We start from the raw sequence: 56014 nt of genomic DNA, 5'->3' as shown, positions 1-56014 counted from the left end.
GGCGGTGGGCACCGCGACCTGGGCCTACCGCGTGGGCGACTTCGCGTTCGAGACGCACGGGCACCGTCTGCTCGGCGCCGCCCTCGCCCGGTGCTGAGACCCCTCCGAATCCTGGCCACGAACGGTCGCCTCCGACGCCGGAGAACGACCGTTCGTGGCCAGGATTCGGTTGGAGGGGGATGCTCGGCCGACGCAGCGGTTCAGTCGTCCGGCTCGGCGAGCCAGAGCTCGCCGGCGGTCGTGATCAGCGCCGCGCCGTCCGGGAACACGTGCTCGGGCACGCGGAAGTCGCCGCGGGCGAGCTCGGCGCCGTCGGTCGCGTCGAGCACGATGCCGAGGCCGCCGAGGCGCAGGTGCACGCGGCCGTCGCCGGCCGAGGCGAGGGTCGCCCCGTCCGCCACAGGCGCCTCCCAGCGCACCCCCTCGGAGTCCACGGCGGCGATGCGGTCCTCGTCGCCGCTCCGCGTCTCGAGGTACAGCGCCTCGCCGTCCGCCGCTGCCTCGCCGCGGAGCTGCCCCTCCGGCGAGGCGAGCAGCAGGCCCGAGTCCAGCGCGTACACCGCCGGGCGGCGGTCCTCCCCGTCGACCCAGGCGCCGACGAGGTAGCCGTGCTCGCCGGCCTCGCGCATCGAGGCGGGCTCGAACGCCGCCGACTCCGAGACGCCCTCGGGGCGCTCGAGCCCGGACTCGGCCCACAGCGGCTCCTCGCCGGCGAGCTCGACCGCCTCGAGCGCACCGTCGCGACGGATGACGCCGATGCCGTCGTACTCGCCGATGATCTCGATGCCGTCGCCGGCCGAGAATCGCTGCCGGCCCGTGGCCGGGTCGAGCATGACGGTGGTGCCCGAGACATCGGCGATGGGGGCGTCGGGCTGGGCGTAGAAGACGAGCCCCGCGTCGGCGAGCAGCGGCCCGGGCACCGGCACCGGCCCCCAGAGCCGCTCCCCGTCGGAGACGCGGAACGCGGTGGCCACGGTCTCGGTGATCCGGCCGGAGTCGTCGGTGGCGGGCCGGGCGTCCATGAATACCGCGATGGCCTCGCCGTCCGCCGCGGACACCGCGAAGGCCGTGCAGGACGGGCTTGTCTCGACCTGCCACCGCGGCTCCGCGCCGCTCGAGACCGCCGCCATCGTGAGGGCGCTCGACTCGTCCGCCTCGGCGAGGCCGATCACCGCGTCGCCGGCGACGAGGTGCACGCCGCCGAGGTCGACGCGGGCGGTCGCGATCAGACCCGGCGCGAGCTCGGTGCCGATCTGCACGTCCGTGCGCACGAGGTCCTCCCGGACCTCGGCCGGCTGGACGCCGAACTCCGAGCGCTCGCCGGAGGCGCAGGCCGTCAGGGCGAGGACCGCGGCTGCCGCGAGCGCGAGGATGCGCCCGACCGGTCGCCGACGGCCATCTCGGTTCCGCGTCATCGTGCTCCCTTCGCACCGCTATCGACTATGCAGCATAGTAACTATGCCGCATGGCAGTCGACGTCGCCCGAAGCGATCGCGGAGCACCATTACTCGGGCAAGTTCGTCCTGCGCGTCACTCCGGAAGCCCATCGCGGCCTCGCCCTCGACGCGGCCGAGCAGCAGGTCTCCCCGAACCGTCCGATCGCGGCTCGGCTCGGCTCGCCCAGGCCTGATCCGCTCGCGAGCCGGCATCGTCGCTTTCGCGCGGTCACCTCCCCGCAGGCGCGGTGACCGCGCGCATGTGCTCGAGGAAGGCCGCGACGGCCGGGCGGGTATCGCCGCCGCGGCGCATCACGGCATGGACATCGCGATGCATGCCCGCCGGCGCCCCCTCCGGCCACACGAGGCGCTGCCCGGCGGCCCCGGAGTCGCCGGTGCCGTCGATGCCCGGGCCGGCGATAGCCGGGCCGGCGGCCGCCGGTTTTCCGCCCGTAGCGCCCTCGCCTGCGAACCCCTTTTCCGCAAGGGGCTCGGCCGCCAAGCCCTCAGCCGTAGCGCCCCCACTCGCGATGCGCGCGGGGGCGACGTCATCGCCGAGAGCCCTTCCAAATGCAGCGCCCACCTCCGGAACGCCCTCCGCCGGAGCACCGGCATCGATAACACCGCCGGCGGCCGCCGAGCCCTCCCCCGCAGTCCCGCCGAGCGCAGCCCCGCCGCGGGGCGGCAGCACCATGTCGGGCAGGAAGGCGGCCGCGATGCCCGCGGCGGCGAGGTCGTAGTGGAGCCGCAGGTCGGGCGACTCGAACAGCACCCGGGGCACGAATCCGGCCTCCCGGCAGACGCGCTCCGCCCACTCCCGCGCACCGCTCCCCTCCGGCTCGAGCACCCACGGCAGCTCCGCGGGCGGCGTCCTCGCGTCCGGAGCATAGGCCGCGATCCCGTCGCGCAGCAGGAACGTCGACACCATGTGCGGGTCGACGGCGCGCGGGATGCCCGGATACTCGTCGGTCACGGCGATGTCGGCCCGCCGCCCCGCGACCGACTCGAGCGCCTCGGCCGGCTCCACGTGCGCGAACTCGACCACGACATCCGGATGCGTCCGCGCCATGCGTCGCAGCAGCGAGGGCAGGTGCCGCAGCGCGAAGGTCGAGAACGCCGCGAAGCGCACCACGCCCTGCACCCGGCTCCGGCGCCGCTCGAGCTCCGCCTCGGCGCCCTCGAGGATCGATTCGACCGAGCCGGCCCGCTCGGCGAGCACCTGCCCGGCGGGCGTGAGCTGCACCCCGCGCCCGATCCGCTCGAGCAGCGGCAGCCCCACCTCCGCCTCGAGCTTCGCGAGCTGCTGCGAGATCGCGGAGGAGCTGATGCCGATCGAGCGCGACACGGCAACGATGCTCCCGTGCCGCGCGAGATCTCGGAGGAGACTGAGCTTGCGCATATCCAACATGCCGGAGCACCACCAATCGTGAAGTTCCGCTGAACCATATCGGCAAGACCAGGGGCGTTCCTCGAAAGAGTCTGCGCCCCTACATTGAGGGAACGGCGCAGCCGCCGGGCCAGAAGGAGAACCACGGATCATGAGCCTCTTCGCAGCGAGCGAGTACGCATCCCGCCGGCAGCGGGTGCGCGAGCGGATGCGCACGGCCGGCCTCGACGCGCTGCTCATCGCCGACCCCGCGAACCTCTACTACCTCACGGGCTACAACGCGTGGTCGTTCTACACCCCGCAGGTGCTGCACCTGCCCGCCGAGGGCGAGCCGACGCTGCTCATGCGCGAGATGGACGCGAACGGCGCCCACCGCACGGCGGAGGGCATCGATCCCGCGCACATCCTCGGCTACCCCGAGACGCTCGTGCACCGCCCCGACGCGCACCCCGGCCGGTGGATCGCCGAGCGGCTGCGCGAGCGCGGCTTCGGCGGCGACGCCCGCGTCGGCTACGAGGGCGAGGCCCACTTCTTCACGGTGCGCACCTTCCGCGCGATCGCCGAGACGCTGCCCGAGTGGCGGCTCGAGGACTGCCACGACCTGGTCAACTGGGTGCGGCTCGTGAAGTCCCCCGCCGAGATCGAGCTCATGCGCGCGGCCGGCACGGTCGCCGGCGCCGCGATGCGCGCCGGCCTGGGCGCGCTGCGCGAGGGGCGGCCCGCGAACGAGGTCGCGGCAGAGATCCTCGCGGCGCAGGCCCGCGGCACGGACGGCGTCGACGGCGACTACCCCGCCATCATGCCGATCCTGCCGGTGGGCGCCGCGGCCGACACCCCGCACCTCACCTGGAACGCCGACCCGATGCCCGCCGGCGAACCCGTCTCCTTCGAGCTCGCGGGCGTGCACCGCCGCTACCACGCCCCCCTTGCCCGCACCGCCGTGATCGGCGCGCCGAGCCGCGAGCTCGACCGCCTCGCGGGCGTCACCGTCGAGGGGCTCGAGGCCGCGATCGACGCGGTGCGCCCCGGCGTCACCGCGCACGAGGTGACCGAGGCGTTCACCCGCGTGATCGAGCGCGAGGGCTACCGCAAGAATTCGCGCCTCGGCTACTCGATCGGCATCGGCTTCCCGCCCGACTGGGGCGAGCGCACCGCGAGCATCCGCCGCGACGACACGACGGTGCTTACCGAGAACATGACCTTCCACTTCATCGCGGGGATGTGGATGACCGGCTTCGGCTTCGAGGCCTCGGAACCCATCCGCGTCGGCGCGCAGGGCGCGGAGCTCTTCGCCGACGTTTCCCGCGGACTCGCCGCGATACCCGATAGGAGGCAGATGTGAATCACCCCAGCACCCTCGCAACCCCGCCGCCGACCGGCTCGGGGCGGGCCGGACCCGCCCCGCGGCTCTCGACCCGCGTCGACCAGCTGCACGGCTCGGTCATCGACTCCTCGACCTCGCTGCTCGCGAGCCAGACCCACGACATCGTGCGGTTCGCGATGGGCGCCCCGAACGCCGAGCTCATCCCCGAGGCCGATTTCGCCCGGCTGTTCTCCACACCCGCCGCGGGCCGCTTCGACTACGGCGCCACCGAGGGCGAGCCCGCCCTCATCCGCGAGCTGACTGCGATGCTCGCGCGGCAGGGCGCCGCGAGCGACCCCGGGCGCATCCTCATCACCACCGGCGGGATGCAGGGGCTCGACATCGCGTTCAAGCTGCTCATCGACGCGGGCGACACCGTGGTCGTCGAGGCCCCCACCTACACGAACGGCATCGGCACGGCGCAGAGCTACCAGGCGCGCATCCTCGAGGCCCCGGTCGACGAGCACGGGATGATCGTCGAGGACCTGCCGCGCCTGGTCGCCGAGCACGGGCGGACGCCGAAGGCGATCTACACCGTGCCGAACTTCCAGAACCCCTCCGGCACGACGATGTCGCTCGAGCGGCGCCGCGAGCTGCTGCGCCTCGCCGAGGAGTGGGACGCGGTGATCATCGACGACGACCCGTACGGCATGCTGCGCTTCGAGGGCGAGGACGTGCCGGGGTTCGTGGCGCTGAGCCCCGGCAACCCGCGCATCATCCAGGTGCGCACCTTCTCGAAGGTGCTCGCCCCGGGGCTCCGCATCGGCTGGCTCGACCTCGATCCCGGCCTGCGGCGGCTCGCGATCAACGCCAAGCAGTCGATGGACACCTGCACGAGCGTGCCGATGCAGCACGTCGTCGCCGACTACCTCGGCGAGGGCGCGCTCGACGCGCACGTCGCCCGCCTGCGCGGCGTCTACCGCGAGCGCAAGCGCGCGCTGCGCTCCTCGCTCGACGAGCTGTTCGGCGGCGAGGTCGACGCGACGGACCCCGAGGGCGGCTTCTTCCTGTGGCTCACGCTGCGGGGCCGCTACGCCGAGGTCGACGCGGAGGCGCTGTTCCCCACGGCGCTGCGGCACGGCGTCGCCTACATCCCGGGGCCCGCGTTCACCGCCTCCGGCACCTTCCGCGACGCGCTCCGGCTGTGCTTCGCCACATCCAGCCCGGCTAGGATCCACGAAGGCGCGACGCGCCTCCGCGCAGCGCTCGACGAGGCGGTGCGCGCCGGAGGAGGCGGGTCGCGATGACCGTCGGTGCCGGCATCGGCACCGCGCCGAAAGGGGGCCGTGTGACCGCGATCGACTCGAGGCGCGCCGACCCGGACCGCGTGCTCGGCCGGCTGCACGCCGAGGCCATCGCCGCGCTCGCCGCCGACCTCATCCGCGCCGAGAGCGAGAACCCGGGCGGCACCGAGGTCGAGGCCGTCCGCGTGCTCGCGGACGCGCTGCGCGTCATCGGCGCCGAGGTCACGCTCGACTACGTCGACACGAACCGGCCGAACCTCGTCGCGCGGCTCGGCGCGCGCCGCGACAGCGGGCACCTCCGCAGCCCGCGGGAGGGCGACGCGGGCATCCTCTTCCTCGGCCACAGCGACGTGGTGCCTGCGGGCGAGGGCTGGACCGGCGACCCCTACGAGCCCCGGCGCGAGGGCGACCTCCTCATCGGTCGCGGCGCGACCGACATGAAGGGCGGGCTGGCCGCCGTCGTCGCGGCCATGGCCGCCGTGCACGCCGAGGCGCCGGAGCTGCCGATGACGCTCGTGTGCACCGTCGACGAGGAGGTGGATGCGCGCGGCTCGCTCCACTACATCCGCCACTTCGCGCCCGCGAGCTACACCGCGTGCATCGTCGCCGAGCCCACCGGGCTGGCGACCATCACCGCCTGCCGCGGCGCCTCGAACCTGCGCGTGTCCGTGTCGGGCGCGAGCGCGCACGCCGGCAACCCCGCGGACGGCGTGAGCGCGATCCTCGCCGCCGCCGACCTCATCGCCGAGGTCGAGGCCGACGACGCCCGCCTCGCGCAGGCGCCGCATCCGGTGCTCGGCGCCGCCTGCTGGAACGTCGGGACGATCGAGGGCGGCCACGGCACCTCGATCGTCCCGGACCGCTGCGTGCTGTCGATCGACCGCCGCACGCTGCCCGGCGAGGAGCCCGGGCGCATCCTCGCCGACCTGCTCGAGCGCGCCCGCGAGCGCATCGCGCGCCGCGCCCGACCGGGCGCCGAGCGCATCCGCCTCGACGGCGAGGTGGAGATGACCATGCCCGGGTTTTGCACGGATCCGGACGCCCCGCTCGTGCTCGCGGCCTGCGAGGCCGTGTGCGAGGCCGGCGGCGAGGCCCGCACCGGCGTGTGGAGCGCCGCGTGCGAGGGCGGGTTCATGGCGGAACATCACAAGGTGCCAACAATCGTCCTCGGACCCGGCGATATCGCTGGCCAGGCGCACCAGCCCGATGAAACAGTGTCAGTCCACGAACTCCACACCGCGGCTCGGGCCTATGCACTGCTCGCGCTCCGACTCGGCGATCCGGGTCGGGACGCCACTCCCGACTAACTCCCCACCGGGAGCCATCGGACCTCAGCTCGAAGCCATCTGTAAAGGAGCAGCAATGACCACCGAGCACAGCACCCCGAACAGTTCCGGCGAGACCGTCGACCTCCCTCCCATCACCAAGGAGATCGACCTCACGCCGCTGCAGAAGAAGACCGCGCGCAAATCGGTCGCGGGATCCGCGATCGGCAATGCGATCGAGTGGTTCGACTACGGCATCTACGGCTACCTCGTCGTCTACATCTCGCAGCTCTTCTTCACCTTCAACGAGGATGCGGGGGCGCTGCCTCGCATCCTGGCGTTCGCGACCTTCGCGGTCTCGTTCCTCGTCCGCCCGCTCGGCGGATTCGTGCTGGGCCCGCTCGGCGACCGCATCGGGCGGCAGAAGGTGCTCGTGTTCACGATCATCATGATCAGTCTCTCGACCGCGGCGATCGCCGCGCTGCCCACCTTCGACCAGGTGGGCTACCTCGCGCCGCTGCTGCTCGTGCTGCTGCGCATGATCCAGGGCTTCTCGGCCGGCGGCGAGTACGCCGGCGCCGCCGTGTTCATGTCCGAGCACGCGCCCGACAATCGCCGCGGCTTCTACGGCTGCTTCCTCGAGTTCGGCACGCTGGCCGGCTTCAGCGGCGCGGCCATCCTCTGCACCACGCTCACCCTCGCCGTCGGCGAGGAGGGCATGATGGCCGGCTGGTGGCGCCTGCCCTTCGCGCTCACGCTGCTGCTCGGCATCGTGGCGCTCTGGATGCGGAAGAGCCTCGAGGAGTCGGAGACCTTCACCGAGGACTCGGCCCACACCGAGGCGAACGAGTCGGCCTGGAAGGCCTTCGCGACGCTGATCAAGACCTACCCGGGCCAGCTCGTGAAGCTCATCGGCTTCGTGATCCTCATCAACGTGGGCTTCTACCTGGTGCTCACCTACATGCCCTCGTACCTGTCGGCCACGCTGGGCCACGGCGTCGCCGAGTCGAACATCTCGCTCGTGATCATCCAGCTGATCATGATGGCGCTGATCATCCCGTTCGGCGCGCTCAGCGACAAGATCGGGCGGAAGCCGCAGCTCATCATCGCGAGCCTCGGGTTCACGTTCCTGTCGGTGCCCGCGATCATGCTCGTGAACGTCGACAGCCTCTGGTCGCAGCTCGCCGGCATCGGCATCCTCGGCCTGTTCCTCGTGATGATCCTCTCGACCATCTCCTCGACCCTGCCTGCGCTGTTCCCCACCGCGGTGCGCTACTCGGGCTTCGCGATCGGCTACAACCTGTCGACCGCGCTGTTCGGCGGCACCGCGGGCGCCGTGAACGAGTGGCTCGTGGACGCGACCGGCAACCTGCTCACCCCGGGCTGGTACCTGGCCGCCGCCGGGCTCATCGGGTTCGTCTCGGTGCTCACCTTCCGCGAGACCGCGGGCCGCTCGCTGCGCGGCAACGTGGTGCCCGGCAGCGACGACGCGCTCCGCGCCGCCCAGGGCGAGAAGCTCGTCGGCTACAAGGGCTGAGCGGGCCGGGCCACCACTCCCCCAGATGCGTCGCAGATCGTCGTTATCCGCATGCGAGAACGACGATCTGCGACGCATCTGTCGTCGTTCGGGGTCGGCCGGGCCGCGCCCGGGCAATCCGGGCCGCTGATCCCGGCCGCTGGCGTCAGAGCTCGCCGACGGACTCCCGCACGCGCGCCGCGGTGCGCCGCGACTCCAGCAGCAGCTCGCCGAGGCTGCTGCCCCGCCCGGCCGCCGCGAGGATGAGCGGCCCCAGCGTCGGATGCTCGAAGGTGATGTAGATGAGCAGGGTGTCGCCGGACTGCACCGACACCACGTCGAGCTCGGGATCGCGGGGCACCTCCGGCAGCACCTCCACGGCTGCGCGGGCCACGGAGTGCACCGAGCTCGCGAGCGCCGCCGAGGGGCCGACGCCCTCCTCGTACAGGCCCACCGAGCACAGGTTGATGCCGTCCCCGGTGCACACCACCGCCGAGATCGTGTGCGGCACCTCGTCGAGCAGCGCCTCCAGGTGCGGGGCTGCGGCGAGGCCGAGCCGCTCCGTGCGGGCGCGCCACTCCTCCAGGGCCGCCTCGTCCGGCCATTCCGCGTCCAGCGCCTCGGCGTGCATGCCGAGCTGGCGCTCCGATCGCCGATCGCTCATCCGTTCCCCCGATCCTCGGCGCGCTGCGGGAGCCGCGCAGCCATCCGGGCGAGGAACGCGACGTCCTCGCGCTTCCGCGGGTCGACCACGAACAGCGGGATCTCCCGCGAGAAGAGCGCGTCCAGCAGCTGCCGGTACGCGACGACGGGCGGGCCGCCGCCCCGCTCCAGGCGCGTGAGGCCCACGGTCAGCCGGGCGCCGAGCCGCTCGGCGTCGAGGTACGAGAGCCATTCCCGCGCCTCCTCGAGGGCGTGCTCGTGGTCGCCGTACAGCAGCAGGATCTGCCGGGTGGTCTCGGGAAGGTTGCGGCTGCGGAGGATGCGGAACCGCGCCTGGCCCGGCGTGCCGTAGAGCGCGACGATGCCCTCGGGCGTGTGCCATTCGCCGTAGTCGATGCCGACGGTGGTGCGGGCCTTGCCGCCCACCGCGCGGTGCCGGAAGGACGAGGTGACCACCTCGGTGTTCGCGACCTCGATGTCGGACAGGGTGCGCACGGCGGTGGTCTTCCCCACCCCGAAGGGCCCGACGAAGGCCAGCTCCCGGATGGCGCGGTGGCCGATCACGGTGGTGCGGTTGCTCACTGTTCTCCTTGTCGTTCGTGCAGGCGCCGGTTCGCGAGCGCGAGCCGTTCGTCCCGTTCGGCGATGGTGCGTTGCAGTGTCTCGGCCCGGCGCGAGGCCGCCTCGAGCGCGATCTCTGTGCGCGCCCGGTACTCCCGCAGTTCGAGCAGCACCGCCTCCAGCTCCGCCTCCCGGCCGCGGTGGGCGGCGAGGAGCCGGTCCATCGCGTTCAGCGCGGCGGATTCGAGCCGGCCGGACTCCTCCGCGTGCTCGCGGCGGAGGCGCTCGGTGCTCTCGTGCAGCCGATCGTCCGCGAGTTCCGAGGCCTGAGCCGCGGCGCGCGCCACCTGCCGCCGGCAGCGCCGCTCGGCGAACAGCACCCCGCCCGCGAACCCCAGCAGCAGGGCGATGAGCACCATCGCCAGCAGCGCGAGGAACGCGCTCGCCTCGGGCCACGCCGGCATCTCAGCCCGCCTCGCCGCCGGAACGACGTCCGGCCCGGTCGCGGCCGTCCACTACTCGAAGCGCTGCCGGCCCAGGGCGTCCCGGGCGTGCTGCAGGCTCGTCGAGACCTCCTGATCGCGGAGCCGGTGCAGCAGCGCCGGGGGCATGCCCGCGACCTCGTACAGGGCGTGCTCGATCGCGAGGTCGTAGCTGTGGATGACCACCGCGCTGATCGTGGCCGTGAGCCGGCGCACGGCGCCCGTGAGCCGCTGCGCCTCCTCGGCGGGCAGCGCGCCGACCGCGGCGTCCTCGACCCCGCGGTCGAGGTACTGCGACATCGCGATCATCATCGGGTTGCTCACGCCGCGCACCACGTGGACGAGGCCGACCATGGCCATCCACGCGAAGTAGTCGTCGTCCTTCGGGCCCTCGACGGTGCGCCGCCACCACTCGCTGAGCGTGCGCTCGCGCGCCGGGCGCTCGCCGTCGGCGAAGACCCCGGCGGTGTTCGGATGCGCGTAGACCGTCTCGTAGAAGCCCTGCACGAGGTCGTGCTCGAGCCCGAGCAGGAACTCGCCGTGCGCGGCGATGACGGCCTCGTCCTCGGCGCGGAACTGCGTCTCGGGCGGCATCTCCTCGCGCGCCGTGCGGGCCAGCGCGGTCATATCGCGGCTGTCCACGGGCGTGGTCATCGCAGGGCCCTGTCGATCTGCGCGGACGCCGCCTTCGCCTCGATCCGCATCAGGCCGAGGTTGCTGCTGCTCGGGCCGGACATCACGAGCGCGGCGCTGTCGCCGGCCGAGTAGACGACGATGTACCCCTGGCCGCCGCGGACCACGGTCTCCTCCATCGCGCCGAGGCTCGCGTGCTCGGAGACGCGGCCGCCGAGGCCGAGCGTGGTCGCGGCCATCGCGGCCACGCGGTCGGCCTCCGCCTCGGGGAAGTCGTGGCTCAGCGACAGGCCGTCGACGGAGGCGACCATCACCCCGTTCAGCTCGGGGATGGATCGGCGGATTCCTGCGATGATCTCGGCTAGCTGCTCTTGTCTGTTCACGGTTGAACGCCTCTCGGTTTTCGGGCATGACGGCATGGCGGCATCGCGCATGGGATGCCGGCGGTCGTGACGGGTGGCGATCGATCTCGCCGCGGACTGCGCTGACCACCGTCTCGCCCGAAACTCTATCCAGGTTCATGATTTTCGTGTCCCGGTTCCGCACCGTTCCCGGGGCGGTTTTCCGTGTGGGGTGAGATGGTCCGCCCGCAGGCCCACCCGGGGAGGTGTTGCGCACTCCGCGGCGCCCCTCCCCGCCCCTCGAAAATTGGCCACGACCGGTCGTCATGCGCCTGCTATGACGACCGTTCGTGGCCAATTTCCGAAGCCGGGCGGTGGCGGTGGACGGAGGCGGCTGCGCGCACAGATGCGTCGCAGTCCGCGGTTACGAGGCCCTCGTAACCGCGGACTGCGACGCATCTGTTCCGTGCCGGATCCGGTCAGTCCTTGACCTTGGGTTTGACCTTCACCACCTGGTCGGGGAGCGTGAGGATCATCGTGGAGGTATCGAGATACTCGTTGGCGTCCTGCCCGGCCTCGAGCGCCTCGGCCTCGGCCCTGTTCGAGACGACCGGCACCGATCCCAGCAGCGGACGCTTGGCCGTCTCCCGCATCCTGAAGGCGGCGAAGAGGGCGACCAGCGAGAAGAACATGACGTAGAGCGCGGGCGACATGGGATTGCCGCTGCCCTGTACGATCGCCTCCGAGACCAGCGGCGTCGTGCCGCCGAAGATGGAGACCGCGATGTTGTGCGTCACCCCCACGCCCCCGTACCGGGAGGCCGTGGGGAAGAGCTCGGCCATCACGACGCCGGTCATCGCGAGGAAGGCGGCGCTGGGTACGGAGATCATGAACAGGCCCAGCCACAGCGCCCAGACCTCGCCGACGAGGATCAGCGAGAACGCGGGGAACAGCAGCACGAGGTTGCCGATCGTCGCCATGAAGTAGATGGCACGACGGCCGATCTTGTCCGAGATCCAGGCGAAGAGCGGGATCAGCCCCGCCTGCACCACGAGGATCAGCGTCGCCGCGAGCGCGGTGTGATGCGTCGCGATCCCCGCCTGCCTCTCGGCGAACGTGGGGATGTAGCTCGTCAGCGTGTACGAGGTCGTCGAGTCCGCGGCGATGAGCGCCGCACCGATGAGGATCTGCGGCCAGTAGTGCCGGAGGATGCCGCCGAGGTTCTGCCTGTTGAAGATCACATCGGCGTGCTCCGCCTGCGCCTCCTTCTCCGCGGCCTCCTCGAAGCCCGGAGACTCCGGGACGCGGCTCCGCAGCGCGACGGCGCCGATGCCGAGCGGCAGCGCGAGGAGGAAGGGGATGCGCCAGCCGCCGTCGAGCATCGCGCCTTCGCCCCACCACGACGTCGTCAGCGCCGTGGTCCCCGCAACGACCGCGGCGCCGGCCGCGAAGCCGAGCATCGAGCCGCTGTTGAGCAGCGAGGTGATGACCCCTCGGCTCCGATCCGGCGAGAACTCGGCGACGTAGGTGGCGGCCCCCGAGTACTCGCCGCCGGTCGAGAAGCCCTGCAGCATCTTCAGCAGGTAGAGCGGCACGATGACCCACAGCCCGACCTGCTCCGCGGTGGGCAGGAGGCCCAGCAGGGTCGTGGATATCGCCATGAGCATGATCGTGAAGAAGAGCACCTTCCGACGGCCGATGCGGTCGCCGAGCGGGCCCAGGATGATGCCGCCGAGCGGGCGGACGAGGAATGACGCGGCGAAGCCGAGCAGCGTCACGAGCAGGCCGAGGTTCTCGTCCATGCCGTGCGTGAACACCTCGGTCATCGTGATGGCCAGATAGCCGTAGATGGCGATGTCGTACCACTCGACGAAATTGCCGACCCCGGCGCCCAGCTGCGCCTTGATGATCTCTTTCTTGTCGACGACGATGCAGTCGTCGGCCCGAAGACGCCGGGGCTCGTGTTCGGTAGGTTGGTTGCTGCTTGCCTCTTGCTTGGACACCCTTGTCCTCTTTCCGTTCGATTCGTATTCGGGAATCGCGCTGCCGCGCTCCCTGAAATGGGCACGGGAAACGGCGGCCGCTCCGGTCGTGCCTGAGCCGTCGCGGCCGAATTCGATGGGGGCGGGGCGTCCGGCCTGCAAAACGGGCCGGGCGCCCCGCGGCGGCTAGTCCGCGAAGCGGAAGAGCTTCTTGTTGGCGAACTCGAGCATGCCGACTCGGCCGAGCTCGCGGCCGTAGCCCGACCTCTTCACGCCGCCGAAGGGCACGTCCGCGCCCTCGAGCCCTGCGGCGCCGATGAACACCATGCCGACGTCGAGCCGATCGCCGACCCGCTCCGCGCGCTCGCGGTCATCGCAGAGGATGATCGAGCCGAGCCCGTACGGCGAGGAGTTGGCGAGCTCGATCGCCTCTTCGTCGCTCGACACCCGGTAGAGCTGCGCCACGGGGCCGAAGAACTCCTCCGAGTAGGCGGGGTTCCCCGGTGCCACGTCCGTCAGGACCGTCGGCGGGAAGACGTTCCCGCGCTCGGGGCCGCCTCCCACCAGGACGCGGGCGCCGCCGTCGACCGCGCGCTCGACCTGGTCCTTGAGCGTCGAGGTCGCCGAGGACGACGAGAGCGGGCCGAAGTCGCCCTGCTCGTAGGACAGCGCGGCGAGCGCCGCGCGGTACTGCTCCGCGAACTCGTCGTAGTACTCGTCCGCGACGACGATGCGCTTCGAGCCGTTGCAGGCCTGGCCGGTGTTCTCCATACGGCCCGCGACGGCGTGCTCGACCGCCTGCTCGATGTCATCGGTGTCGAGCACGAGCAGCACATCGGCGCCGCCGAGTTCCAGGACGCACTTCTTCAGGTGCCGGCCGGCCTCCTCGGCGATCCGTGCGCCGGCCGCCTCCGAGCCCGTGAGCGAGACGCCCTGCACCCGGTCGTCGGCGATGATGCGGGAGACCTGCCCGTGGCTGGCGAACACGTTGACGTACGCGCCCTCCGGGAATCCGGCGTCGAGGAACAGCTGCTCGAGGGCGGCCGCCGACTCCGGGCATTGGCTGGCGTGCTTCAGGATGATCGTGTTGCCGAGGATGAGGTTGGGCACCGCGAACCGGGCCACCTGGTAGTACGGATAGTTCCACGGCATGATGCCCAGCAGCACGCCGAGCCCCTGGTAGCGCAGGAAGGTCTTGAGCCCGTCGGCGACGTCGAGCGGTTCGTCGGCGAGCCACTCCTCGGCGTGCTCGGCGAACGCCGCGGTGATCTCGGCCGAGAACTCGGCCTCGCCGACCGCCTGATCGATCGGCTTGCCCATCTCCCGGTTGATGATGGCGCCGAGCTCGTCCTTGCGCTCGAGGAACAGCTCCGCCGCGCGCTTCGCGAGCGCGGCCCGCTCGGCGACCGTGGTCTGCCGGGCCCATTCCCCGTAGGCCTGCTGGGCCGATGCCAGCGCCTGTTCGATCTGCTCGTCGGTGGCTGCGGGATAGGTCGCGAGGGTCTCCTCCGTCGCGGGGTTGGTCACGGCGAACGTGCTCATGCGGCTTCTCCTTCTTCAGTCGCGGTGGGTCGCGACGCGTTCGCGTCGCCGCCGCGCAGCCCCGTGGCCGCGCGGCTGTGCTCCAGCACATGGATGACGGTCGGCCGGTCGGCCGACAGCGCCCTGGTCACGATGTCGCCGATGGGCGCGTCGTCGTCGAGGCGGACGGCGTCGCAGCCGAGCGCCTCGGCGGCCTTGGCGAAGTCCGGCGAGCCGAGCGCCACGGAGTTGACCGGGTCGTCCCGGTCCGCCATCTCGTTGCGGATCTCGCCGTACCCGCCGTTGTCGTAGATGATCACCGGCAGCGCGATCCGCTCCTCGGCCGCCGTGGCGAGTTCGGGCAGGGTGAACATGATGCCCCCGTCGCCCTGGATCACGACGACCGGGGCGTCCGGATCGGCGATCTTGGCGCCGATCCCTGCGGGCAGGCCGTAGCCGAGCGTTCCTGCGCCCGTGGGGAAGAGGAACGACCGCGGCCGCTTGAGCCGCAGCGCCGCGACCGCGCCGTTGTAGGCGGACATCGCGTTGTCAGCGGCGATGACCGCGTTATCGGGCAGCACCCGGTCGAGGTCGGCGAGCGAGACGGACCAGGTCTCGGCCGAGCGCGCCTGCCCGGCGCGCACGCGGTCGCGGTGCGTCTCCACCCACTCCCCCGGCTGCTCCCGAGCAGCCCCGTCCGTGCGCTCCTCGAGTGCGGCGAGCAGCAGCTCCAGCGTCGCCGCCGAGTCGCCGACGAGCGCGCTGCTCGGAATCGCGTTCGCGAAGACCCCGCCGGGGTCGACGTCGATGCGCACATGCGTGGCGGGGAATTCGGGAAGCCCTCCCCACCAGTCGGCGGAGGCCAGCTCGGTGCCGATGGACAGTACGGCGTCGGCGTCCTCCACGACGTCGACGAATTCGCCGATCTGCGTACCGGCGCCGAGCGCGTGCGGGTCGTCCTCGGCGAGGATGCCCTTGCCGTTGGTCGTGGAGATCACCGCCGCGTCGAGCAGCCTCGCGGCCGCCTTCACCTGCGCCGCGGCCTCCGAGGCCCCGCCGCCGACGATCAGCGCCACGCGCGAGGCCGCGGCCAGCGCTTCGGCGGCCTCCTCGATCGCCGCGGGAGCGGGGACGCTCACGGTGCTGTCCGGGAGCGGCGCCACGGCCGGCACCGCCGCGGCGGCGTCGAGCAGGTCGAGTGGGACCTCCAGGTACTCCGGGCGGGGGCGCCCGCGGCGCATGCGCCCGAAGGCGGCGGCGATCGCCACCGGGATCTCCGCGAGGCTCTCGACGCGGTGCGCCTCGGCGACCACGCCGGTCATGGTGCCCCGCTGGTCCCGGAACTCGTGCAGGATGCCGTTGCCGTGGCTCGGGTGCCCCGTGGGCAGACCGGGCGCGATGAGGAGCACCGGCACCGAGTCGGAGTAGGCCTGGCCCAGCGCGGTCGCGGCGTTCAGCGCGGCCGGGCCGGTGGTGGTGATCGCCACCCCGATCCGACCGGTGGAGCGCGCGTAGCCGTCCGCCGCGTATCCCGCGCCCTGCTCGTGCCGAGTGGTGACGTTGCGGATGTCCGCGCCGGGCAGTGCGGCGAAGATGCCGAGGTTGTGCGTGCCGGGGATGCCGAAGACCGTGTCGACGCCGTGCGCGGCGAGCGCCTCGACGATCAGTTCGCCGCCGCTGCGCGGCGAGGTCGGGTTCGAAGTCATGGAGTCGTCCTTTGTGTCGAGGCGGGGGTCAGACGGCGCCGTTGCCCAGATGCCAGATGCCGATTGCGCTGAGGAACTCTCGAGGATCCCATACCGCCCATTCCTCCGCGATCCTGTCGCCCTCGAATCGGAGGAACGACGCGCCGGTCACGGTGACGACCCGCGAGGTGCCGGCCACGTCGAAGAACTCGCCCTCGTGCGTGCCGCTGCTCTCCCAGTGCAGGGCCATCTCGTCGTCCTGCTCGACGAGATGGATGATCCGGGTGCTGAGCCCGGGGAATGCCTGGTGCTGCGCCTGGATCGTGGCGATGACGCTTTCGGCGTCCTCCGTGCCGGATTTCGAGTGCCGGACGTAGCCGTCCGCCAGCAGTCCGCGGAAGGCCTCGACCTCGCCGTTCCCCCAGGCGTCGTTCCACGCCTTCTCGATGCGCTCGCTGCGATTGGTCATGATGCGACTCCCGTCTGGGCAGGGGTGGTGATCTCGGGGGCGACCGGCTGCAGCGGTTCGTAGCGGCCGAACTCGCGGCCGAGGAAGAGCAGCGGGTTGCCGCCGTCCTCGCCCATGCCGGTCACCGCGCCGACCACCATGAAGTGGTCGCCGACGGCGATCTCGGCGGTCACGGAGCAGTCCAGCCAGGCGAGGGCGCCTTCGATGTGCGGGGTCCCGAGGGGCCCCGCGTGGTGCGGGACGCCGGCGAGCTTGTCCGGGCCCTTCTTCGAGAGCTGCCGGCAGACGGGCACCTGCTCCGCGCCGAGCACGCTCGCCGTGAAGTGCTTCAGACGGCGGATCTTCGGCCAGGTCGACGAGGTCTTGTCGACCGAGAACATCACGAGGGGCGGGTCGAGCGAGAGGGATTGGAAGGTGCCGACCACCATCCCGAGCTTCTCGCCGGCCGCATCGACCCCGGTGATCGCTACCACCGCGGTGGGCAGGTGCTTGAACAGGCGTCGGTAGCGGGCGGTGTCGATGCCCTTCTCCTCCGCGGCGGCGACCCCGAGCATGTCGCCGCCCTGTCGAGTTGCAGTCATCATCGTCTCCAATACGTGTGCGCTGGTTCGCCTCAGGCTTCGTCGGCCGGGTTCGGCCCGCGCCGGTACGCCGCGGCGGGATGGGTGTCGAGCACTCGCGCGTGCCCGGGGAAGAGCTTCTCGCGCAGCGTCCTGGGCTTCGCGTCGACCGCTCGCGCGGGCTTCACGATGCCCTGCTTCCGGAGCTCCGGCAGCGCGAGCTCGATGAACTCCTCCCAGCCCGCGGGCTGGGTCGCGTAGCTCAGGTTGATGCCGTCGATGTCGGCGACGTCGCGCCAGGCGCGCAGCTGCTCGACGACTTCCTGCGGGGATCCCACGATCGTCGAGCCCGTCCCGCCGATCGACAGGAAGTCGACGATCTCGCGCGGCGTCCATTCGCGGTTCGGGTCGGCCTTGGAGAACATGTCCACGATGGACTGCACGCCCTTCGTCTCGATCGACTCGAGCGGCTGGTCGAGGTCGTAGGTCGACAGGTCGATGCCGGTCCAGCCGCCGAATCGGGCGAGCACGCCGTCGACGGTCGCGTTCTCGAGGTAGTGCTCGTATTTCGCCTGCGCCGCTTCGGAGGTCGGCGCGACGACCACGGTGATGAGCGCGACGATCTTGATGTCGTAGGGGTCCCGGCCAGCGTCCCGGGCGGCCTGACGGATCTTGTCGACGCTGCGCCGCGCGAGCTCGGGCGAGGTCGCCTGGATGAATGCGACCTCCGCGTGCTTCCCGCCGAAGCCCATGCCCCGCGACGAGGCGCCGGCCTGGAAGAGCACCGGTGTGCGCTGCGGCGAGGGCTCGCAGAGGTGGATCCCGGGCACCTCGAAGTACTTGCCCTTGTGCTCGATGGGGTGCACCTTCCGGGGGTCGATGTATGTGGCGTTCTCCGTGTCGCGCACCACCGCGTCGTCCTCGAGGGAGGACTCCCAGAGCTTGTAGACGACTTCCATGTACTCCTCGGCGAGGTCGTAGCGCTCGTCGTGCCCCAGCTGCTCGCCCAGTCCGAGGTTCTTGGCGGCGGAGTCGTTGTACGAGGTGACGATGTTCCAGCCGATCCGGCCGTTCGTCAGGTGGTCGAGCGTCGAGAACCGACGGGCGAGCAGGTAGGGCTGCTCGTAGGTGAGGGAGCAGGTGACGCCGAAGGTGAGGTGCTCGGTGACCGCCGCCATGCCGCTGATCAGCAGGGCGGGGTCGTTCGCGGGGTACTGGGCCGCGTCCCGCAGCGACTCGTCGACGCCGCCCTTGTACACGTCGTGGAACCCGACCGTGTCGGCGAAGAAGATGCCGTCGAAGCTCGCGTCCTCCAGGAGCCTCGCGACGCGCTTCCAGTACTGCAGATCCGTGTAGCGCAGCCCGCCGTCACCCGGCTCGCGCCACGATCCGGAGGTCAGATGGGCGGGAGCGAAGAAGTTGAAGGCGAAAAGGTTCAGTGGTTTCTCTGTCATGCGCGGTGCTTCCTTGGACTCGTGCCTGCGTGGGCTCAACCTTGAGTATTCGTTCAATTTCTGAACGCGCCGCTCACTTTACGATGGCGTTGAAACAGTGTCAACCCGCACTCCTCGTTCTCGAAACTCCGGCAAAATCCTTATGTTCTCAATGCAATTGGCCCGACCAAGGGCGACGAGCGCCTCAAGTCCTGCCGATTCACAACTCGAAGAATCTTCACATAGCGAGAGCTGCGTTCACATAGCAAGCGCTCGAAGTGCTGAATCGCACCGGGACCGATCCCTCGCACCCCGCCCGCGCCGACCGTGCCGCGTCCGACCTCGGGGCAGCCCCTACCATGGGAGGGATACCCCGCACGACGACGCCATGCCCCCGGATTCGAGGTCCCGACCGATGCAGCCGCCCACCGACCAAGCCCCGCAGAACCCGACGGAGGCGCACGAGCAGGGCGAGCAGATCAACAAGTCGGTCATGAAGGCCACGATGATCCTCGGGCAGCTGGGCCGGAGCCCCCAGGGCATGACCGTCACGGAGGTGGCCAACGCCGCGCGCCTCTCGCGCCCGACCGCGTCCAGGCTGCTGCTCACCCTGGAGCACGCCGATTTCGTCGACCGCCACGACGGGCGCTACAAGCTGGGCTGGCAGCTCGCGCGGCTCGGCCGCCTCGCCGATCCCTACGAGAGCGCGGTCCACCGCGTGCAGCCGATCCTCGACTCCTACGCCGCACAGCTCGACGAGAGCCTGAGCTTCGCGATGATGCGCAGCGATCTCGAGTTCGAGGTGATCGCCGAGGCCTCGGGCTCCCGGATGCTCAGCGTCACCCACCGGTACGTGGGCGGCGTCTATCCGCTGCACGCGAGCGCCTCCGGGAAGATCGCCCTCGCCGAGGTGGACGATTCGCGGATCCTGGACGCCCTGCCCGAGCACCTCGACCTCTTCACCCCCAAGACCATCGGCACCCGGACCGCCCTCCTCGCCGATGTCCAGAAGGTCCGCGTTCAGGGCTACGCGGTACTCGACGAGGAGCTCGAGGAAGGGCTGTTCTCGATCGGCCTGCCCGTGCGCGAGGAATCGGGCGGGCTCATCGGCATCCTCACCATCAACGGCCCCTCGCAGCGCCTCAACTCCGAAGCGCTGCCCTCCACGATCGACACCGGGCTCCGCATCGCCGCGGCGATCGCCGCGACGCTCTGACCCGCCGCCTCAGCGACTGCCGAGCAGACCCGCGAGGCGGTCCGCCGCACCTCGCAGCCCGCGCACGTAGGCGTCGACGGAGCGCGTCTTCATCCGCTGATCCAATCCCGAGACGGCGAGGACGCCGGCCAGCCTCCCGGCGCCGTCGCGGACCGGCACCGCGACCGCGTAGAGGCCCTCCTCGAGCTCGCCGTCGAGGGTGACGAAGCCCTGATCCCGGATGGCGGCGAGCTCCCTCCGCAGCGCGTCCCGGTCGGTGATCGTCCGCGAGGTGAGGGCCTCGAGGCGCTCCGGCAGGATCTCCTCCGCCTCGCCCTCGGGCAGATGCGCGAGCATCAGCTTCCCGGTGGCGCTCGCGTGGAGCGGGAACTCCCGGCCGATGTACCGGCGAGAGGGGGCGAGCAGCCGGGACCCCTCGGCCTCGGCGATCACCTCCTGCCCCGTCCGCCCCGTCACGGCCGAATACGCGACCGACTCGTCGAACTCCTCCGCGAGCGCCTCGACGATCGCCTGGATCTTCGACAGGATCCCCCGATGGGGATCGGCGAGGCGCCCCAGGTGCGCCGCCTTCCAGCCGAGCGAGAACCTCCCGCCGTCCCGCGCCAGCAGCCCGGTATGGGCGAGGCTCAGCAGGATGCGGAACACCGTGGGCCGCGGGATGCCGGCCTCCGCGGCCAGCTCGGCGGCGGAGACCCCCTCGGGGTGCTCGCCGACCGCGAGCAGCAGCGAAGCGGCTCGCAGCGCGGAGCGGTTCAGCTGCTCCGGGGCGCCGCCATCCGCCGGGTCGCCGCCCTGCGGGTCGAGGGGTTCAGCCTTCATCGAGTGGTCACCGCTTCCTTGGATCCCGGTCCATGGTAGTTCGCCTCGAACCCGGTGCCGCCCTTGCCCCCGATCCTCGGCGATGGTAGTTTCGGACATTGCGTCCGTCAATTGGACACCATGCCTTCGGACGCCTCTGCCACATCACCTGCCTCACGCGCGATGACGCGCAAGAACGAAAGGAACGGTCGGAATTGGGCGCACTCCCTGAGACGATGACCGCAGTCCTGCTGACGGGCCACGGCGGCCTCGAACGGCTCGAATACCGCGAAGACGTGCCGACGCCCGCCCCGGGGCCGGATGAGGTCCTCATCCGGGTCGGGGCGAGCGCGGTCAACAACACCGATATCAACACCAGGATCGGCTGGTACTCCAAGACCATCGAGAGCGGCACCGGATCGGGCGGCGCAAGCGGCTTCGAGGAGGTCGAGGAGACGGACGCCTCGTGGACCGGCCAGGCGCTCGGCTTCCCGCGCATCCAGGGCGCCGACGTGTGCGGACGCATCGTCGCGGTGGGCGAGCGGGTCGACGGCGGCCGCATCGGCGAGCGGGTGCTCGTCCGCAACATGCTCCGCAGCTACGTCGACTACCGGCCGTACGAGTGCTGGACGTTCGGCAGCGAATGCGACGGCGGGTTCGCCCAGTACGCCGTCGCCCCCTCGCGCGAGACCTACGCGGTGGACAGCGATTGGACCGACGCCGAGCTGGCCGCCATCCCGTGCGCGTACTCGACCGCCGAGAACATGCTGCACCGCGCCGGCGTCGCCGAAGGCGAACGGGTGCTCGTCTTCGGCGCCTCCGGCGGGGTCGGCCTCGCCGCGGTGCAGCTCGCGGCACGCCGCGGCGCCGTCGTCATCGGCGTCTGCTCCGAGAGCAAGGCGCAGCAGGTGCTCGAGGCCGGCGCGCAGCGCACGATCGACCGCACCACGGACCCCGTCGAGACGCTCGAGGGCGGCAGCATCGACGCGATCCTCGACGTGGTCGGCGGCCCCGCCGTGGGCAGGACCCTCGGCCTGCTCCGGAAGGGCGGCCGCTACGCGCTCGCGGGCGCCATCGGCGGCCCCATCACCGAGCTCGACCTCCGCACCGTCTACCTCAACGATCTCAGCCTCTTCGGCTGCACCTTCCAGGAGGACGAGGTCTTCGAGAACCTCATCCGCTACATCGAGGCGGACGAGATCCGCCCGCTCGTCTCGAAGACCTACCCGCTGGCCGAGATCCGCGCCGCGCAGGAGGACTTCCTCGCCAAGAAGTACGCGGGCAAGCTCGTCCTGCTCCCGCCCGCCGACGCAGGAGACGGAGCCGAGCGCGCATGAAGATCACCAGGATCGACCTCTACGAACGCGACCTGCCCTACTCAGGAGGCACCTATCACCTCTCGAAGGGCCGCACCTACACCTCCTTCGGCGGCACCTTCGTCCGGCTGACCACCGATACGGGCCTACAGGGCTGGGGCGAGAGCACCCCGTTCGGCTCGACCTACGTCGCGGCCCACACCCGCGGCGTCCGCCCCGTCATCGAGGAGCTCGCGCCGCTGCTGCTCGGCCGGGACCCGCGCCAGGTGGACCGCGTCAACGACCTGATGGACACCGCCCTGCTGGGGCACAACTTCGCCAAGGCGCCCATCGACATCGCCTGCTGGGACCTGCTGGGCAAGGCCCTCGAGATGCCCGTCTGCGAGCTCCTGGGCGGGGCGACGGGCGTGCCGATGCCCACGATCTCCTCCATCCACGCCGGCGATCCCGAGGAGATGCGCGCGCGGGTCGCCGACCACCGGGCGCGCGGGTACCGCGGGCACTCGGTGAAGATCGGGGCCGCCGACAGCGAGGGCGGCCCGGCGCTCGACGCCGAGCGCATCGTCGCCTGCCTCGCGGACCGCAGACCCGGCGAGTACTTCCTCGTCGATGCGAACGCCGGGTTGTCGCCGGAATCCGCGCTCCGACTGTTCAGCGTGCTGCCCGACGGCCTGGACTTCGTGCTCGAATCCCCCTGCCCGACCTGGCGGGAGACCCTCACCGTCCGCAAGCGCTCCCCCTACCCGATCATCCTCGACGAGCTGGTGCAGAACGACGACGACCTCGTCCATGCCATCCAGACCGACGCGGCCGATGGCTTCGGCCTCAAGGTGACGCCGGCCGGCGGCCTCACCCCCGGCCGCCGTCAGCGCGATATCGCGCGCGCCGCGGGCCTCACCGTCAGCGTGCAGGACACGGTCGGCTCGGATGTCGCCTTCGCGGCGATCGTCCACCTCGCCGCCACCGTGCCGCCGCACCTGCTGCGATGCGTGCTGAAGACCTCCGACATGGTGACCCTCACCACCGCGAGGTTCGAGCCCTCGGAGCGGGACGGCGGAGTGCTCCCGCCCGCACTGCCGGGGCTCGGCATCGAGGTGGACGAGGAGGTGCTGGGCGCCCCGGTCATGAGCTGGAGCCTCTGACGGCGCACGCGGAGGGCGGGCGGGGCGGTTCGCGCCCACCCGCCTTCCGTCATCCCGCGAGGCTGCCGCCCGCCCTCGCCCCGGCGCCCGCGTTCGGTCGAGGGCGGAGCACAAGCGCCGACGCCTGCAGACCGCTCTCCGCCGAGCGATACAGCTCTCGCCAACGGCCCACTCTTCCGACATAATAGAGACATCTCTCTAATTCATCGGGAAAGGAGGCCGTCATGACCGAAGTCCGCGCCCTGCGAGACCTGCCGTGGAACTGGGGCAGTACCGACGGCATCGAACGCGAAGACGACGGAACGCAACGGCGCCTCGCCGCGCGCGCGGTCGAATCCACCGCGGCGCCCGAGGCGCTGTTCCTATGGCTGTGCCAGCTCCGGCGCGCTCCGTACAGCTATGACTGGCTCGACAACCTCGGCCGACGCAGCCCGCGCATCCCCGATCCGTCGCTGACCGTACTGCGCACCGGACAGCGGGTCATGACGATCTTCACCCTCATCGGGTTCGAGCCGAATCGCTCGCTGACGATCCGCATGCGGCCGGGCTGGCCGACCAGAACGTTCGGTTCCATCACCGTGCGGTACGCGATCGTCCCCGCCGACTCCGACCGCACGGTGCTGCGCGGCGATCTGCGGATGCCGCCGATCGGTTCAGGACTGGGAAGGCCGCGCCGCTACCTGCTCGCGTGGGGCGATCTGCTCATGATGCGCAAGCAGCTGCGCACGCTCCGGATGCTCGCCGAGCAGACACCCGCCCCGGCCTGCGCGAGCGGTGCGCCGAACGACGGAGGTCGATGAGATGGGACGCACCGCGAAGTACACCGACGAGGACATCCTCGACGCCGCCCTCGCGCTGATCGCGGATGACGGGCCCCAGTCCGCCAGCGTCGTCGCGATCGCGAAACGCCTCGGCGCCCCATCCGGGTCTATCTATCACCGCTTCACCTCGCGCGACCTCATCCTGGCAACCTTGTGGGTACGCACCGTGAAGCGGTTCCAACGGGGGTTCCTCGAAGCACTCGGCCACGACGATCCCGAACGGGCGGCTCGCGGCGCGGTCCGGCACACCCTCGACTGGACGGCGACGAACCGAGGCGAGGCGACGATCCTCACCATGTATCGCCGCGACGACCTGATCGCGCTCTGGCCCGAGCAGCTCGGCGAGGAGCTCGCCACCCTCAACGACGAGGTGAAGCGCGCCGTGGTGTGCTTCACCTGCCGCCGTTTCGGCACGGCCGACTCGGAAACGCTCGGCGCAGCCGGTTTCGCGCTGATCGAGATCCCCTACGCCGCCGCGCGTCAGGCACTCCGCGACGGACGCCCGCCGCGACGACTGCTCCATGTCGTGACAGCCGCGGCCCTCGCCGCACTCGACGCGAGGAGCACCGGCGCATGATCCCCGACGCACTGGCATCCGCAGCGGGGAGACGACTGGCCCGACAGCTCCTCCATCCGCCGCGCAAGCAGCACCACCGCTCCCCCGACGATCACGGGCTCCCGGCCACCGCGCTGATCGCCCGCAGCCCCGACGGCGTCGACCTGCACCTCTGGCTGATCCCCGGCAGCGGAGCCGGCACGGTCGTCGTCGGGCACGGAATCGGCCTGACCAAGTCCGCTAGCCTGCGACAGGTAGCCTTGCTGCACGAATCGGGCTATCACGTGGTCATGCTCGACCATCGGAATCACGGACTCTCCGGAGCCGACCGGTCGCGACAGCACCTCGCGCAGCGGTACAGCAGCGACATCGGCACCGCCGTCGAGGCCGCCCACACGGCCTGGCCCCACAGCCCTAAGCTCATCGTCTGGGGATTCTCGTTCTCGACCTTCCCCACCCTGCACAGCCTCCGACATCCGTGCACACCGATCCACGGCATCATCTGCGACAGCGGCCCCGGGCTGGACCTCGAGACGATGCTGCAGGACTTCCTCACCGGAGGGAACCTCCCCGCCCCACCCGGCACGAGGCGATTCCTACGGAGCCGGAAGGTCGCCGACGCGTTCGCCGCCGCCGCGATCGCGATGCTCGGCACCACATGGCCGCCGGACTCCGAGACCTCCGCGGCGTCGAGCGTGCCGATGCTGTTCCTGGTCGGCCGCGAAGATCGCGTGGTCGCACCCGAGCAGATCCGCGCCCTCGCCGCTCGATATCCCAGGGCCCGACATGCCGAATTCCCCGCCGATCACCTCGAGAGCGTCAAGGCCGCCCCGGAGGCTTACCGCGAGGCGGTGGGCTCCTTCCTCGCGAGCCTGACGGCGCCGGAACCCCACGGCTGAACCCCGCACTCACCGCCGCCGACCGGCATGGCGTGGCAGGGCGGCGCCCCGCCGGAACACGCACCCTGCGGACTCCCGCGCCGCCTGGACCACCGGGGTCCGACGCCGAGCGACTCTCTTCTCACCAGGCCGGACGCCGCGTCCTTGCTGCAGCGGATCACCTCACCGCCGGGCAGCGGAGCTCGGACCGCGCCCCGCCCGCCTTCCGTCATCCCGCGAGGCCGCCGCCGTCCGTCCGCACGCCGCGCCTCCCTTCCCGGATGTCCGCCCGCCACGCACAGCGCGCGAGCCAGAACTCCGAGAGGTCCTTGACGCGGCGCACGCTCCGCCCGGTGATCCGCTCCACCTGATCGAGGCGGTAGACGAGGCTCTGCCGGTGGATGCCGAGCGCCTCCGCCGTCCGATTCCAGCGCGCGTCGCAGTCGAGGAAGGCGAAGAGCGTCTCTCGCAGCGAATCGTGCCGGGGCTCGTCGCCCGCGAGCTCCCCCAGCACCATCCGGATGATCTCGTCGGACTCGGACCGGGAACGCGCCAGCAGCGAGACCCGGCGGCCGACGAACTCGCGCCACGCCTCGCCGCGAGCCGACGCCTCCTCCCGGGCCGTCTCCGCCTCCGCCACGGCCCCCGCGAGGTCCGCGGGGCTCTGGTACTCGGTCGAGACGCCCGCCACGACCCCGGCCTCCGCGACGAGCTCCCGGACCGCGTCGAGCTCCCCCGCGGCCACCGCGATCATCTGCCTGCCGCCGTTCGGCGCCGCCGCCCAGGGCAGCGCAGAGAGCGCGAACGCCAGCACCGCGCGCTCGCCGGCGTCGACCACGAGCACCCGGAACCGCCGCTCCCCGCCCCACAGCGATCGCAGGCCGGCCCAGGCCTCGGCGTCGCCGTCCGCCAGCACCCGCTCGAGCAGTCTGCGCCGCTCGCGGATCCGCGTCTCGGCATCCTGCAGGATTCCCTTCGCGTCCACCGAGAGCACCTGCGTCAGGTGCACGAGCGAGAACCCGTCGAGCGGAGCGTCGCCGTCCACGAGCAGCCTCGTGGGGCGCCCCGTGTTCAGCGGGTAGGTCTTCCCCGCGGGGGCCGCGATGACGCCGTCGCCGATGACGACGCATCCCGTCGCCTCGTCGATGACGGTGAGGGCGGTGCCGAAGACCTCGCCGAGCAGCTCCCCGCTGCGCCGGGTCCGCTCGTCCTGGCGCCCCGCCGCCTGATAGAGGCGGGCGAGCAGCAGGAGGTGCATCGTCTGCCGGTCCGAGTTCGCCGCCGCGACGGTGCGCCCCACTGCGGCGAAGGGCGTGCTCTCCCCGGCCGCGAGCACCGGGAACCCCCGCTCGTCGGCGGCCTCGAAGAGCGCCTTGGTGAGGCGCGGCGCGATGCCGTCGTCGCCGATGGCGATGCCGGAGAGCCCCGCGTCGTCGAGCTGCGCGATGAACTCGGCCTGGGCCCGGCTGCCGGAGGGCACGCACACCCCGATCGTCATCAGCAGCTCGTGCGGGCCGAGCCATCGGTGCGGCTCCGCCTTCTCGCAGGAGTGCGCCCAGAGCACCGCCCGCTCCTGCCCGCCCTCTCCGGCCAGGATGCTCATGCTCAGAGAAGGGTCGCGGAGGAGGTCGCCGACGGTGAAGGACGCTTGAGCCATACGACTTACTTTCGTATGAATCAGGGCGGTTGTCCAGCAGATTTCATAATAGTGGCCGGACGCTCGCCGTTCGTACGCTGGAACGCGATCGCGGCGTTGCGGTCGACTACCGCGGTCCGCGGCCGGCCGCCTCGGCGGGATCCGCCGCCCGCACCGCCACACCCTCAGCAAAGGAGCATCCAGATGTCCGCACGTATCGCAGTCCTCGGCGCCGGCCTGGCCGGCCTCGCCGCCGCCACGCGCCTCGTCGAGGACGGTCACGACGTCGTCGTCTTCGAGGCGCGCGAGCGCGCCGGAGGGCGCCTCTGGTCGGAGACGATCCGCGCCGCCGGCGGGGAGCACGTCATCGAGCGCGGCGCGGAGTTCGTGCTCGACGGCTACACGACGCTGCGCAAGCACTGCGCGAACCACGGCCTCGAACTCGTCGACACCGGCATGAGCTACTACGTCCGCACGCCCGCCGACCGTCCTGGCGTGACCACCGACCAGATGGCCGCGCTCGGCAAGTCCGCCGCGGAGGCCGCGGCGGAGCTGGCCCACGGGAGCACCGTCTCCGTCGCCGACATCCTCGACCGCATCGGCGTCGAAGGGGATGTGCGGGAGGCCATCGAGGCGCGCATCGAGATGTCCACGGCCGTGCGCGTCGACCAGGCCACCGCCGAGGAGACCCTCGAGCACGTCGCCTCGTTCGAGCGCCAGCCCAGCTGGCGCATCGGCGGCGGCAACCAGGGGCTGCCCGACGCGCTGGCCGCCGCGCTGGGCGACCGGGTCCGCTACGGGGCCCGGGTCGAGGCGGTCCGGCAGGCCGAGGACGCCGTGAGCGTCACCGCCGCCGGCGCGGACGAGCAGTTCGACTACGTCGTCGTCGCGCTCCCCTTCGGCGTGCTCGACTCCGCCGAGCATGTGGACATCGACCTGCCCGACTGGAAGCGGGAGGCCATGTCCCGAGTCGTGCAGGGGCACGCGGCGAAGATCCACCTCGCCCTGAACTCGGTTCCCGACACGAGCGCGGTCATGAACGTGTCCGACCGGTTCTGGACGTGGACCGCGATCGAGCAGGGCGGAGCGGTCGCGCCCGTCCTCAACGGCTTCGGCGGCGAGGTGGGACGCCTCAAGGCGCTGGGCATCGAGGGCGACTCCGCGGAGTGGGAGCGTCTGGCCCGCGAGCAGCGCGCCGACCTGGACCTCGCCGATGCGCCCGCGGTCGTCACCGCCTGGACGCTGGACCCCCTCGCGGAGGGCGCCTACACCGCCCACGCCCCCGGGTTCAGCCAGCGCGACGCCGAGGCGCTGGCCGCGCCGCACGGGCGCCTCTACTTCGCGGGCGAGTACATCGACCGCGAATTCGGCGGCCTCATGGAGGGCGCCCTCCGCAGCGGCGAAGAGGCCGCCGCCGCGATCACCGCAACCGCAACGAAAGGCTGAACCATGACCACCGCAATCGCGCTGTCCCTGAACGACGTCGAGTGGCCCGCGGCCGAGGCGATCGCCTCGGACCGCGTGCGCTCGGGCTCCCCCGAGGCGAGCACGCTCGTCCTGCACGAGGGCTCGGGCCGCCAGGTCGGGCTCTGGACCGTCTCCCCCGGCGAGTTCACCACCGACCACACCGGCTACGTCGAGTACGTCCACATCATCCAGGGCCGCGGCAGGCTCGTCGACGAGGCGGGGAACGCGATCGAGCTGCGCCCCGGCATCACCGTGCTCATGGAGTCGGGGTGGAAGGGCCGCTGGGTGGTGGAGGAGCAGATCACCAAGTCCTTCACCGTCCTCGACGACTGACGACGGGCGCCCGGACGACGAGGCGCGCGGGAAGGACCGCCGACGCGATGTTGAGGATGCGTGCAGCGGCGTCCGTAGGCTGGTCTGCATGGAAGCACCAGGCACGACGACGAAGTCGCATCCCTACCCGCTACGGCCCTCCCGCGCCGCCCTCGTCACCGGCGCCACCTCGGGCATCGGCGTGGAGATCGCCAGACGGCTCCTCGCCGATGGCCTGACCGTCGTGATCAGCGGCCGCTCGACGGAGCGGGGCGCATCCGTCGCCGCCGCCCTCGCGGCCGAGGCTCCGGAAGGCGCGGACGTGCATTTCGTGCGCGCCGACCTCACCGTCCCCGGCGCTCCCGAACGGCTCGTCTCCGAGACCATGCGCCTCGCCGGACGGCTCGATGTGCTCGTGAACAACGCGGCGATCGATCACACGGTGCCGCTGCTCGACGTGCCGGCCGCCGAGATCCGCGCCGTGTTCGAGACGAACGTCTTCGCGGCGATCGAATGCCTGCAGGCCGCCGGCCGCGTCATGCGCGACAGCGGCGGCGGGGCCATCATCAACGTCACCTCCCGCCTCGCGCACATCGGCGTGCCGACCATGGGGATCTACAGCGCCAGCAAGGGCGCCATGCGCGCGCTGACCACCGCCGCCGCGGTCGAGCTCGCCCCGCACGACATCCGCGTCAACGCCGTCGCACCGGGGATGACGCGCACGCCGCTCTACGAGGAATGGCTCGCCCGGGTCGAGGACGCCGAGGCCACCGACGCGGAGGTCGCGGCCGCCATCCCGCTGGGCCGGATCGCGACGCCGGCGGACGTCGCCGGCGCGGTGGCCTACCTGGCGAGCCCCGACGCGGCGTACCTCACGGGAGTCCAGATCCCCGTGGACGGCGGCTACCTGGCGAAGTAGCCGATACGCCGCGGATGCGTCGCAGAATGCGGTTCCGACGCCCTCAGAACCGCATTCTGCGACGCATCCGCATCAGGCCGGCCCGCCCGGCCGTGCCATGCGGTGCCGGCAGCCGTGGGCCTACGCCAGCCCCGCGTTCAACGCGCGGTGCAGCGGCGCCCGGAAGAGCCAGAGCAGGATGCCGGTGCCCACGCCGAGGCCGATGATCACGAGGAAGTACGAGGGCTCGCTCATCACCGTGAAGAGCTGGCCGAGCAGCCCGGAGAGCGAGGAACCGAGCCCGAGCGTGAGGAAGTTGAGGCCGACCATATGCGAGCGGTAGGCGCTGGGCCCGATCCTGGTGGCCAGCGACAGGCCGATCGGCCCGATGAAGACCTCGGAGGAGCCGGCGATGATCATCACCACGACGACGAGCAGCACCGGGAGCGCCGCATCGGGGAACAGCCGCAGGGCGACGAGCATGATCGCGTAGGCGATGCCGATCTGCATCATGCCCATGGCGAACTTGGTGGGCGCACCCGGGCCGCTGTTGCCGCTGCGCCCCCAGAACTGCGCGACGAGCGGAGTGACGATGACGAGCGCGAGCTGGCTGATCATCGTGATCCACGCGACGGGGATGCTCCATCCTCCGACTACGAGGTCCACGCGCTCGGAGATGAGGATCGCGATCGTCGTGAACTGCTGGAACAGCAGGCCGAAGAACAGGCTCGCCGCGAGGAAGAGCGGGAGGAAGCCCGCGACTCGGCGCTTCTCCTCGCGGCTCACGTGCTTCGCGCCGAGCATCACGCCGAAGTACACCGCCGCCGCCACGAGCTCCGCCGCCGTCACGATGCCTGCGAGCTGCTCCGCCTTGATGAAGCCGATCGCCATGAGCATCCCGATCGCGGTCGCGATCAGCAGCGCGAGCATCACCAGGAGCAGGAGCGCGCGCCCCGCGATGGGGCGGAGCACGCTGCTCGCCTTCGCGGGCAGCCTGCGCATCGAGAACGCGTACTGCACGAGCGCCAGCACCATCCCGATCGCCGCGAGTCCGAAGCCCCAGTGGAATCCCCACTCGTTCTGCGCGAATCCGGTGCTCAACGGGCCGAGCACCGAGCCCAGGCTGATGGAGATGTAGAAATAGGCGAATCCCACGTCGCGCTGCGCGCTGCTCTGCCCTTCGAGCACGAAGCCGACGATATTGGTGATGTTCGTCTTCAACGCTCCCGTGCCGAAGATGATCAGCAGCAGGCCGAGCACGAGGCCGGTCATGCCCGCGAAGACCGCGAGAGCGACGTGCCCCAGGGTGATGACCGCGCCGCCCCAGAAGACCATGAGCTTCGGGCTGAGGACTCGGTCTCCCATCCACGCGCCGGCGAGCTGAGCCAGATACACGGCTCCGCCGTAGGCGCCCACGACTCCGGCGGCAGCCGCAGCGCCCAGGTCGAGGCCGCCGTCGTGAACCGAGAACAGTAGATAGAAGGACAGGATGCCGTTCACCCCGTAGAACGAGAAGCGCTCCCAGAGCTCGGTGAACGCCAGCCCCCACACGCTTCTCGGCAGCTGCCGCACCGAGACGGCGCGGGTCGACGCCGTGGCCGAGGCCCGCTCGGCGGAAGTATCCGTGCTCACGCTCGCACCCCGCCGCCTGCCGGTGCGAGGCGGCGGCCTCGGATGCGTTCATGGCGATGAGCGTGGTTGCGCGAGTGCTTCATACATCTCCTTCGACGGCTGAACCGCGACGCCGCAGATTGCGCGTCGCGAAGTGGAACGAGCAGCAACCTAGGAGGTACGAACGCTCACGCGCGCCATACTCTTCACCAAGGAACGCGAGATGTTTGGCAAAATGTACTGCTGGAACTCGGCGCCATGGCGACGCCGCGTTCCGGGCGGGGCTACACGTCGATCGGGGTGGGGAGCTTCGCGGTACGGCCGCCGTCGACCACGATGGTCTCGCCGCTGATGAAGCCGGACTGATCGCTCGCGAGGAACACCGCGAGGTCGCCGATGTCGGTGGGCCGGCCGGTGCGTCCCACCGGGTGCAGGCCGGTCAGCGCGCGGCGCGCGGCGGCCGGGTCGGGCATGCCGTCGAGGTAGGCCTCGGACAGGTCGGAGGCGATCCAGCCGGGCGCGATCGCGTTGCAGCGGATGCCGTCCGCGCCCAGGTCGACCGCGAGCGCGCGGGTCAGCCCGTGCACGCCGGCCTTCGCGGCGCAGTAGGCGGCGTGCTGGGGGTTCGCGGCGATGCCCTCGATGGAGCCGGTGTTGATGATGCTCCCGCCGCCGTCGCGGAGGAAGGGCAGCGCCGCCTGCACGAGGAACAGCGGGGTGCGCAGGTTGAGGGCGATCATCCGGTCCCACTCGGCCGGCGTGATCTCGTCCACGGAGCGCTCGCTCATCATCCCCGCGTTGTTCACGAGCACGTCGACGCCGCCGAGCACCTCGACGGCGCGGTCCACGACGCCCGGCAGCGCCGCCGCGTCGGCGAGGTCGGCCTCGAGCGCGTGGATGCCCGGGAGGCCGCGCAGGTCCTCGTCGAGCGGCCGGCGCTGGACGACCACCACCTCGGCACCCTCCGCGAGGAATCGCGTCGTGATCCCCCTGCCGATCCCCTTGCCGCCGCCGGTGATGATGGCGCGCTTGCCCTCGAGCTGCATTCCCGCTCCTCTTCCTCAAAATGTCTCCGGATGACCGGGGCCGGACGAGTCAGAGCAGGCGCGGCCGGCAGCGGCCTTTCCGCATGCAGGATGTCATCCTCCCGATCGCCCCGTCCAGCCGGCGATCGGCCGCTTGCACATCCGCCGTCGGGCCGCCGGCCAAGCCCGCCAGGGCGGTCTGCTCGCCCAAGCGAATGGTTCTCCTCGCAGATGCGTCGAAGTCTGCGGATATGACCGATCCATAACCGCAGACTTCGACGCATCTGTGGCCGGATCCGGCTCCGACTCGGAACCGTGCGCTGCGATACGTCTGCGGACGGTCGGTGATCAGCGATAGGGAGACCGGATCGGGTGAGGTCCCTACCGCCGCAAGAACGCGGCCAGGTCAGGTTGGCGACCAGGTCAGGTTGGCGACCGGATCGGGTGGGGACGACCGGGCCAGGCGACGGTGACCGGGACAGGCGAAGGCAACCGGACCAAGCAAGGGCGACCGAGCCCGACGAGGGGCCGCCAGCTCGCGGTCAGGTGAAGGCGCCACGGTCAGGCGAGGGCGGCCCGCAGGGCCGGGATGCCGAGGCCGAGCACGGCGAAGGCCCAGTGGCCGATCACGAAGGCCCAGAGCCGCACCCCGCGAACGCGCAAGATGGCGATGACCGCGCCCGCGAACAACGCGGCCACCGCCCAGACCACGGCATCCCCGGCGCTCGGGATCCCCAGCGCCGCGTACTGGAAACCGAACGCGAGCGCCGTCGTCACCACGACGATCCACGGACGCCAACGCGCGGCGAGCTGATCGAGCGCCCAGCCGAGGTAGAGCAGCTCCTCAGCGAAAGCCGCTGTGACGGGCATCACCAGCAGCGACCACAGCCCCAGCCAGAGCGGCACCTCCGCGCCCACGGGGTCCGGCGGCGCCCCCTCGTGGACCATGCCCTCCGCGAACGCGGACCCGCTGACAGTAGCGACGAAGATCGCGAGCGCCACCAGGCCCGCCACGGGGATGTCGTAGCGGAGCAGGGGCCTGCCCAGCAGCGCGCGCAGGCTCCAGCCAACGCGCCGAAGCAGGCGGCTCAGCACGAGCAGGGTCGCGACGTCGAGGGCGACGACGACCACGCCGAGCAGCATCCGTCCGCCGGCCGGCTGCAGCAGCGCCGCCGCGCCCGCCAGCACGACCGTGCGGAGCAGCAGGATCGCGAGGACCAGCGCGAGCGGCCGCAGGGTTCGATTCGCCGCATCCGTCGCCATGGCACCAGCCTAGGAGCACCGGCCCGCCCGAGGCCTGTCCGAGCCTCCCCGCCCGTCCAAGCCTCCGCGCTTGTCCGGGCCACTGCGCCCGCCCAAGCCACCACGCCTACCCAAGCCTCCGCACCCGTCCAAGCCTCCGCACCCGTCCAGGCCTCCGCGCTTGCCAAGGCCACTCCGCCTGCCCAGGCCACCACGCTCGCCCAGGTCACCGCGCTCGCCCAGGCCGCCCCACAGATGCGTCGCAGTTCGCGGTTATGACCCGGCGATAACCGCGAACTGCGACGCATCCGTTTCCGGGAGCCACCAGCATCCGCGGCCGCGACGCGCCCACGGGCGGCGCGCCGGACGCAGCCGGCCGGCCATCGCCCGATCAGCGGATACCCGCCGATCTCGGAGGCGCCGGCGCTAGGTTCGCCTCCATGAGCCCTGCCGTCGAAGTCACCGGCCTCACCAAGCGGTTCCGCAGGATCACCGCCGTGGACGACATCTCCTTCGAGGTGCCGCCCGGGACGGTGTTCGCCTTCCTCGGCACGAACGGCGCGGGCAAGTCCACGACCATCAACTGCCTCACCACGGTCACGGGATTCGACGCCGGCGCCCTCCGCGTGGCAGGGCACGACGTCACCGCCGAGGGCGACGCCGTCCGCCGGGCGATCGGCGTGGTGTTCCAGGAGTCCCTGCTCGACGACCTGCTCACGGTGCGCGAGAACCTCGCCCTCCGCGCTCGCCCCTACCTCCCCGACCGGGCAGCGATCCGCGCGCGGCTCGAGGAGCTCTCGCGGCTCGTGCGCCTCGAGGAGATCCTCGACCGCCGCTACGGCAAGCTCTCGGGCGGCCAGAAGCGCAGGGCCGACATCGCCCGCGCGCTGCTGCACGACCCGAAGATCCTCTTCCTCGACGAGCCGACCGCCGGCCTCGACCCCGGCAACCGCAACACCGTCTGGCGCACGATCCACGAGCTCCGCGAGCGCACCGGCCTCACCGTCTTCCTCACGACGCACTACATGGAGGAGACCGAGGAGGCCGACCACGTGTGCGTCATCGACCACGGCAGGATCATCGCGCAGGGCACCCCGGCCGAGCTGCGCGCGAAGCACTCCTCGAGCATCCTCACCCTGACCACCGAGGCGGGCACGCGGGACCTCGAGGTCGCGGATGCGGCCGAAGCCCGGCGCATCCTCGCCGAGCGGGGCGAGGCCGTGCTCGACTTCGAGTTCCGCCACGGCCGCATGGACGACGTGTTCATCGCGCTCACCGGCGGCGCCGACGACGCCGAGGACCGGGAGGCCCGCTGATGTCGAACGTCCTCGCCCTCACCGGGCGCAACCTGCTGCGCTACATCCGCGACCCGCTCAACGTGTTCTTCTCGCTGCTCGGCGCGCTCATCATCTTCGTGCTCTACACGCTGTTCCTCGGCAATCTGCAGGTCGTGTCGATCACCGAGAGCATGCCCGGCGCGGATGCGGACCTCGTCAAGCGCTTCATCGACTCGTGGATGTTCGCGGGCATCATCTCGATCACCTCGATGACCACCCCGCTCGGCGCGCTGTCGACCTTCGTGGAGGACGGCTCCACCAAGCGCTTCCAGGACTTCCTCGTCTCGCCGCTCAAGCGCAGCGAGCTGGTGCTGGGCTACCTGCTGTCGGCGTTCGTGATCGGCTCCGGCATGACGCTGCTCGTGCTCGCGGTCTCGCTGCTGTACCTCGCGGTGCTCAGCGGCGTGGTGCTCAGCCTGGGCGCGGTGCTCTCGGCGATCGGCTGGACGCTGCTGTCGGTCGCCGGATTCGCCGCGCTGTGGTCGTTCGTGATCTCGTTCATCCGCACGCAGGGCGCGTTCGCCGGGCTGTCCTCGCTCATCGGCACGATCGCCGGTTTCGTGAGCGGCTCGTACATCGCCGTGGGGCTGTTCCCCGAGGCGGTGCGGAACGTCGTCAGCGCGCTGCCGTTCGCGCACTCCTCGATGCTGCTGCGCCAGGCCTTCACGGAGGATGCGCTCTCGGACCTCCTCGGCGGCCACCCCGAGGGCATCGAGACGATGGAGGTGTTCTACGGCATGCAGCTCTACGTCGGCGATTGGAACGTGCCGGTGTGGTTCGCGGCCGCGCTCCTCGCGGTCGTCGCGGTGGTGTTCACCTGGCTCGCCTCGCGCCGCATCCACAAGCGGATCGCCTGAGGCCGGGGCCGGATTCTCGTCTGCCCCCCCGGATCGCGGCCGGCGGTAGGAGGCTGGACCATTCAGGGGCAGGTCTCGGCCGACCTCGGAGAGACCTTGGCCGGCCCCGGAGAGGCCTTGGTCGGCCCCGGGCAGGTCCCGACCGGCCCTGGACAGGCCTGCGCGGATCTTGGGCGCTCCGCTCGGTCCCCGCACGGGTCCAATCGCACAGATGCGTCACAGATCGCGGTTCTGACACCTGCGAAACAGCATTCTTCGACGCATCCGTGCACCGAGAGCGCACCCAGCGGACCAGCCCCGCATTCGGCACCCGAGAGCCGCCGTGGGCCGCAGCACGAACAGATGCGTCGCAGATCGCGGCTTTGACACCCGCGAAACAGCATTCTGCGACGCATCCGTGAGCCGGAAGCGCGCCCAGGGACAGCCCCGGGTCCGGGAGCCCCACGAGGCCCGAGGCCGCCGCGGGGCACGAAGTACACAGATGCGTCGCAGATTGCGGTTCAGAGGGAGTCAGAACAGCATTCTTCGACGCATCCGTGCACCGAGAACGCACCCAGCGGACCAGCCCCGCATTCGGGAGCCACGCGACACCCGAGCTCGCCGTGGCCGCAGCACGAACAGATGCGTCACAGATCGCGGTTCTGACACCCGCGAAGCAGCATTCTGCGACGCATCCGTGAGCCGGAAGCGCGCCCAGGGACAGCCCCGGGTCCGGGAGCCCCACGAGGCCCGAGGCCACCGCGGAGCACGAAGTACACAGATACGTCGCAGATCGCGGTTCTGACACCACCAAAACAGCACTCTGCGACGCATTTGCCAGTTGGGCGCGCGCCTAAGAGACCAGACCCGCGCTCAAGTCCGGGCCCCGGGGTCCGAGGTCCGGGGTCCGGGCGCGGCTAACGGCCGCGCGGTCGAGGCCCGGAGCCGCCCGGATTCCGGGAAGCGCCCGGATTCCCGAGCCTGCCCGGGCTCCCGGAGCCGCCCGCGGGGGCATCCCGCCGCGCCAGGCGGACGATGTGCTTGCTCTTGAACGGGTTGGCGATCCCGCTGCCAACGACCCCGATCTGGTTGTCGTTGGCGGCGAGCAGCGCCGAGGCCGTCCCGACCGAGACGAAGGCGACCACCAGGCTGATGATCGCCCAGGTCGTGGCGCGCGCCTGCTCGGCATCGCCGATGCCGGAATCCTCCGCCCTCACCATGAAGCTCGTGCAGGACACGGCCGAGAGCACGCAGATCAGCACGACGACGAGCGCGATCGACCGCAGGATGCGCTTGCGCCGACGCATCGTCTGCGCCGACTCCACGCGGAGCGCGAGGACCTCCGAGCACTGCGAGCAGCGCAGCTCCACCTCGACGGGAGGGTCGCCGTCCGCGGGGCGCCGCACCCGCCAGGCATCGCCCCGATACTCCCAGGTGTTCATCCCCCTGAACGCCGGATCCTTCGAACGCCTCGCCCAGAAATGCATCCGGTGCAGGAGGGTGAACTCCGCTTCGCCGCCTTCGGCCATCGCCATCACCTCGGCATGATTCAAGCAGCGGCCGCGCCGCGACTCCATACATCTCGAGGCCGATCGTGCGGCAGTCAGAAGGTGCCGGGATACGCCCCGCCGTCGATGAGCAGGTTCTGCCCCGTGATGTACCCGGCCTGGCCCGAGCACAGGAACGCGCAGGCGGCCCCGAACTCCTCGGGCGTGCCGAAGCGGCCGGCGGGGATGCCCGCGGCGTACTCCGCGCGGACCTCCTCGAGCGAGCGCCCCGAGGCCTCCGCCTCCGGCTCGAGCGTGGCCGCGATGCGGGCGGTGTCGAAGCGGCCCGGGAGCAGATTGTTGATCGTGACGTTGCGGCCCGCGAGCTGCGGCTGCCGCGCGATGCCCGCCACGAAGCCGGTGAGCCCGCTGCGCGCGCCGTTCGAGAGTCCGAGCGCCGCGATCGGCGCCTTCACCGCGGAGGAGGTGATGTTCACGATGCGCCCGAAGCCGCGATCGGCCATACCGTCGGCCGTCGCCTTGATCAGCTCGATGGGCGCGAGCATGTTCCGCCCGAGCGCGTCCGTCCACTCCGCCTCGTCCCACTCGCGGAAGTCGCCGGTGGGCGGGCCTCCCGCGTTGTTGACGAGGATGTCCACCGCCGGCGCGGCGCCGAGCAGGCGCTCCCGCACGTCGGGCTGCGAGACGTCGCCGGCGACCTCCCGCACCTCGATGCCCGGCGCCGCCTCGCGCAGTTCCTGCGCCGTCGCCGCCAGCCGCGCCTCGTCGCGCGCGTTGACGACGAGATTCACGCCCTGCGCCGCCAGCGCCTCCGCGCAGCCGCGCCCGAGTCCTTGGCTCGACGCGCATACGACCGCCCAGCGTCCCGCGATACCGAAATCCATGCGTCTCCTCCTCGAATCGATGGCCGGCGTCGTCCGCTGCGTCGCCGGGTCCGCCCCGAGCCAACCACCTGCGGGGGCGAAGCGCCACCCCGCGCCGCGCGCTCGGCGTATCCCCTGCGGTCCCGACTCCTCCCTCGAATCGCGGCCCTCGACCGCGGCCGACGTCCCACGAGGGCGGTTCTTCAGCCTATGGACGCCGAAGAGGTCCCCGGCCCGGACCCCACGAGGACGGATCTCCCGCGTGCGCGCGCCAGACGCCGAGAGAATCCCCGGGCCCGCGCCCGACGAAGACGGTGCTCCGACGTGCGGGCACCGGACGCCGAGAGAATCCCCGGGCCCGCGCCCGACGAGGACGGGTCTACAGCACACCGGCGCCGGACGCCGAGGAGGCCCCTGGCCGGCATCCCACGAGAACAGCTCTTCAGCCTACGGACGTCGAGGAGACCCTCGGCCCGCGCCCGAGAAACCGCGCGACCTTACCGTCAGGGATGCAGGGCGCCCGGGGCCTCGTGCTCGTGGTGCCCCGCGGTCTCGAGCTGGATCGTGGTGTGGTGGACCGCGATGTCGAAGTGCTCTGCGACGCACTCGCGGATCGCCTCGAGGATCTCGACGGCGTGGCCGTCCGAGAAGCAGGAGTCCTCGAGCACGACGTGCGCGGTGAGGGTCGGCAGGCCGGTGGCGACGGTGGACGCGTGCAGGTCGTGCACGTCCTCGACGTGCTCCATCGCGAGGATATGGCGGCGCACCTCGTCGAGGTCGAGCCCCTTGGGCGTGAACTCCATGAGCACGCGCGTGGTCTCGCGGATGAGCAGCCAGGCGCGCGGGATGATCATCAGGGCGATGACGAAGGCGGCGATCGTGTCGGCGCGCTGGAACCCCGTGGTCATCATGAGGATCGCGGAGGCGATCACGGCGAGGGTGCCGAGCGCATCCATGAGCACCTCGAGGAACGCCGCCTTCATGTTGAAGTTCGCGCCGCGGCCGGCTGCGAGCACGGCCATGGCCGCCGCGTTGAGCACGAGGCCGATCAGGCCGAACACGAGCAGCTCCCCCGCGGCGACCTCGGGCGGGTTGGCCCAGCGCTCCACGCCCTCGACGAGCGCGTACACGCTCACCCCGAGCAGCAGCAGCGCCTGCCCGAGCGCCGCGAGCACCTCCACGCGGCGGAAGCCCCACGTGCGGCGCGTGCTCGGCGGGCGGATCATCAGCGTCGCGGCGACGAGCGCGACGAGCAGGCCGCTCGCATCGGTGAGCGAGTGCACCATGTCGACCAGCAGCGCGAGGCTCCCGGTGATCCACGCGCCGATGCCCTGGGCGACGACGATGCCGAACACCAGCGCGAACGCGATGGCGAGCCTGCGCCGGTGATCGGGGGCCTGCGCCGCCTGCTCCGGGCTCGGCCCGTGGTCGTGTCCGGCACCCATGCCGCGCTCCCTCCCCCTCCGGTCGACGCGGTCTCCCGCACCGAAAAATCATCGCCTTTCAGCGATGCTATCTCCGCAGGACGCAAATCTCCAGGGACATCCGCAACGAGCCGAACACGCGGAGCGCTGCGGCCGGGAATACCGAGACGCCCGCGCCGCGTTGTCCTTTACACATACCCCCATAGGGTACAAATTCGAGGCAGATCACCACGAGAAAGGGAACCGAGATGAGCACGAACACCTACACCGTCACCGGCATGAGCTGCGGCCACTGCGAGGGCGCCGTCCGCGAGGAGGTCTCGCAGATCCCCGGCGTCACCGACATCGACGTGAGCGCGCAGAGCGGCCGACTCGTCGTGACCGCCGAAGGCGCGATCGACGACGCCGCGGTCATCGCCGCCGTGGACGAGGCCGGCTACCGGGCCGTGCGCGACTGATGCGCACCCCGGTCAAGCTCGGCCTATACGGCGGCGCCCTCGCGGTCGTGTTCGCCGCGTCGGGTTTCGCTGCGAACGCGATCGTCCCGGAGGACGCCGTGCAGGACTGGGAAGCAGCAGCACAGCATGAGCATGCGGAGGAGGATCAGGGCATGGATGCCACCGGACACGCGGACCACGGCGCCGCGGGCCTCGGCCTCGAGGCCGAGGGCTACCGCCTCGACGGCGTCTCGGCGCCGGACGAGGTCGGCGAGGAGGGGACGATCGCGCTGACGATCCTCGACCCCGCCGGCGCGCCGGTCACCGACTTCGAGACCTCGCACGAGCAGGAGCTCCACCTCATCCTCGTCCGCGCCGACGGGGCGGAGTTCGCGCACGCGCACCCCGAGATGGATGCCGAGGGCGAGTGGACGCTCCCCTGGACCTGGGAGGCGGCGGGCGCGTACCGCCTCTACGCCGACATCGTCCCGGCCGGCGGCGAGGCCGTCACGCTCTCGACCACGGTGCAGGTGGCGGGCGACTACTCCCCCGAGCGGTTCGAGGCCCCGGTCGCCGAGGCGAGCGTCGACGGCTTCGACGTCGCGCTCGAGGGTGATCTCGTCGCCGGCGAATCCTCGCCGGTGTCGATCAGCGTCAGCCGCGACGGCGAGCCGGTGGACGCGCTCGAGCCCTACCTGGGCGCCTACGGCCACCTCGTCGCGCTGCGGCAGGGCGATCTCGCCTACCTGCACGTGCATCCGCAGGGCGAGGAGCCCGCGCCGGGCGAGACCGGCGGCCCGACCGTCGACTTCGCGGTGACGGCCCCGACCGCCGGCGCTTACCTGCTCTACCTCGACTTCCAGGTCGACGGGCAGGTGCACACGGCGGGCTTCGTCGTCGACGCCGCCGTGGGCGGCCACGGCGGAGACGCGCACGAGAACGGAGAGGACCATGAGCACTGACACCGCGCAGAACAGCGGCCCGACCAGCGTGATCGAGCTGCAGATCGGCGGCATGACCTGCGCGTCCTGCGCCAACCGCATCGAGAAGAAGCTGAACAGGCTCGAGGGCGTCACCGCGAGCGTGAACTACGCCACCGAGAAGGCGAGCGTCACCGCCCCCGAGGGCGCCGACCCCGACGAGTTCATCAGGGTGGTCGAGCAGACCGGCTATACGGCCGAGCTGCCCGCACCGCCGGAGCGCGAGCCGGATGCGGACGCCGAGTCGCCCGAGGACCGGGAGCTGCGCTCGCTCCGGCAGCGGCTGATCGTCTCGGCGGTGCTCTCGGCGCCGGTCATCGCGATGGCGATGATCCCCGCGCTGCAGTTCGACTACTGGGGCTTCGCCTCGCTCGCGCTCGCGCTGCCCGTGGTGGTGTGGGCCGGCTGGCCCTTCCACCGTGCGGCGTGGCTGAACCTCCGGCACGGCGCCGCGACGATGGACACGCTCATCTCGGTGGGCACCACGGCGGCCACGCTCTGGTCGATCGTGGCGCTGTTCTTCGGCACCGCGGGCGACCGCGGCGTCACCCACGCGTTCGAGCTCACGGTGGCGCCCTCGGACGGCATGAGCCACATCTACCTCGAGGTCGCCGCGGGCGTCATCACGTTCATCCTGATGGGCCGCTATTTCGAGAAGCGCTCCAAGCGGCGCGCGGGCGCCGCGCTGCGCGCCCTGCTCGAGCTCGGCGCGAAGGAGGTGTCGATCCTGCGCGACGGCCAGGAGCGGCGCTTGCCGGTCGAGGAGCTCGCGGTGGGCGACGAGTTCGTCGTGCGGCCGGGCGAGAAGATCGCGACCGACGGCACCGTCGTCTCGGGCACGAGCGCCGTGGACGCCTCGATGCTCACCGGCGAATCCGTGCCGGTCGAGGTCGGCGAGGGCGACGCGGTGACCGGCGCGACCGTCAACGCGGGCGGCCGGCTCGTCGTGCGCGCCACGCGCATCGGCTCCGACACCCGGCTGGCGCAGATGGCGAAGCTCGTCGAGGACGCGCAGTCCGGCAAAGCCGAGGTCCAGCGTCTCGCGGACAGGGTGTCGGGCGTGTTCGTGCCCATCGCCATCGGGATCGCCGTGGCCACGCTCGGGGCCTGGATCGGCGCGGGCTTCCCGCTCTCGGCCGGGTTCACCGCGGCCGTGGCGGTGCTCATCATCGCCTGCCCGTGCGCGCTGGGCCTCGCGACGCCGACGGCGCTGCTGGTCGGCACGGGCCGCGGCGCGCAGATGGGCGTGCTCATCAAGGGGCCCGAGGTGCTCGAGTCCACGCGCCGGGTCGACACGATCGTGCTCGACAAGACCGGAACCGTCACGAGCGGCACGATGGCGCTCGCCGACGCGATCTCCGCGGAGGGCGTGGACCGCGCCGAGCTGCTGCGCCTCGCCGGGGCGCTCGAGGACGCCTCGGAGCATCCCATCGCCCGGGCCATCGCGGACGGCGCGCGAGAGGAGGTCGGCACGCTGCCGGCCGTCGAGTCCTTCGAGAACATCGAGGGCAAGGGCGTGCAGGGCGTGGTCGACGGCCACGCGGTGCTCGCCGGCCGGGACTCGCTGCTCGCGAAGTGGTCGCAGCGCCTGCCCGATGAGCTCGCCGCCGCGAAGCGCACGGCGGAGTCGGAGGGCCGCACCGCGATCGCGGTCGGCTGGGACGGCGCCGCCCGCGGGGTACTCGTGGTCTCGGACACGATCAAGCCGACGAGCGGGGATGCGATCAGCCAGTTCAAGGAGCTCGGGCTCGTGCCCGTGCTGCTCACGGGCGACAACCGGCAGGTCGCCGAGCAGGTCGCGGGCGAGGTGGGCATCGACGAGGTCATCGCCGAGGTGCTGCCCGAGGACAAGGTCGACGTCGTCGCCCGGCTGCAGGGCGAGGGCAAGGTCGTCGCGATGGTCGGCGACGGCGTCAACGACGCCCCCGCGCTCGCGCAGGCCGACCTGGGGCTGGCGATGGGCACCGGCACCGACGTCGCGATCGAGGCGGCGGACATCACGCTCGTGCGCGGCGACCTGCGCGCCGCGGCCGACGCCATCCGACTCTCGCGCAGGACGCTCGGCACGATCAAGACGAACCTGTTCTGGGCCTTCGCCTACAACACCGCCGCGATCCCCCTCGCCGCGTTCGGGCTCCTCAACCCGATGCTGGCGGGCGCCGCGATGGCGCTGTCGAGCGTCTTCGTCGTGAGCAACAGCCTGCGGCTGCGCACCTTCAAAGCGCGCGCGGACGCCGGCGCGTAGCGGACGAGGCGCCGCCCGGAGCCGACCCCTCGGGGCGGCTCCGGGCGGCGCGTCGTTTCCCGGCCGTCAGGCGTCGAGGTCGCGGGCGACGACTTCCCTGCCGTGCAGCGGGCAGAGCGTGACGGCGTCGCCGGTGAGGGCGAGCATCTTCTCGGCGGCGGAGAGGATCTCGACGAGCGCCTCGGGATGCTTGATGGAGTAGACGGAGGCCCGGCCCTCGGGGCGGGATACCACCATGTCGGCGGCGCGCAGGCAGGCGAGGTGCTTGGAGACCGTGCTCTGCGAGAGCCCGAGGTGCTGCACCAGGTCGACCACGCGATGCTCCCCGAGCTGCAGGTGATGGAGGATCACGAGTCTGGACGGGTCGCTGAAGCTGTGGAACAGCGAGGCCGCGGGGATCATCGCCTCCGAGACCGACCGCGCTTCGCTCTCCACCGGCTGCCGGGCTTTGGTCGTCATGCGTCGATGGTATCCGGCCCGCTCAAGAGACCGGCTGGCGGACCTCCGGCAGCACCCCGCCGACGTGCCCGCCCCGGCTCACAGCCCGCTTCGGCGAGCGGAAGACGCGCCCGCGTCGAGACGACAGGGCTCCCCGCCGCGCCGCGGTGCGGCGCCGGCGGAGAGCCCCGGGAGCCCCCTCCGCGATCAGGCTCGGACGGCGTCCTCCTCCGCGACGAGGTCGCGGCCCGCGGTCTCGGGCAGCGCGATCGTCGAGACGATCGACACGATGGCGAGCAGCACCATGTAGCCGCCGACGATCCACTCGTTGCCGGTGAGGCCGATGAGCATCGCGCTGAGGACCGGCGCGACGCCGCCCGAGGTCAGCGCGCCGAGCTCCTTCGAGGCCGTGACCGCGGCGAGGCGCGAGCGGGAGCCGAAGAGCTCGACCATGTAGGCCGACTGCACCGCGTACATGCCCATCACGCCGAAGCTGTAGCCGAGCACGAAGGCGAGCACGACCCAGGAGGTCTGCCCCGTCATGATCATCCAGATCGAGGGGAAGGCCACGACGAGCTGGAGCACGCAGAGCCACAGGTAGGTGCGGCGGCGGCCGAAGCGGTCGCTGATCCAGCCGAAGAGCGGCACGGTGCCGAGCCCGACGATCGCGGAGAGCACGACGGCGAGCGAGCCGAGGCCGGGGTTGTCCGGCGCGTACTCGCCGATGCGGCCGACGAAGAACACGAGGAACACGGTGGAGATGCCGTTCTCGGCCCAGCGCATGCCGATGCACGCGAGCATCTTGCCGGTGCTGTTCTTGAGCAGGTAGCCGTAGGTCTGCAGGATCGAGCGGGTGCGCGCCTCCTCGGAGACGACCTCGAACGCCGGGCTCTCCTTGACCGTGCGGCGCATCCACAGGCCGACGCCCGCGATGATGATGCTCGCGAGGAACGGGACGCGCCAGCCCCAGCTGAGGAGCTGCTCCTCGGGCAGCAGCGAGACGAGCATCCAGGCGAGCGAGGCGAGCAGCGTGCCGCCGTTCGTGCCGATGCCCACGAGCGAGCCGATGAGGCCGCGGCGGGGCGCCGGCGTGGATTCGACGAGCAGCGTGGAGCTCGAGGCGAGCTCGGCGCCGGCGCCGAGGCCCTGCAGGATGCGCAGGGTCACGAGCAGCACGGGCGCCCACAGGCCGACCTGCTGGTAGGTGGGCAGCGCGCCGATGAGCGTGGAGGCGAGCCCCATGAGCACCACGGTCCAGACCATGACGTTCTTGCGGCCCACGCGGTCGCCGATCGCGCCGAGGATGATGCCGCCGAGCGGGCGGGCCACGTAGCCGACCGCGAAGGTCGCGAGGCTCGCGATGAAGGCGACGGCGGGCGTGCTGTCCGCGAAGAAGATGGTCTTGAACACGGTCGCGGCGGCGAGGCCGTAGATCGCGAAGTCGTAGAACTCGAGGGCGGTGCCGAGCGTCGACGACATCGTCGTCTTGAAGTGCTCGAGCGGGGTGAGGGTCCGCGGCTGGGGCGCGGATGCGGTGGTGTGGGCCAAGGCATTTCCTTGTCGAGGCGCCCGAGGGCGCGCGGACGCGCGGGAAGAGACCCGCAGCGTCCTCCGGATGATGAACCAGATAACACTAAGTCATGACAACAGCATGTATGAACGCTGAGTCTCGACTGAGCTCCGGGAGCCCCATCGGCCCTCCCCGAGATGGCGTGCGGCACGGGCGGCGCGACGCCTCATCCCGTCCCCGCACACGCCGACCGCCGCGGCCGCGCGCCGCCGGCGCCGTCCACCGCGGCCCCGCCCTCAGATCGCGCGGCCGGGGCTGAGGATGCCCCGCGGGTCGAAGACGCGCTTGATGCCCCGCATCACCGTCCGGCTCACGCCCTCGAGCTGCGTGTCGAGCGCGTGGTGCTTCAGCGAGCCGATGCCGTGCTCGCCCGAGAGGGTGCCGCCGAAGGAGAGCGCCGCCGCGCCGACCCGGTCGAGCACGGCCTCGGCATGGGCCCGCTCGGCCTCGTCGCCCGTGGTGACCAGCACCGACGGATGCAGGTTGCCGTCGCCCGCGTGGGCGAAGGTCGGGATCGTGACGCCCTCCTCGGCGCTGATCCGCTCGATCGCCGCGAACATCTCGGCCAGCCGGGAGACCGGCACCGCGACATCCGAGGAGACGCGGAGCCCCGCCGCCGAGAGGGCGCGCCCCGTGCCCCGACGGGCCTCGAGCAGGTCGTCGACGACATCGGTGTCGACCTCGGAGGCGCCGTGCTCGAGGGCGATCCCGACCGCTCGGTCGCCGTCCTCCGCCGCCCGCTCGCCGGCGAACTGGCCGATCAGCAGCGCGGCGGCGTCGGGGATGCGGCCGAGGCCGGGCACCGTCCGGGCGACCGCCGCGAGGCTCGGGCGGTCGAGGAGCTCGAGCACTTCTGGGGTGAGCCCCGTGCGCATGGCCAGCGCCGACACCGTGCGGCCCGCCGAGGCGAGATCCGGGAAGAACGCCCGGAACGTGGCCATCGGCCCCTCGGGCCTGGGCACGAGCCGCAGCGTCGCGCGCGTGACGACGCCGAGCGTGCCCTCGGAGCCCACGAGCAGCTCGGTGAGGTTGAAGCCGACGACGTCCTTGCGCGTCTGCGTCCCGGTGCGCAGGAGCTCGCCGCTGCCGAGGACGACCTCGAGCCCGGACACGGCGTCGAGGGTGACGCCGTACCGGACGCATCGGAGGCCGCCCGCGTTCGTCGCGATGTTGCCGCCGATGGTGGACTCGCGATAGCTGGCCGGGTCGGGCGCGTACATGAGCCCGTGCTCGGCGGCGGCCGCGTCGATCGCCGCGGTGATGACGCCCGCCTCGACCTCGATGAGCCGGTTCACGGGGTCGATCGAGAGGATGCGGTTCATCCGCTCGAGCGAGACGACCAGGCCCTCGGGATACGCGACGGCCCCGCCCGCCAGGCCCGTGCCGGCCCCGCGCACCGATACCGGCACCTCCCAGCGGTTGGCCCATTCGAGCGCCCGGACGACGTCCTCGGTGCGCTCGGCGAGCACCACCGCCGACGGCGGCGCGGCGAGGGCGGCCCGGGATTCGTCGGTCGTGTAGGGCAGGACCTCGAGCGGGTCCTCGAGCAGTCGGTCGCCGAGGGCTGCTCGGAGCTCGGAGATGTTCGTCATTCAGCACGGTCCTTACATCGTGTCCAGCGGACGGCGGCGGGGCGGATCGCGATCGGCTCGCGGCCGGATCGCCCGCGAGAAGCGGCGCCCCGAGGCCGGTCCGACGCGCGGGGCCCTGCGGATTCGGGGAGGCGACCGCTCGACGGAGGGCCGTCCGGCGGGGCGGCGATCCATCGCTCATGAAACAGCGCTTTCCTGTGCGCATGCCCTGGGGCGCGGGGAGCCGGCCTTGCGGCGGTCACCCGTGCTCCTGAGCCTCGTCGTGCACGCGCCGCAGCGGCCCGGGACTCCGATGCGTCCGAATTCCGATGCGTCCGGGGCGCGATACGTCCTGGGCCCCTATGCCTCCGGGCACCCGAAGCGTCCAGGGGCGCCGCTACGCTCCGAGGCCCCATGCATCCGGAGACTCCGGCGCGCTCCGAGCCGCTCAGGCGCCTTCCCCGGCGCGCTCGGCGGGCGCCGACCGCTCGGAGCCGTCCGCGGAAGCCTCGACGGCCGACTCGTGCTCGCGATCGCGCCGGCGCTCCCGCCGGAACCACCACAGCAGCACGAGCCCCGCGACCACCAGCACCCCGACGGCGTCCACCACCGGGTTCGCGAGCAGCCAGGCCTGCTGCTGCAGCCACGCCTGCGCCTCCGCGGGCACGAGCTCGGGAGCCCCGACGAATCCGTTGGTGGTCCAGAACAGCACGCCGACGGCCATGATCAGCAGCCCGGTGATCACCGAGGTCGTGTGCAGCTCGCGGCCGAGCACCGTGAACGTGCGGCCGCGGAGCGCCTTGCGCCCGCGAGCGCCGAAGCGGCGCCACAGCGCCGCGATGAGCAGCAGCGGCACGACCATGCCGATCCCGTACACGGCCAGGAGCAGCCCCGCCTTGAGCACATCGCCCTGCGCGGCGGCGACCGTGAGCACCGCGCCGAGGATGGGGCCCGCGCAGAATCCCGCGATGCCGCTCGCGGCGCCGAGCAGCAGCGTCTTCGCCAGGCCGGTCTTCGACGCGGCCCTCGCGTGGAGGTCGGCGCCGTCGGGGAGCATCTTCGACGGATCGAATCCCAGCCCCAGCACCTGCAGCGCCCCGAATACGATCAGGATGAGCGCCGCGATCAGCACGATCAGCTGCCGGTGCGTCGTGAAGAGCGAGCCGATCGCCCCCGCGCCGACGCCGATCGGCACCAGCACGAGCAGCAGCCCGCCGGTGAACACGCCGCCGTGCAGCAGCAGCCGCGGCCCGCTGCCGACGGTGGATGCGAAGAACGCCGGCATGAGCAGGGCGGCGCACGGGCTCAGCAGCGCGAGTACACCTCCGAAGAAGGCGCTGATCAGGCCGATGTCCATGCGGCGCTACTCCGCCTGCTCGAGCGCCTGCTCGAATGCGTCCACGAACACGTCCGTGGGCTGCGCGCCGACCATCGGGGTGCCGCCGAGGATGAACGTGGGTGTGGAGGACGCGCCGAGCTGCTGCGCGAACTGCTTGTTCTGCTCCACCGCCGAGAGCGCGCTCTCCGAGGTCATGTCCTGGGCGAACTGCTCGGTGTCGAGTCCGAGCTCGCCCGCGAGCGCGACGAGCGCCTCCTCGGTCAGCTCCGACTCGGGCCTGTGCTCGCCGCCCTCGAACAGCGCGTTGTGGTATTCGAGGAACGCCCCCTGGGAGGCGGCCGCGTAGACCGCCGCCGCCGCGCGCTCGGAGGCCGGGCCGAAGATCGCCGCGTCGTGCCACTCGATGCGCAGCTCGCCCGCCTCCGCTCGCTCGGCCATGGAGGGCAGCGTGTCCTCGTTCCACTGGGCGCAGTAGGGGCACTGGTAGTCCGAGAAGACGATGAGCCCCACGGGCGCGTCGACCGGGCCGACCGCGAACAGGTCGTTCTCGTTCCGCGTCTCGAGCTCCGTGAAGTCGGGCTGGTCGGGATCCTGCGTCTGCTCCGGCTGCGCGCCCGCCTCGTCCTCCACGGCCGAGGGACGGTTGACGACGAAGATGACCACGATGAGCGCCGCCGCGATGGCGAGAACGATGGTCGGCACCACCCAGACGGGCAGCGCCTGGCGGCGGGTTTTCGCACTCAAGATCTCGGGCTCCTCGCATCGGCGGCTCATCGCGGACGATTCATCACACTAGTCGACTATGCAAGATAGTCAATGCGTGCCAGACTGGTCGCATGGCCCGCACCGACGCTCCCCTTCCGGACCGGCTCCGCGAAACGCTCGGACTCGCCTGGCGGGCGCTCAGGAGCTGGACGCCGCGCCAGGTGCTCTTCGCGATCCTCGGATCCGCGGCCATCGCCGCCTTCCTCGGCATCGCGACCGTGCTGATCCCCAACCCGCTGTTCGCCCGGGACATCCCGCCCGTCTGGTGGAACTACCCCGTGTGGATCCTCACCTCGATCATGTCGGGCATGCTCATCGCCACCTACGTGCGCCGGCCCGGCTCCGCCCGCGAGAAGCCCTCGGAGGATGCGGATGCCTCGGAGCGCCGCTCGAGCCGCCTCGGCATGGCGGGCGCGTTCGCCGCGTGGTTCGCCGTGGGCTGTCCGGTGTGCAATAAGATCGCCCTCCTAGCATTGGGGTACTCGGGCGCGATCATCTGGTTCGCCCCGGTGCAGCCCTTCCTCGCGATCGCCGCCCTGGCGTTCACGACCGCGGCGCTCATCGGGCGGCTGCGCGGACAGGTGCTGTGCCCCGTTCGAACGCCGTCCCCGGAGGCCGTCAGATGAACCATGAGGAATCCCCCGGCGCGATGCTGCGCCTCGGAGCGCTCGAGGCGCGCGTGATGGATGCGCTGTGGGATCACGGCGCCGCCACCGTGCGCGAGATCATCACGCGGCTCGACAGCGATCCCGCCTACACCACCATCGCCACCGTGCTGGGCAACCTCCACCGCAAGGGGCTCGTCGACGTCACGCGTCGCGAGCACGGCGCCCGCTCGACGAGCTATACCGCGCGGTTCAGCCGCCACGAGCACGCCGCGCTCCTCATGGAGCAGGTGCTCGACGCGAGCCGGGACCGCACCGCGTCGATCCTCCAGTTCGTGGACTCGATGCCGCAGGAGGACATCGCGCTGCTCCGGGACTACCTCGGCCGCAGGGAAGACGGTTCGGGCTCATGACCCCCGGCGCGCTCGCCCTCGCCGTGGCGGCGGGACTCCTCGGGCTCGCGCTGGCCGGCCCCTGGCTGCTGCGCCGCTCGGCACCCGCCCTCGTGCGGGTGCCGAGGCTCGCCATCGGCGTCATCTCGGCCGGCGTGCTCTCCTGGCTCGGGGCGGTGCTCGCCCTCGGGCCGATGCTCGCCTGGTCGCGCCCCGGCCCGGCGCTCCTGCCCGAGGGCATGGCGGAGATCTGCGAGCAGTGCCTCGCCGCGGCGAGCCCGTTCGGCGGGCCCGCCTCCGCTTCCGGCGTGCCCGCGGTGCTGCTGCTCGCCGTGCCGGCGCTCGCCGGCCTGCTCCTGCTGGCCGGCGTCGTCGCGCAGCTCCGCGCGCGGAACCGCAAGTCCCGCGAATCGGCGCTGGCGCTGCTGCGCAGCGCGAGGCCGCGGCTGCTGCACGGCTGCACCGCCTGGGTGGCCGACACCGACCTGCCGATCGCCGTGGCGTTCCCCGCCCGGCACGGCGGCATCGTCGTCTCGAGCGGCCTGCTCGAGCGCCTCGACGAGGAGGAGCTCATCGCCGTGCTCGCGCACGAGGAGGCGCACCTGCGGCAGCGGCACCACCTGATCGACATGATGATGGCGAGCATCGCCGCCCACCTGCGCTGGGTCCCCTTCGTGCGGGCCGCGGCCGATGCGCTGCCGCACTACTTCGAGATCGCCGCCGACGACCGCAGCCGGCAGCGGGTCGGCACCCCGGCCCTCGTGAGCGCGCTGCTGAAGATCGGCGAGCGCTCGAGGGCCGAGGACCCGAGCCGCGCGGCGATGCACGCCGCCGGGCCCGAGCGCATCCGTCAGCTGGTGCAGCCGAGCTCCGGCCGCGCCGGCATCCTGCCCACCTCGGCCGTGGCCCTCGGCGGGCTGTCGCTCGCGATCGCCGCCGTGGCGGTGCACCTCACCTACGTGGCCGTGGCCATCAACGGCTGCTGACGCTCGCCGCCCTGCAGCAGCTCGACGAATTCCGCGAGCTCCGCGGCGATCGGCGAGTTCGGGTCCCACACGGCTTCGTAGAAGATCTCCACGTCGAGCCCATCCTCGTCGACGATCGGCCGGGGTGCGGCCCTGGCCGCCCTCGAGGCGGGGAGCACCGCCGCGCCGATGCCCAGCATCGACCACTCCTCCAGCACCTGATAGCTCTGCGCCTCGCCCGGATAGGTGCGCATCGGCACGTCGTGCGCGGCGAGCAGGTCCCTCGTGAACGTCGTGAGGCCGCAGGCGTCCGGCACGAGGATCAGCTGGCGGTCGGCGAGCTCGCTCAGCCCGATGGGCTCCGACGTGCCCGAGCCCGCGTCGACGAGAACGACCCGCTCCGAGCCGATCGACCGATGCTCGTAGTGGGGCAGCGGCGCGACGGAGGGGATCATGATGAGGTCGAGGGCGGCGGCGGCCAGCGCCTCGCGGAGCTCCGCGAGGTTGGCCTCCCGGAGCACCAGGCCCCGCGCCGTCCCGACCCGGTTCGCCGCGCGGTGCGCCGTCGCGATGAGCTTCGGATCGATGAGCGGCGAGACGCCGACGCGGATCCGGCCGCCCCGAGGGGCCGTCCATCGCCGCGCCTCGGCGGACACGGCGTCCAGCCCCTGGATCGCGCGATCGATGAGCGGCAGCAGGCGGCGGCCGAACTCGGTGGGCGTCGCGCCCCTCGTGGAGCGGTGGAACAGCACCTCGCCGAGCGTCTGCTCGAGGCGCGCTATGCCGTTCGACAGCGTCGGCTGCGTCACCCCGTGCGCCCGCGCCGCGGCGCTGAACGATCCCGTCTCGGCGACCGCCTGCGCATACCGGAGGCTCTCGGGGTTCAGGCGCGCAGTCATGATCACACTGTATCGCCGCCCGCCCCGCCGACGGCGCGGCCGCTACCGCCCGCCGCCGAGCGCCGCCTCGAACGCGTCCTCGTACACCTCGACGGGCTGGGCGCCCGCGATCTGCTCCCCCGCGATCACGACGGTCGGCGTGCCCGTCACGCCGGCCTCGCTCGCGAGCTGCTCGTTCTCGGCTATCGCCGAGGCGGCCTCGGCGGACGCCATATCGGCCGCGAACCGCTCGCCATCCAGCCCCAGCTCCTCCGCGAGCTCCACGAGGGCCGCGTCGCTCAGCTCGGACTCGGGCCGGGGCTGGCCGTCGAGGAAAAGCTGCTCGTGGTACTCGAGGAACGCGTCCTGCTTCGCGGCCGCGTAGCTCGCGAGGGCGGCGCGCTCCGAACCGTCGCCGAGGAACGTCATGTCGCGCCATTCGATGCGCAGGTCGCCTGCCTCCGCGTGCTCGAGCATGGCCGGGAGCGTCTCCTCGTTCCACTGCGCGCAATGGGGGCACTGGTAGTCCGAGAACACGACCATCATGACCGGCGCATCCACCGCGCCCACCGCGAGCGGGTCCTGCGGGTCGCGGCGCTCGACGCCCTCCGCCTCGGGGACGTCCCCGCCCGGGCTCGGCCGCACCTCCTCCGTCTCGGCGCCCTCGGGCGTCGGCGCGGCGTCATCGGCCTGCCCCGTCTGCCCGCGGGTCTCGCGGGGCAGCGCATCCTCCCCGCCGCCGAGGTTGATCACCAGGGCGACCACGAGGATGGTGGCGACGGCCAGCACGCCCGCGATCATCGGGATGCGGATCAGCCAGGCGGTCATCGTGCTTCTTCCAGCGGGCAAAGCCGGGCTCCTTCGCGATAGGGCGGGTCGATGCTCCCACTATGGGGGATGCGTGGCACGGAGCCTAGTCCTCGACCGCTTCGTCATCCACGAGGGCGAGGCGGATCCGTCTCAGGTCTTCCATGAGCGAGCCGATGAGCACCCAGTTGCCGCGGGTGGGCGGGCGCAGCACGAGCGGCGCGGTGAGCGCGGGGATCGCCGAGGTCAGCGGTTCTTCCACCACCTCGGCCTCGTAGACCGCCATGCGCAGGTCATGGGCGGCGCGGCGGAGCTGCTCGGCGATGTCCCAGGCCGCCGGCTCCTCCGGGAGCGAGGCCTCGTAGTGGTCGAAGAACGCGCGGGTCATGCCGATCACCTGCGTCACCATGGGCCCGAGCTTGCCCGTCAGCAGGCGCTGCATCTCCGCGAGCTCGGCGCGGCGCTTCGACCCGCGCGGATTCAGCCGGAGGGACTCGAACCCCTCCTCGATCGATTTCTCGGCCTGCTCGCGCATCGGCTTCATGAGCCGCGCCTCGATCACGAGCGCGTCGAGCTGACCCGTGGACTGCGGCGTCTCGAGCGCGTCCGCGAGCCGCTTCATGGATGCGGCGATCTCGTTGCCGAGCAGCTCGAGGTCGCGCCTGGCCGGCTCGACGAGCACGGGCGGCACGATGAGGGCGTTGATCACGATGCCCACGACCGCGCCCAGCACGGTCTCGAGGATGCGCAGCAGCGAGTAGTCGAAGCTGCCCGCGCCGAGCGCGATCACGAGCATCGCGCTGATGGCCATCTGGTTCGCCATGCCGGTGGATGCGCGCAGCGCCCACGCCAGCAGCATGGCCACCAGGATGGCGATCATCACGACCCAGGACGCGGCCCCGAAGGCCAGGCTGCTGAGCGCCGCGATGATCACGCCCACGACGACGCCGAGCGAGCGCTCGAGGCCCTTCGTGAACGACTGGTTGATGCTCGGCGCCACCACGAGCAGCGTCGCGATGGCCGCGAACACCGGCATGTCCTCGCCGAGCAGCAGCACGCACAGCAGCCACGAGAGGACCACCGCCAGCGCGGACTTGGCCACCTGCAGCAGCGGGGTCCGCTGCGCCGCGCGAATGGCCGCAAACAACTTCATAGCGCCAAGGCTAGCCCGGCCGCGCCTCCGGTATTCCGGGATGGGTCGCAGTCTGCGGTGATGAGGCCGGCATAACCGCAGTCTGCGACGCATCTGGTGGCGCAGCCCGTGGCGTCTGCGTGATCGGGGCCCATGCCGCCTGCACGATCGGGCCTGTGCCTCCTGCACGATCGGGCCTGTGCCTCCTGCGCGTTCGGGACGAATAGCCCCGCCAACCACGTAGGGCCCTTCGCCCGACTATTCACCCCATCCGAGCGCGGACCCCAGCCCGAAGCAAGAACCCGGTCCGCACGAACGGGACGAATAGCCCCGCCGACCACGTGAGGACCTTCGCCCGGCTATTCGCCCCATCTGCGCGCGGACCCAACCCGAAACAAGAACCCGGCGACAAACCCGGAACCTCGGCGACAAGACGAGAGCCCGGCCTGCGCGAGCGGGACGAATAGCGTCGCCGGGCACATAGAGCCCCTCGCCCAGCCATTCACCCCATCCGAGCCCAGAACCCCAGCGCAAGGCAAGAACCCGGCGACGAGCCAGGAACACCGGCCACAAGACAGGAGCCCGACCTACCTGATCGGGACTAATAGCGCTGCTGGGCGCATAGAGACCTCCGCCGGGCTATTCATCCCATCCGAGCCGGGAACCGGGGCGTCCAGACGCCTGGGAACCCGGACGATGACGCGGAACCGCCCTCCCGCGTCGCCGCAGTGCGGCTGAGCGGGAGGGCGGCTCCGTGTCGGTGCGCCGGCGGCGCGGGCTAGACCTGGTGCCCGCGGTTGCGCAGGTAGGCGAGCACCGTCGGGTCCTCGGTCTTCGCGAGCCAGTCGAGCAGCTCGTTCGACGCCGAGGGCGCCGAGGCGAGGTACGGCCAGAGCTCGCGGTGCTCCTTCATCCAGTCGAGCTCCTCCGCCGGGGTGTCGGGGTTGAGCGCCTTGCGCGCGGCGGCCGCGAGGTCGACCTGGCCCGCAGGGGCCGAGGCCTCCGAGGCGGCGGATGCGTCGCTCGCCTCTTCGGCGCCGGGGCGCTCCGACTCGGCGGGCGCAGCGGGAGCCGGGGATGCGGCCGGCGCCTGCGCGGCGGCCTGCTTCTCGGATTCGCTGCCGAAGGGGCTGCGCGGCGCCTCGGCGCCCTGCCCGAAGGAGCCCTGGTCGGCCTGGCTCTGCGCGGGTGCGCCGAAGTTGACGGCCGGGGAGTCCTGCCCGGGAGCAGGAGCCGCGGGAGCCGGCTGCTCGGCGGGCGGCGGCGTCTGCTCGTCCGCGGCGGGGCGCTCCTGCGACTCCGCGGGCTGTGCGGGAGCCTGGCCAGGCTGCTCGGGAGCCTGGGCAGACTGCTCGGGAGCCTTCGGCGGGTCGAACGCCGACTGGCCGAACGGGCTCGAGGAGCCCGTCTCGCCGAATCCGCCCTTCGACTCGGTCGCGCCGTTCGAGTCCGCCGGCTGCTCGGCGCGCTGCGCCTCGCGGCGCGACTGCGGCGCGGACGTCTGCGCATCCTGCTCGGGCTGCGCAGCGGGAGCGGGCGCCTGCTGCTGGCCGAACGCGGGAGCGCCGAAGGCCTGCGCGGGCTGCTGGCCGAAGGGCGCCTGCTGCGGCGCATCCTGCTGCGTCCCGAAGCGGTCGCCCGGCTGGCCGGAGCCGCCGGCCGGCGAGGAGAGGTCGTCCGAGGGCCGGCCGAACTCGCCGCCGTTGCGCTGCTGACCCGCCGAGTCCGTCGGCTGGTCGAACTGCTGCCGACCGAAGTCCTGCCGGGGCGCATCCTGCCCGCCGAAGGCCGGGGGCTGCGGGGCCTGCTGCTGCGAGGCCTGCTGGCCGAAGCCCTGCTGCCCCTGCTGACCGGGCTGGGGCGCCTGTCCGGCCTGCTGGCCGAACTGGCCCGGCTGGCCCGGCTGGCCCGGCTGGCCCGGCTGGCCCGGCTGGCCCGGCTGCTGACCGTAGCCCTGCTGCGGGGCGCCGTACTGCTGCTGGCCGTATCCCTGCTGCTGGGGCTGCTGGCCGCCGTAGCCCTGCGGACCGTAGCCCTGCTGGCCGCCCGACTGGCCGAGCTTCATCGCACCGCCGGTGCTCTGGAAGTGCTCGCGCAACTCCTTCGGCAGCAGCAGGCCGAGCCCGATCATGATCGGCAGTACGAAGGTGCCGGCGAACATGTAGACGGCGGTAAGCGTGGAGGCGGTGTCGAAGCCGTCCATGCGCTGCTCGATGAGTCCGAAGATCGAGAGCAGCAGACCGGCCACCGCGATGCCGCCGGTGACGACCACGAGGGTGGTCTGCGAGGCCGTGACCTGCGGGCCGCGGAGCAGCAGGTAGCCGTAGGCCGCGCCGCCTGCGATCGCGAGCGAGAGGATCAGGATGAGGATGACCATCACGAGACGGCCGCCCTCGAGCTCCACCATGGCGAGGTAGTTGCTGTCCACGGGGATGAACGCGTTGACCGCGGCGACCACGAAGC

Annotated in this window: 53 protein-coding genes (2 of these 53 running past the window's edge); 23 read left to right on the top strand and 30 right to left on the bottom strand. The window is 71.7% G+C overall.

Annotation, left to right across the window (positions count from 1 at the left end; translation table 11 throughout):
- Positions 1–97, top strand: the 3' portion of a protein-coding gene (locus tag FM112_RS10175) for an aminoglycoside phosphotransferase family protein (protein ID WP_087007101.1). It extends 755 nt beyond the left edge of the window; only the last 97 of its 852 coding nucleotides appear in the window; its start codon lies off the left edge, out of view; it ends in the stop codon at positions 95–97.
- 103 nt (positions 98–200) lie between these two features.
- On the opposite strand, the gene FM112_RS10170 is transcribed toward FM112_RS10175, so the two are convergent.
- Positions 201–1415 carry a hypothetical protein gene (locus FM112_RS10170; RefSeq protein ID WP_087007099.1) on the bottom strand — a complete coding sequence of 405 codons (1215 nt, stop codon included), beginning with the start codon at positions 1413–1415 and terminating at the stop codon, positions 201–203.
- A gap of 27 nt (positions 1416–1442) precedes the next feature.
- Between FM112_RS10170 and FM112_RS10165 the strand changes: the two genes are divergently transcribed.
- Positions 1443–1688: a toxin-antitoxin system HicB family antitoxin gene (locus FM112_RS10165; RefSeq protein ID WP_087007097.1), complete on the top strand. Its 246-nt coding sequence runs from the start codon at positions 1443–1445 to the stop codon at positions 1686–1688.
- Here the strand turns inward: FM112_RS10165 and FM112_RS10160 are convergent.
- Positions 1666–2835, bottom strand: a complete 1170-nt coding sequence (locus FM112_RS10160) for a LysR family transcriptional regulator (protein WP_176386780.1) — start codon at positions 2833–2835, stop codon at positions 1666–1668. The two genes, FM112_RS10165 and FM112_RS10160, sit on opposite strands and share 23 nt — an antisense overlap.
- A 139-nt stretch (positions 2836–2974) precedes the next feature.
- Here FM112_RS10160 and FM112_RS10155 point away from each other — a divergent pair, with 139 nt between their 5' ends.
- From FM112_RS10155 to FM112_RS10140, 4 genes are read left to right on the top strand one after another with little or no spacing between them, the layout of a single operon-like run.
- Positions 2975–4165 (top strand): Xaa-Pro peptidase family protein, encoded by a 1191-nt coding sequence (locus FM112_RS10155; RefSeq protein ID WP_087007093.1) that lies wholly within the window; start codon positions 2975–2977, stop codon positions 4163–4165.
- On the top strand, positions 4162–5433 hold the full coding sequence (locus tag FM112_RS10150; protein WP_369678168.1) for a PLP-dependent aminotransferase family protein: 1272 nt from the start codon (positions 4162–4164) through the stop codon (positions 5431–5433). Before FM112_RS10155 ends, FM112_RS10150 begins: the two co-directional genes overlap by 4 nt.
- Entirely contained in the window at positions 5430–6737 is a 1308-nt protein-coding gene (locus FM112_RS10145) for a M20 family metallopeptidase (RefSeq protein WP_087007090.1), read from the top strand. Before FM112_RS10150 ends, FM112_RS10145 begins: the two co-directional genes overlap by 4 nt.
- A gap of 55 nt (positions 6738–6792) precedes the next feature.
- Positions 6793–8232 (top strand): MFS transporter, encoded by a 1440-nt coding sequence (locus tag FM112_RS10140; protein ID WP_087007088.1) that lies wholly within the window; start codon positions 6793–6795, stop codon positions 8230–8232.
- Positions 8233–8377: 145 nt separating this feature from the next.
- Here the strand turns inward: FM112_RS10140 and FM112_RS10135 are convergent, their stop codons facing one another.
- The 11 genes from FM112_RS10135 to FM112_RS10085 form a co-directional block, all read right to left on the bottom strand.
- The gene (locus FM112_RS10135) at positions 8378–8875 is read right to left on the bottom strand and encodes a hypothetical protein (RefSeq protein WP_087007086.1); all 498 of its coding nucleotides are present in this window, start codon (positions 8873–8875) and stop codon (positions 8378–8380) included.
- The gene (locus tag FM112_RS10130; protein ID WP_087007084.1) at positions 8872–9456 is read right to left on the bottom strand and encodes an ATP/GTP-binding protein; all 585 of its coding nucleotides are present in this window, start codon (positions 9454–9456) and stop codon (positions 8872–8874) included. Before FM112_RS10130 ends, FM112_RS10135 begins: the two co-directional genes overlap by 4 nt.
- Positions 9453–9899: a hypothetical protein gene (locus tag FM112_RS10125; protein WP_087007083.1), complete on the bottom strand. Its 447-nt coding sequence runs from the start codon at positions 9897–9899 to the stop codon at positions 9453–9455. The genes FM112_RS10130 and FM112_RS10125 overlap by 4 nt, the downstream gene beginning before the upstream one ends.
- 51 nt (positions 9900–9950) lie before the next feature.
- On the bottom strand, positions 9951–10571 hold the full coding sequence (locus FM112_RS10120) for a protoglobin domain-containing protein (RefSeq protein WP_217874511.1): 621 nt from the start codon (positions 10569–10571) through the stop codon (positions 9951–9953).
- Complete coding sequence (locus tag FM112_RS10115; RefSeq protein ID WP_217874508.1) at positions 10568–10933, bottom strand: roadblock/LC7 domain-containing protein; 366 nt, start codon at positions 10931–10933, stop codon at positions 10568–10570. Before FM112_RS10115 ends, FM112_RS10120 begins: the two co-directional genes overlap by 4 nt.
- Before the next feature lie 437 nt (positions 10934–11370).
- Entirely contained in the window at positions 11371–12894 is a 1524-nt protein-coding gene (locus FM112_RS10110) for an MFS transporter (RefSeq protein ID WP_087007081.1), read from the bottom strand.
- 165 nt (positions 12895–13059) lie between these two features.
- Complete coding sequence (locus FM112_RS10105) at positions 13060–14415, bottom strand: NAD-dependent succinate-semialdehyde dehydrogenase (protein ID WP_087007079.1); 1356 nt, start codon at positions 14413–14415, stop codon at positions 13060–13062.
- Entirely contained in the window at positions 14412–16100 is a 1689-nt protein-coding gene (locus tag FM112_RS10100; RefSeq protein WP_087007077.1) for a thiamine pyrophosphate-binding protein, read from the bottom strand. The genes FM112_RS10105 and FM112_RS10100 overlap by 4 nt, the downstream gene beginning before the upstream one ends.
- Positions 16101–16128: 28 nt before the next feature.
- Positions 16129–16548, bottom strand: a complete 420-nt coding sequence (locus FM112_RS10095) for an ester cyclase (protein WP_087007075.1) — start codon at positions 16546–16548, stop codon at positions 16129–16131.
- A complete protein-coding gene (locus tag FM112_RS10090; protein ID WP_217874506.1) occupies positions 16545–17129 on the bottom strand; it encodes a flavin reductase family protein in 585 nt (194 codons plus the stop codon). The genes FM112_RS10095 and FM112_RS10090 overlap by 4 nt, the downstream gene beginning before the upstream one ends.
- Positions 17130–17161: 32 nt before the next feature.
- Complete coding sequence (locus FM112_RS10085) at positions 17162–18562, bottom strand: LLM class flavin-dependent oxidoreductase (RefSeq protein ID WP_087007070.1); 1401 nt, start codon at positions 18560–18562, stop codon at positions 17162–17164.
- A 394-nt stretch (positions 18563–18956) separates the two neighbouring features.
- On the opposite strand from FM112_RS10085, the gene FM112_RS10080 reads away from it, so the two are divergent.
- The gene (locus FM112_RS10080; protein WP_087007068.1) at positions 18957–19757 is read left to right on the top strand and encodes an IclR family transcriptional regulator; all 801 of its coding nucleotides are present in this window, start codon (positions 18957–18959) and stop codon (positions 19755–19757) included.
- A 9-nt stretch (positions 19758–19766) separates the two neighbouring features.
- Here FM112_RS10080 and FM112_RS10075 read toward each other — a convergent pair whose 3' ends face one another.
- The gene (locus FM112_RS10075) at positions 19767–20576 is read right to left on the bottom strand and encodes an IclR family transcriptional regulator (RefSeq protein ID WP_176386779.1); all 810 of its coding nucleotides are present in this window, start codon (positions 20574–20576) and stop codon (positions 19767–19769) included.
- 194 nt (positions 20577–20770) lie between these two features.
- Here FM112_RS10075 and FM112_RS10070 point away from each other — a divergent pair, with 194 nt between their 5' ends.
- The 5 genes from FM112_RS10070 to FM112_RS10050 all read left to right on the top strand — a co-directional run bounded on the left by FM112_RS10070 (position 20771) and on the right by FM112_RS10050 (position 25289).
- Positions 20771–21892 (top strand): alcohol dehydrogenase family protein, encoded by a 1122-nt coding sequence (locus tag FM112_RS10070; protein ID WP_254910444.1) that lies wholly within the window; start codon positions 20771–20773, stop codon positions 21890–21892.
- A complete protein-coding gene (locus FM112_RS10065; protein ID WP_087007062.1) occupies positions 21889–23013 on the top strand; it encodes a mandelate racemase/muconate lactonizing enzyme family protein in 1125 nt (374 codons plus the stop codon). The genes FM112_RS10070 and FM112_RS10065 overlap by 4 nt, the downstream gene beginning before the upstream one ends.
- A gap of 224 nt (positions 23014–23237) precedes the next feature.
- On the top strand, positions 23238–23813 hold the full coding sequence (locus tag FM112_RS10060) for a hypothetical protein (RefSeq protein ID WP_087007061.1): 576 nt from the start codon (positions 23238–23240) through the stop codon (positions 23811–23813).
- A 1-nt stretch (position 23814) separates the two neighbouring features.
- Positions 23815–24411: a TetR/AcrR family transcriptional regulator gene (locus FM112_RS10055; protein ID WP_087007059.1), complete on the top strand. Its 597-nt coding sequence runs from the start codon at positions 23815–23817 to the stop codon at positions 24409–24411.
- Positions 24408–25289, top strand: a complete 882-nt coding sequence (locus FM112_RS10050; protein ID WP_087007057.1) for an alpha/beta hydrolase — start codon at positions 24408–24410, stop codon at positions 25287–25289. Before FM112_RS10055 ends, FM112_RS10050 begins: the two co-directional genes overlap by 4 nt.
- A 208-nt stretch (positions 25290–25497) precedes the next feature.
- On the opposite strand, the gene FM112_RS10045 is transcribed toward FM112_RS10050, so the two are convergent.
- Complete coding sequence (locus FM112_RS10045) at positions 25498–26925, bottom strand: PucR family transcriptional regulator ligand-binding domain-containing protein (RefSeq protein ID WP_087007055.1); 1428 nt, start codon at positions 26923–26925, stop codon at positions 25498–25500.
- Between the two features lie 183 nt (positions 26926–27108).
- Here FM112_RS10045 and FM112_RS10040 point away from each other — a divergent pair, with 183 nt between their 5' ends.
- The 3 genes from FM112_RS10040 to FM112_RS10030 all read left to right on the top strand — a co-directional run bounded on the left by FM112_RS10040 (position 27109) and on the right by FM112_RS10030 (position 29602).
- A complete protein-coding gene (locus FM112_RS10040; RefSeq protein ID WP_176386778.1) occupies positions 27109–28350 on the top strand; it encodes an NAD(P)/FAD-dependent oxidoreductase in 1242 nt (413 codons plus the stop codon).
- 3 nt (positions 28351–28353) lie between these two features.
- Complete coding sequence (locus tag FM112_RS10035) at positions 28354–28704, top strand: cupin domain-containing protein (protein WP_087007051.1); 351 nt, start codon at positions 28354–28356, stop codon at positions 28702–28704.
- An 88-nt stretch (positions 28705–28792) separates the two neighbouring features.
- On the top strand, positions 28793–29602 hold the full coding sequence (locus FM112_RS10030; protein WP_087007049.1) for an SDR family NAD(P)-dependent oxidoreductase: 810 nt from the start codon (positions 28793–28795) through the stop codon (positions 29600–29602).
- 120 nt (positions 29603–29722) lie between these two features.
- On the opposite strand, the gene FM112_RS10025 is transcribed toward FM112_RS10030, so the two are convergent.
- The 3 genes from FM112_RS10025 to FM112_RS10015 form a co-directional block, all read right to left on the bottom strand.
- Positions 29723–31213 carry a peptide MFS transporter gene (locus FM112_RS10025; RefSeq protein WP_254910443.1) on the bottom strand — a complete coding sequence of 497 codons (1491 nt, stop codon included), beginning with the start codon at positions 31211–31213 and terminating at the stop codon, positions 29723–29725.
- A gap of 263 nt (positions 31214–31476) precedes the next feature.
- Positions 31477–32238 carry an SDR family NAD(P)-dependent oxidoreductase gene (locus FM112_RS10020; RefSeq protein ID WP_087007048.1) on the bottom strand — a complete coding sequence of 254 codons (762 nt, stop codon included), beginning with the start codon at positions 32236–32238 and terminating at the stop codon, positions 31477–31479.
- Positions 32239–32778: 540 nt separating this feature from the next.
- Complete coding sequence (locus tag FM112_RS10015; RefSeq protein ID WP_087007046.1) at positions 32779–33480, bottom strand: CPBP family intramembrane glutamic endopeptidase; 702 nt, start codon at positions 33478–33480, stop codon at positions 32779–32781.
- A gap of 419 nt (positions 33481–33899) precedes the next feature.
- On the opposite strand from FM112_RS10015, the gene FM112_RS10010 reads away from it, so the two are divergent.
- Positions 33900–34775 (top strand): ABC transporter ATP-binding protein, encoded by an 876-nt coding sequence (locus FM112_RS10010; RefSeq protein WP_087007044.1) that lies wholly within the window; start codon positions 33900–33902, stop codon positions 34773–34775.
- Positions 34775–35653, top strand: coding sequence for an ABC transporter permease (locus FM112_RS10005; RefSeq protein ID WP_087007042.1), 879 nt, complete (start codon positions 34775–34777; stop codon positions 35651–35653). Before FM112_RS10010 ends, FM112_RS10005 begins: the two co-directional genes overlap by 1 nt.
- Before the next feature lie 896 nt (positions 35654–36549).
- Here FM112_RS10005 and FM112_RS10000 read toward each other — a convergent pair.
- The 3 genes from FM112_RS10000 to FM112_RS09990 all read right to left on the bottom strand — a co-directional run bounded on the left by FM112_RS10000 (position 36550) and on the right by FM112_RS09990 (position 39448).
- Positions 36550–37161: a hypothetical protein gene (locus tag FM112_RS10000; protein ID WP_140400652.1), complete on the bottom strand. Its 612-nt coding sequence runs from the start codon at positions 37159–37161 to the stop codon at positions 36550–36552.
- 74 nt (positions 37162–37235) lie between these two features.
- A complete protein-coding gene (locus FM112_RS09995; protein ID WP_087007038.1) occupies positions 37236–38024 on the bottom strand; it encodes an SDR family oxidoreductase in 789 nt (262 codons plus the stop codon).
- Between the two features lie 482 nt (positions 38025–38506).
- The gene (locus tag FM112_RS09990; protein ID WP_087007036.1) at positions 38507–39448 is read right to left on the bottom strand and encodes a cation diffusion facilitator family transporter; all 942 of its coding nucleotides are present in this window, start codon (positions 39446–39448) and stop codon (positions 38507–38509) included.
- Between the two features lie 227 nt (positions 39449–39675).
- Here FM112_RS09990 and FM112_RS09985 point away from each other — a divergent pair, with 227 nt between their 5' ends.
- From FM112_RS09985 to FM112_RS09975, 3 genes are all read left to right on the top strand, one after another.
- The gene (locus FM112_RS09985; protein ID WP_087007034.1) at positions 39676–39885 is read left to right on the top strand and encodes a heavy-metal-associated domain-containing protein; all 210 of its coding nucleotides are present in this window, start codon (positions 39676–39678) and stop codon (positions 39883–39885) included.
- A 152-nt stretch (positions 39886–40037) separates the two neighbouring features.
- Positions 40038–40826 carry a hypothetical protein gene (locus FM112_RS09980; protein ID WP_369678167.1) on the top strand — a complete coding sequence of 263 codons (789 nt, stop codon included), beginning with the start codon at positions 40038–40040 and terminating at the stop codon, positions 40824–40826.
- Positions 40816–43089: a cation-translocating P-type ATPase gene (locus tag FM112_RS09975; RefSeq protein WP_087007030.1), complete on the top strand. Its 2274-nt coding sequence runs from the start codon at positions 40816–40818 to the stop codon at positions 43087–43089. The genes FM112_RS09980 and FM112_RS09975 overlap by 11 nt, the downstream gene beginning before the upstream one ends.
- A gap of 66 nt (positions 43090–43155) precedes the next feature.
- On the opposite strand, the gene FM112_RS09970 is transcribed toward FM112_RS09975, so the two are convergent.
- The 5 genes from FM112_RS09970 to FM112_RS09950 all read right to left on the bottom strand — a co-directional run bounded on the left by FM112_RS09970 (position 43156) and on the right by FM112_RS09950 (position 48751).
- Positions 43156–43548 carry a metalloregulator ArsR/SmtB family transcription factor gene (locus tag FM112_RS09970; RefSeq protein ID WP_087007028.1) on the bottom strand — a complete coding sequence of 131 codons (393 nt, stop codon included), beginning with the start codon at positions 43546–43548 and terminating at the stop codon, positions 43156–43158.
- A 186-nt stretch (positions 43549–43734) separates the two neighbouring features.
- The gene (locus tag FM112_RS09965; protein ID WP_087007026.1) at positions 43735–45075 is read right to left on the bottom strand and encodes an MFS transporter; all 1341 of its coding nucleotides are present in this window, start codon (positions 45073–45075) and stop codon (positions 43735–43737) included.
- 258 nt (positions 45076–45333) lie between these two features.
- Positions 45334–46689, bottom strand: coding sequence for an FAD-binding oxidoreductase (locus tag FM112_RS09960; protein ID WP_087007024.1), 1356 nt, complete (start codon positions 46687–46689; stop codon positions 45334–45336).
- 427 nt (positions 46690–47116) lie between these two features.
- Positions 47117–48025: a cytochrome c biogenesis CcdA family protein gene (locus tag FM112_RS09955; protein WP_087007022.1), complete on the bottom strand. Its 909-nt coding sequence runs from the start codon at positions 48023–48025 to the stop codon at positions 47117–47119.
- A 6-nt stretch (positions 48026–48031) separates the two neighbouring features.
- Positions 48032–48751, bottom strand: a complete 720-nt coding sequence (locus FM112_RS09950) for a thioredoxin domain-containing protein (RefSeq protein ID WP_254910442.1) — start codon at positions 48749–48751, stop codon at positions 48032–48034.
- A gap of 92 nt (positions 48752–48843) precedes the next feature.
- On the opposite strand from FM112_RS09950, the gene FM112_RS09945 reads away from it, so the two are divergent.
- Genes FM112_RS09945 through FM112_RS09935 form a run of 3 tightly spaced genes read left to right on the top strand, consistent with a single transcriptional unit; the run spans position 48844 to position 50755 of the window.
- A complete protein-coding gene (locus FM112_RS09945; RefSeq protein WP_087007018.1) occupies positions 48844–49398 on the top strand; it encodes a hypothetical protein in 555 nt (184 codons plus the stop codon).
- On the top strand, positions 49395–49790 hold the full coding sequence (locus tag FM112_RS09940) for a BlaI/MecI/CopY family transcriptional regulator (RefSeq protein WP_087007015.1): 396 nt from the start codon (positions 49395–49397) through the stop codon (positions 49788–49790). Before FM112_RS09945 ends, FM112_RS09940 begins: the two co-directional genes overlap by 4 nt.
- A complete protein-coding gene (locus tag FM112_RS09935) occupies positions 49787–50755 on the top strand; it encodes a M56 family metallopeptidase (RefSeq protein ID WP_087007013.1) in 969 nt (322 codons plus the stop codon). Before FM112_RS09940 ends, FM112_RS09935 begins: the two co-directional genes overlap by 4 nt.
- Here the strand turns inward: FM112_RS09935 and FM112_RS09930 are convergent.
- The 4 genes from FM112_RS09930 to FM112_RS17250 all read right to left on the bottom strand — a co-directional run.
- A complete protein-coding gene (locus FM112_RS09930; RefSeq protein WP_087007131.1) occupies positions 50725–51633 on the bottom strand; it encodes a LysR family transcriptional regulator in 909 nt (302 codons plus the stop codon). The genes FM112_RS09935 and FM112_RS09930 overlap by 31 nt on opposite strands.
- Before the next feature lie 42 nt (positions 51634–51675).
- The gene (locus tag FM112_RS09925) at positions 51676–52440 is read right to left on the bottom strand and encodes a DsbA family protein (protein ID WP_087007011.1); all 765 of its coding nucleotides are present in this window, start codon (positions 52438–52440) and stop codon (positions 51676–51678) included.
- 85 nt (positions 52441–52525) lie between these two features.
- Positions 52526–53572 carry an aromatic acid exporter family protein gene (locus tag FM112_RS09920; RefSeq protein ID WP_087007009.1) on the bottom strand — a complete coding sequence of 349 codons (1047 nt, stop codon included), beginning with the start codon at positions 53570–53572 and terminating at the stop codon, positions 52526–52528.
- A gap of 757 nt (positions 53573–54329) precedes the next feature.
- Positions 54330–56014: the 3' portion of a hypothetical protein gene (locus tag FM112_RS17250; protein WP_176386777.1), read on the bottom strand. Its footprint extends 1267 nt past the window's final position; only the last 1685 of its 2952 coding nucleotides appear in the window; the start codon falls outside the window, past its right edge; the stop codon is at positions 54330–54332.

Origin of the sequence: Gulosibacter sp. 10, assembly GCF_900163695.1 — a bacterium.
Classification (GTDB): domain Bacteria; phylum Actinomycetota; class Actinomycetes; order Actinomycetales; family Microbacteriaceae; genus Gulosibacter.
This window is presented reverse-complemented; position numbering and strand designations above follow the sequence as displayed.

Excerpts from the sequence above, each read along its gene's own strand:
- FM112_RS10000 (WP_140400652.1), bottom strand. The coding sequence starts at position 37,161 with ATGGCCGAAGGCGGCGAAGCGGAGTTCACCCTCCTGCACCGGATGCAT.
- FM112_RS09985 (WP_087007034.1), top strand. The coding sequence starts at position 39,676 with ATGAGCACGAACACCTACACCGTCACCGGCATGAGCTGCGGCCACTGC.
- FM112_RS10040 (WP_176386778.1), top strand. The coding sequence starts at position 27,109 with ATGTCCGCACGTATCGCAGTCCTCGGCGCCGGCCTGGCCGGCCTCGCC.
- FM112_RS10135 (WP_087007086.1), bottom strand. The coding sequence starts at position 8,875 with ATGAGCGATCGGCGATCGGAGCGCCAGCTCGGCATGCACGCCGAGGCG.
- FM112_RS10045 (WP_087007055.1), bottom strand. The coding sequence starts at position 26,925 with ATGGCTCAAGCGTCCTTCACCGTCGGCGACCTCCTCCGCGACCCTTCT.
- FM112_RS09920 (WP_087007009.1), bottom strand. The coding sequence starts at position 53,572 with ATGAAGTTGTTTGCGGCCATTCGCGCGGCGCAGCGGACCCCGCTGCTG.
- FM112_RS09945 (WP_087007018.1), top strand. The coding sequence starts at position 48,844 with ATGGCCCGCACCGACGCTCCCCTTCCGGACCGGCTCCGCGAAACGCTC.
- FM112_RS09955 (WP_087007022.1), bottom strand. The coding sequence starts at position 48,025 with ATGGACATCGGCCTGATCAGCGCCTTCTTCGGAGGTGTACTCGCGCTG.
- FM112_RS09935 (WP_087007013.1), top strand. The coding sequence starts at position 49,787 with ATGACCCCCGGCGCGCTCGCCCTCGCCGTGGCGGCGGGACTCCTCGGG.
- FM112_RS10165 (WP_087007097.1), top strand. The coding sequence starts at position 1,443 with ATGCAGCATAGTAACTATGCCGCATGGCAGTCGACGTCGCCCGAAGCG.
- FM112_RS10120 (WP_217874511.1), bottom strand. The coding sequence starts at position 10,571 with ATGACCACGCCCGTGGACAGCCGCGATATGACCGCGCTGGCCCGCACG.
- FM112_RS10055 (WP_087007059.1), top strand. The coding sequence starts at position 23,815 with ATGGGACGCACCGCGAAGTACACCGACGAGGACATCCTCGACGCCGCC.
- FM112_RS09925 (WP_087007011.1), bottom strand. The coding sequence starts at position 52,440 with ATGACCGCCTGGCTGATCCGCATCCCGATGATCGCGGGCGTGCTGGCC.
- FM112_RS09990 (WP_087007036.1), bottom strand. The coding sequence starts at position 39,448 with ATGGGTGCCGGACACGACCACGGGCCGAGCCCGGAGCAGGCGGCGCAG.
- FM112_RS10145 (WP_087007090.1), top strand. The coding sequence starts at position 5,430 with ATGACCGTCGGTGCCGGCATCGGCACCGCGCCGAAAGGGGGCCGTGTG.
- FM112_RS10090 (WP_217874506.1), bottom strand. The coding sequence starts at position 17,129 with ATGACTGCAACTCGACAGGGCGGCGACATGCTCGGGGTCGCCGCCGCG.
- FM112_RS10060 (WP_087007061.1), top strand. The coding sequence starts at position 23,238 with ATGACCGAAGTCCGCGCCCTGCGAGACCTGCCGTGGAACTGGGGCAGT.
- FM112_RS09980 (WP_369678167.1), top strand. The coding sequence starts at position 40,038 with ATGGATGCCACCGGACACGCGGACCACGGCGCCGCGGGCCTCGGCCTC.
- FM112_RS09970 (WP_087007028.1), bottom strand. The coding sequence starts at position 43,548 with ATGACGACCAAAGCCCGGCAGCCGGTGGAGAGCGAAGCGCGGTCGGTC.
- FM112_RS10010 (WP_087007044.1), top strand. The coding sequence starts at position 33,900 with ATGAGCCCTGCCGTCGAAGTCACCGGCCTCACCAAGCGGTTCCGCAGG.
- FM112_RS10155 (WP_087007093.1), top strand. The coding sequence starts at position 2,975 with ATGAGCCTCTTCGCAGCGAGCGAGTACGCATCCCGCCGGCAGCGGGTG.
- FM112_RS10050 (WP_087007057.1), top strand. The coding sequence starts at position 24,408 with ATGATCCCCGACGCACTGGCATCCGCAGCGGGGAGACGACTGGCCCGA.
- FM112_RS10100 (WP_087007077.1), bottom strand. The coding sequence starts at position 16,100 with ATGACTTCGAACCCGACCTCGCCGCGCAGCGGCGGCGAACTGATCGTC.
- FM112_RS09930 (WP_087007131.1), bottom strand. The coding sequence starts at position 51,633 with ATGACTGCGCGCCTGAACCCCGAGAGCCTCCGGTATGCGCAGGCGGTC.
- FM112_RS10080 (WP_087007068.1), top strand. The coding sequence starts at position 18,957 with ATGCAGCCGCCCACCGACCAAGCCCCGCAGAACCCGACGGAGGCGCAC.
- FM112_RS10095 (WP_087007075.1), bottom strand. The coding sequence starts at position 16,548 with ATGACCAATCGCAGCGAGCGCATCGAGAAGGCGTGGAACGACGCCTGG.
- FM112_RS09975 (WP_087007030.1), top strand. The coding sequence starts at position 40,816 with ATGAGCACTGACACCGCGCAGAACAGCGGCCCGACCAGCGTGATCGAG.
- FM112_RS09940 (WP_087007015.1), top strand. The coding sequence starts at position 49,395 with ATGAACCATGAGGAATCCCCCGGCGCGATGCTGCGCCTCGGAGCGCTC.
- FM112_RS10125 (WP_087007083.1), bottom strand. The coding sequence starts at position 9,899 with ATGCCGGCGTGGCCCGAGGCGAGCGCGTTCCTCGCGCTGCTGGCGATG.
- FM112_RS09960 (WP_087007024.1), bottom strand. The coding sequence starts at position 46,689 with ATGACGAACATCTCCGAGCTCCGAGCAGCCCTCGGCGACCGACTGCTC.
- FM112_RS10170 (WP_087007099.1), bottom strand. The coding sequence starts at position 1,415 with ATGACGCGGAACCGAGATGGCCGTCGGCGACCGGTCGGGCGCATCCTC.
- FM112_RS10160 (WP_176386780.1), bottom strand. The coding sequence starts at position 2,835 with ATGCGCAAGCTCAGTCTCCTCCGAGATCTCGCGCGGCACGGGAGCATC.
- FM112_RS10105 (WP_087007079.1), bottom strand. The coding sequence starts at position 14,415 with ATGAGCACGTTCGCCGTGACCAACCCCGCGACGGAGGAGACCCTCGCG.
- FM112_RS09995 (WP_087007038.1), bottom strand. The coding sequence starts at position 38,024 with ATGGATTTCGGTATCGCGGGACGCTGGGCGGTCGTATGCGCGTCGAGC.
- FM112_RS10015 (WP_087007046.1), bottom strand. The coding sequence starts at position 33,480 with ATGGCGACGGATGCGGCGAATCGAACCCTGCGGCCGCTCGCGCTGGTC.
- FM112_RS10005 (WP_087007042.1), top strand. The coding sequence starts at position 34,775 with ATGTCGAACGTCCTCGCCCTCACCGGGCGCAACCTGCTGCGCTACATC.
- FM112_RS10140 (WP_087007088.1), top strand. The coding sequence starts at position 6,793 with ATGACCACCGAGCACAGCACCCCGAACAGTTCCGGCGAGACCGTCGAC.
- FM112_RS10020 (WP_087007048.1), bottom strand. The coding sequence starts at position 32,238 with ATGCAGCTCGAGGGCAAGCGCGCCATCATCACCGGCGGCGGCAAGGGG.
- FM112_RS10065 (WP_087007062.1), top strand. The coding sequence starts at position 21,889 with ATGAAGATCACCAGGATCGACCTCTACGAACGCGACCTGCCCTACTCA.
- FM112_RS10035 (WP_087007051.1), top strand. The coding sequence starts at position 28,354 with ATGACCACCGCAATCGCGCTGTCCCTGAACGACGTCGAGTGGCCCGCG.
- FM112_RS10085 (WP_087007070.1), bottom strand. The coding sequence starts at position 18,562 with ATGACAGAGAAACCACTGAACCTTTTCGCCTTCAACTTCTTCGCTCCC.
- FM112_RS10030 (WP_087007049.1), top strand. The coding sequence starts at position 28,793 with ATGGAAGCACCAGGCACGACGACGAAGTCGCATCCCTACCCGCTACGG.
- FM112_RS10075 (WP_176386779.1), bottom strand. The coding sequence starts at position 20,576 with ATGAAGGCTGAACCCCTCGACCCGCAGGGCGGCGACCCGGCGGATGGC.